The organism is Nitrosospira sp. Nsp13 (genome assembly GCF_900101945.1).
Taxonomy (GTDB): Bacteria; Pseudomonadota; Gammaproteobacteria; order Burkholderiales; family Nitrosomonadaceae; genus Nitrosospira; species Nitrosospira multiformis_D.
The window spans coordinates 690069-747739 of record NZ_FMVD01000001.1; the positions used below are offsets into that span (position 1 = coordinate 690069).

Below are 57671 nucleotides of genomic sequence, written 5' to 3' on the forward strand. Positions count from 1 at the left end.
GCGATGGTCGGCATACCAGACCTTGACTGCAATACACTCAAAGACCTGCTGCGCGGCCTCGTGGAGCGTATTACACTCAACTCCCAAACGCTAAGTTGTTGTATTCACTACAAAATCAAGCTAGCTTTGGGGGAATTGATGGCGTCCCCAGGGGGATTCGAACCCCCGTACTCACCGTGAAAGGGTGATGTCCTAGGCCTCTAGACGATGGGGACTAAAGGACTTTCTGAACCGATTGCAACAAATACACCTTTGCCGAAATCTGGTGGAGGTAAGCGGGATCGAACCGCTGACCTCTTGCATGCCATGCAAGCGCTCTCCCAGCTGAGCTATACCCCCGATACCTGCCAATACCCGACAAAAGGAAGGCGAATTATACTGAGCCGCCCTGCCCCAGTCAACGTAAAGCGGAACAGGACAAATGGGGTCAAACAATGAAGGCCTCAGGCAGGAAAGTAGGCAAGCCGCTCATTCATGCGCTTGAGTGTTTCTTCCCTGCCGAGCAATTCCAGCACCGCATTTATCGATGGCGTCTGCGCTTCGCCCGTCACCATCACCCGCAGCGGCATGGCCACTTTGGGCATCTTCAACCCATGGGCCGTGGCGGCAGCCTTGATCGCATCCTGAATGGCATGGCTATCCCATTCGATAACGGCAAGCCGCTCCATCAGATCAACCAGCGCCGGTTTTGCCTCAACGGTGAAATGCTGCGCCTTCAGTTCCTCGACGGGTTCCAGAAAACGGTAGAAATATACAGCCGCATCAGCCAGTTCCGCCACGGTATTAACGCGCTCCTTGAGGAGGGTCGCCACTTTCTGCAGGTCAGGACCCACAGCGGCGTTGCAACCATCCGCTTCAAGAAAAGGCATGACGAGTTTCGCCAGGCGCGCATCATCGGCAATTTTGAGATACTGCTGGTTGAGCCATTGCAGTTTTTCCGGATTAAATTTCGCTGGCGAACAATTGATCGACGCCAGATCAAACCATTCGACCAACTGCTCGCGGCTGAATATTTCCTCGTCGCCATGCGACCAGCCGAGCCGCGCGAGATAATTCACCAGCGCTTCGGGCAGATAGCCGTCGTCCCGGTACTGCATCACCGAAACCGCGCCGTGGCGTTTCGAAAGCCGCTCGCCATCCGATCCCAGTATCATCGGCACATGCGCATATTGCGGCAACGGCGCTCCCAATGCCTTGAGAATATTGATCTGGCGCGGTGTGTTATTGACATGATCATCGCCGCGAATCACATGGGTGATGTTCATATCCAGATCATCGATCATCACGCCAAAATTATAAGTCGGCACCCCATCCGCGCGTAGCAGCACCAGATCGTCCAGCTCGCTGTTCGCGACCGTAATTTCCCCCTTGACCAGATCACGGAATGTAACCGCGCCATCGAGCGGATTCTTCAGGCGCACCACCGGCTTCACCCCGGCGGGTGGTGTTTGTTTCGAATCGCGCCAGCGTCCATCATACCGGGGCTTCAGCCCCGCCGCACGCTGCTGCTCACGCATCGCATCCAGCTCTTCCTTGCTGGCGTAGCAATAATACGCATTCCCCGTCCGCAGCAACTGCTCCGCCACCTCGTGATAGCGCGATAGCCGCTGCATCTGGTAAAACGGCCCCTCATCGTAGTCCAGCCCCAACCAGGCCATTCCATCGAGTATCGCCTGCGTGGATTGCGCCGTGGAGCGTTCAAGGTCGGTATCCTCGATCCGCAGAATAAATTTGCCGCCGTGCCTGCGGGCATAAGCCCAGGAAAACAACGCGGTACGCGCGCCGCCGATGTGAAGATAGCCGGTGGGGCTGGGAGCAAAACGGGTACGGATCATAGTGATGCTGATTCCTGGCGATTGGAAAAGACCGCCATTTTACGCGACCCAGACAGGTAATGCTGAGTCATTCGTGGCTAATGTTGCCGTGGGTAGCAACTTGGTGCTCTGCGCGTTGATCATGACAGGCGACCTGCGTGAAATCTGGATACCTCGTGTGTGATACCTTAGCAGCTTTTATAATTCCGATATTTAACTCCAGAATATTCCCGTTTGATCGCGCTGGACCTCGGCCAATAGCCTTGCGATGTCTCGGCTTTCCGGGTACGGCTCGAAGAGATGCCATCTGCTGTTTCGATCCGCACAGTACAGGAGCCAGACATTCTTTTTTTCGTCTTTCTTGAAGCGCGCTACCGCCATTTCATCCCATGTAGCGGGATCGTCGAAATGAGGACGGCACTCAAAAAGCTTTACTTCACTTCCTCTGATTTTGAATTTGACCTGTATTTTATTCCTGACGTGAGCTGGAACCTTGCTCTCGCAATACGCTTTGAAAAGCTTCTCGATTCGCACCCGCTCAAATTCGGATAATGGCATCAAATACGGTCCATGTTTTTTGTAAAGTATAACGCAACATGTACGGCATCAGTCTCCAGCAGTCCGATTCGACCTGAATTCGATAGTTGGACAAGGTGAAGTGTGTGGGCAACACAGCCATGTGCCGCAAAAACGGTGCAATTTTCCCATAGCAGCCTCACCCAGAAAGTATCAAATAATACGAAATATTGTTATTAATCTTAACACTGATCTATTAAATGAGCGGTCAGCTACCGGATTCAGGTCCATGTATCCCGCCGGCTGATCATCAAGCCATTGTATGATATTTGGATGTCCCTGGCAGGAGCAGTATGTTTTGCGAGTAAGGATAGGGAGCCAATGCGTTTGCCGCTGCAACAGCTTCCTTTTGCTCGCCTGGTTCATGGCTTAGCGCTATCCGCAGGCAGCGCACGCGTTGACCAAAAGTGCGGATTCGTGCTCTAATTGCGCCTCTCTGAGCAGTTATCCATGGAATTAAGGAATCAACCGCAATGGGCGGTTAACTCAGCGGTAGAGTGCCACCTTCACACGGTGGAAGCCACTGGTTCGATCCCAGTACCGCCCACCAATAGATAGTCCAACGAAGTCCAACGAAATCTGTCAAACATATGAAACACAATGTTTACAGCCTTTTTCACGTCCAAATAGATCTAGAGAGATTTGTTGCAAGCCGGCGATAAATGGGGGTATAGTTGGGGGTATTGCTTAGAATGAATAATTGGATACCCCCAATGGCGCTTACCAACACCATTATCCGAACGGCCAAACCTCATAACAAACCGTATAAGATGGCCGACGAAAAGGGAATGTTTCTCTACATAACCCCCGCTGGCAGCAAATTATGGCGGTTGAAGTATCGCTTTGATGGCAAGGAAAAGTTGCTCTCGCTAGGTGCCTATCCCGACGTCAGTTTGAAGGACGCGCGTGCCAGTCGTGATGATGCGCGAAAGCTGCATGCCAACAGGATTGACCCTTGCGAAAATCGTAAAGTACAAAAAACTGCGAGAGTAGAGCGTGCAGCAAACAGTTTCGAGGTTGTCGCCCGGGAGTGGTTTTCCAAATATCGGCCGGGATGGTCAACTAGTCATTCTGAGAGGACCATTAGACGGTTAGAGAACGACGTTTTTCCATGGATTGGTGGTAGACCTATAGCAGAGATCGGCGCCTCTGAAGTTTTAGATGTATTGAGGCGAATAGAAGGACGCGGAACATTGGATACGGCGCATAGAGCGCATCAGAATTGCAGTCAGGTGTTCCGCTATGCCGTGGCCACGGGACGCGCTTTGCGCGATCCGACACCAGACCTCCGGGGTGCCCTACCCGCAGCGAATGGCGGTCATTTCGCGGCTATCACTGAACCACAGGAGGTCGGTGCCTTATTACGTGCTATTGATGGCTTTAAGGGCACATTTATTGTGCTATGTGCTCTGAAACTAGCTCCAATGCTTTTCGTTCGACCGGGTGAACTTCGACAGGCGCGGTGGCAGGAATTCGACTTAGACAGAGCCGAGTGGAAATATTGGGTCACTAAGACTAAAACTGATCACCTTGTACCACTTGCATCGCAAGCCGTGAAAATCCTAAAGGAATTGCACGCCCTTAGTGGTCATACCAACTTTGTGTTTCCCGGAGCACGGAGTCATACTAGGGCGATGAGCGATGCGGCGGTAAATGCTGCTCTGAGACGTATGGGGTACGATACGCAAAATGAGATGACAGGGCACGGTTTTAGAGCGATGGCTCGTACCATACTCCATCAAGAAATCGGTATTGCTCCTGAAATAATCGAACACCAGTTAGCACACCGTGTTTCTGATACGTTGGGCGCTGCATATAACCGTACGAAGTTTCTAAAAGAGCGTAGAAGAATGATGCAGCAATGGGCAGATTATTTAGATTTGCTAAGGTCTGGCAGTAAATTCGCTTAACAACAATTCGGACTTACCTCTCACTATATGGCTTTTGCTTTCGGTCTGGGTCTGTTGATCTAATACAGACTATGACCAGAGCCGGCATCTTAACCTAGCCTAGAAACAAAGGTAGTCTTGAATCTACACTTTTAAAACGTATATTTTTACCCGTATTAATTGTTGCTGGCATTTAGCCACCCAGCAGAGCAAGTGATTTGTAATCAGAAGGTCCCGAGTTCGACTCTTGGTGTCGGCACCAATAGAATCATTGGCTTACGGATAGTATCCGTAAGCCATTTCTTTTCATGTAGACGGTATGTAGACGCTGGAGCGATATCAACGTGACTGTTAATCCACAGGCCCCCGAGTTCTAGTCCTGGTCGTGGAGCTATATAAACAAAGGCTTAAAGAAATTTAAAACATTCTATTAGTTCTTAGTAGACTCATAGTAGGATCATTGTATAACTCAAGACCTAGCGGGATTCTGGTCGAAGCAAAGGAAATGACGATGACCAAAAAAATGAAGTCACCTGTAACGCGTTCTAGCGTAAAACTCCGATCGTCCAAAAAATTATCGAATAGATGAGGTTATCACAATTAATCAACAACGCTCAAGAATGAAAAATGCCATGGATAATGTTCGCAAAGTATTCTGAGATTATTGATTTAGAGAAAGAATTTGCGATTATTAGCCAGCATTTGCATAAAATGTAGGAGTCAAGATTTGATCTGACACCTAGTTGTCAGATTCGAGTTACTGCTTTCGACAAAGGCAGCCTTAGATTGTTTCACAGTAGTTTTATGTCTGTAACTTTAGGCGATGCGTGCCACTATCAAAAAAAGTGAATAACATATACCGATAGACGTAGCTGCGATTATCCCGATACATGTCACCGGATGCTCGTCTACGTTTATGAGCCAAGTAAGAACGCCCAAAGACTTTGAAAGAAAGATAATGATTCTTAACAGCGTGGCCGTGCATAAAAAAGAGACAAACCAGGAAAGTGCGAAAAATGAAGAGTATAGGTACGGCCCGAAAGAGCCAGACACTTCGTGCGGTCCAGTTCCCGAAAAAAAAATCACCAGCGTCTCAAAGTGCACTGCACCCCATATTAATTCTATGCCCCCCCCCTCGTTAGTAAGCGGGTGAATTTTAGTAAGAATGACAAAGGCAGCATAATAGACCAGTACACAAGCGATGTACGCGCAAAGCAAGAGCACGGCTGCCCTCAAAATACTTCTTGCTCTTACGCTCTTTTGGATTGCCAGATGTGAAAACAGAAGGGTGATATAGTCGCAAGGGATGCTGAAGAATAAAATATACACCACCAAATTCCCCAAAAATTGGTGAAAACTAAAATACAGATTACTGTCCGAGTTAAACTCACCTGTAATATCTGGAAACGCTATGCCTCTCAGCTCTTGAAAATTAGCCAGCGCCCAAAGTAATGTAAAGAGGAGGCATAAGATACAGGTAACTACGGACGCACGCACGAAGCCATGGACAGAGAGTATGTTCGTTCCATACACCAGACGAAATAACGGATCAAACGTGTTCCCTAAGTTCAATTCAGATTGGTGAGGTTTTTTTAGCCACTCAACAATCTTTTGCTTAGCTTCAGCAGATGCATGCTTATCCAGCCATGAAAAAAATCCCAGAACGGAGCCGAACACCGCGGCGACCGCCAGAATATTTGTCATCATTGAACTAACAAATGCATCCATATGAAGATCTCTGAATTTTGCTCAGGTTTTCCGTTCCTCAAACTCATCGATTGCGAAAACTATGAAGTAGGTGAGTTCTCCAAGTTCGTAAAATTCTGGAACAAGACCGCTCAACCCGGTGGCACAATCGTCTTAACGACTTAGTCGCCATTTGATACTGAGATTAGATAGATGATGCTAGCAGCGCGGCACAGATATGCCAATCACGATAGTCGGTTCCCGACATAATCTATTGAAAAACTCAAATTGTTAGAAACGCTGAATTTTTTGCCAAAAGCATTTCCTTAAAAAATGTAATTGATTCCCTTTTTATAGGAAAACCAGATGCCCTACAGCGAACGATCAGGAAATGTGCGACCCCCGGCACATACTTCGAAGGAAAACTCGCCTGTAAGTCTTAAAATTTTCCAAGTGCTCCAAAAAAAGAGTTTTCAACAGAATTGACACAAACGATTTTCCAGAAAGAAGCCCTCCCCCAACAAATTAGCCGGCCTACATGCCTTTCATGCAGGTCCGGTACATTGATAGGTTAGATGCCCCTCGCCAGCCAAACTGAGAACGAGGAGCAAAAAGCACTAGTCGTTCAGACTCCGCTGCCTATTTCTGGTTATCACCAGTCACGATGGCGGCTGCAACCCGACTGGACGGTCTCGAGCGATGCAACTGGCAAGGCTTGATGTTCTTTTTGCACCTAACGACAGACATAACGGGCGGCAGAGTGCACTAGCATTTTAGCGTCCCTGTTCACGGATTTGTCAGGTCAGTCAAGACTGCTTATAAGGAAAGTTGCTTTGATTGAGCCCCGTGTCATTGAGGACGCAAAATCTCTGCTCGAAAAATTAAAAATTTTACATGAGGAAATATTGCCAAGGAAGTCGCACTAATCTCCATTATTGGTCCTTTTTGAGAATTTTTAATAATTCGATTACTTTCGAGTCCTTTGATAATGCCTCCAACATTTCATGGAGCGGGCTGGCATGATGCTCCTGCCCGTTATAGATTCGTATTGGATTTTCACCAAGGTTTTTAATGGCCGTCTCTAAGAGATCCTTCAACATTTCAGCGCTAACTTCTGTTGCCTCACGTTTATAGCCCTCGAAAGACATAGCGGATGCCGCTTTATATGCGTAATCCTCGCGCAAACGTGAAGTGTAGCCATATTGCTTAGCCGAGAACCAACCCAACCATATAAAGGCGCAGTCAGTGCTAATCTGGATGGCAATTGTTCCAAATTTCCAGAATCAAGGAAGGGAACTAAATACTTAATCCCCATAACAACCGGTCCACAAACAGAGAAACCAAACACCACGAGCCAGCTAAACATTGGAGCCTTAAGGTCTGCCTTGCGTCTCTCGAATGAAGCCGCCATTCCGGTCCGGTTGGCATCACCCAACAAACCATTAATAGTATCTCTGTAAAATTCAAACTTATCGAAAAGCAATTACTGCTCAATCTTTTTTCTCTAAGTCTTGCAGCCAGTAGCGCACTCGCCTATACAAAAATGTAACCAGTGATGATCTGCTTGATTATTCAAAAACTCGGGAGAATAATCATTCAACACACGTCAGGGAGAGATAGGGGTCTTAACTGATTTTAGCTGACTTTCTTGCTGCATTTGCATAAAACTTCGAAGCAAACGTTCATCATCTCAGAGAGAAGTATATGTTCGTGAAGGGAATTGACGTTTCAAAACATCAAGGAAAGATTGATTGGAAAGCGGTCGCTGCAGATGATGATGCGGACGTGAAATTTGCATATCTGCGGGCGAGCTACGGCGACGACGCGAGATACGAGGACAAGTTCGCGGACAACTGGGTTGCCGCAAGGTTGAATGGGATCATTGTTGGTGCATACCACTACTTCCTTCCACGGAAAAAGCTATCCACAGTGGACAAGCAGGCAAAGCTTTTCCTGGCTCAGATTGATGTAGTGGTACCCGGTATAGATATCGGATATCTGCCCCCCGTTCTGGACGTTGAGGAACCAGCAAAGAGTGTCACACCTGCTGAGTACGTGGCGGGAATAAATCGCTGGATTCAACTTGTGGAAGCAAGTCCGCATTTTGCGGGTCAGCGGGTTATGATATACACCAGCAGGAAAAGCTGGGCCGAAATTAAGAACCCTTCTGGTTTCTCCGATCGCTTAATTTGGGTACCTGACTATTCCAAAGATCCTCCACGGTTGCCCAAAGGGTGGAAGACGTACACTTTTTTTCAGTTCACGGATAAGGGCAAAGTGGGCAAGATCGACTTTTGCGATCAGGATCGGTTCAATGGGACTTTGGCGGAACTTAAGGATCTGATGTACATGGCAACGAAACCAGGTTCTCACGTACCCCAAGATCTTATTATTGATCTATCCTCCTCAGATACACCTCGTTCAGTAATTCGGCCTGGCGCGGATCGACTTGTCTTCGATGGATACAAGCTTCACTGGATGGGACAGAATCCGAAAAGTTATACTGCATTCTCCGGTTCAGCGGACGAAGGCGCCCGTGAGTCAATCAAAGATGTAGGACCAACGCCGCAGGGCCTGTATACGGCTGATCCAGCGGAGATTGAAAAGCTTGTGCCGACGGATGATTGGGGTGCTAATCGCGTACCGCTTCGTCCGCTGCGGGCGACGGTTCAACGGATGCTGGATTGCTTTGGTGTAATTAGAACCAGTATGTATATCCACGGAGGAACTCTAAGTGGAACCCATGGATGCATCGAAATCAACAACGACGAGGATGAGGCAGATTTCTTTCAGCGGCTAAAATCGTATGGCCGAAAAATCGAACTTGAGGTTAGATTTGTGGGTGAACGTGAGAAAAAGCTTGAAGAGACAAAATGCCCTTACTGATGCCGGCGGATTTAGCCCATCGAAGTGAATGTCAGCTTTTTCGACCGGCGAGAGTATTGGGTTGGGGCATAGTGACGGGGAAAGTCCGAGGCCACGGAGTGTCTACCGTTCCGGGGAAAGTCCAAGCCTAAAGCATATTGTTGACGCATTTCCAGCTGCCTCCTTCTGGAGGCACTTTAGAGGAGTCACTCCAGAACAAGCCGTTCGAATTCGGTGACCTTCTTCTCGACCATAGCAAACATGCGCTCCAATGCTTTTGGATCGGAAAGGTCGATCCCCATGTGAGTCTGGAGTAGGGTAGAGGGTTCATTTGAGAAACCTGCTTTCATTAAACCTACTAGTTTCTTGGCCGTCTTCGGATCTGACTGTATTTTTTCGTAAACCGCGAGGGCAAATACCCAGGCAAATAAATAATTGCTGTAATACCTGGAACTGTCAAAAAAGTGATGCGTGTCTGCCCAAGTATATTTTAAATCCGGGAATCTATCGAAATCCAGATGCCATTTTGCCCCAAATTCCGCCCAGATCTCATGAATGTTTGCTGGATTTTGCACCGCTCCGCTTTGCACCCGCCTATAAGCTTCAATCTCGAAGCTAGTTGCGTATGCGGCCCAATACATTGTCGTGAACTTCACCGACGCGAGCTTACTGGTCAGTTGGCGCAGATAAAACAAGCGTTCTGCTTGGGTTCTGGCCCTATTGAACAGATAATCCAGAATCAGCAGTTCGTTGACTTTCGCAACTCCCTCGGTAAAATATCTCGCACCATCCGCGTAATACCAGGGTATACCGGATTTGTGAAGGAGACGGAAATGGACCGCATGCGTCGCTTCGTGGGCGAGTGTGACTACGTCAGTGAGATATCCGTTATACCCTTGCATGAAGAATACCCACGATGGGCCGTAGGCTCCCCAAGTGAAATCTCCCGCTTGTCGATTAGGACCAGCCACAATATCCATGCGGCCATTCAGAGGGTCGAGCAAATGATTAAGCTCACTTTTATAGTCCTTTCCGAATATCTCCGCCGCTCCAATCACTAAGCGAGAAGCATTTTCGATCGTGAAGCGCGGTTCAGCTGCTCCCGACGGACGAGCATCAAGGTCCCACGGTTCGGATGAGCTGATTCCCAAGAGCTTCTGTTGATAGGTCCGCTCAGCTTTCTGAAAACGAATCGCCAAGGATGCATTTTGACGAAACCCTGCCAGAACTGTGTCGACAACTTCCGGTGTAAGGTAAAAGCCGAAAAGATCAGCGTCGATCGCATTTGCGAATTTTCGTATGTTGGCTACGTCATTGGCAGCCCGGATCTTCTCATACATGGCGAACGCGAAAAGGTCACCTTGGGCCTTGTAGGTAGCCATTCGCTTGTTGAAACCTGCCTCCCTGAGAGCTCGCTCTTCCGAGCGCATAATTTCAGCGTAGTCTCCGGGCTTGGTTACATATAGTTGTCGTTTCCCTATGTCGATGGTTGCGTCAGGCGATCTTTCAATCATGAGGGTATAAAATGGCGAACGGAACGGGTCGAGCCGGAGTGCGAGTCTGTTGAGCAGAGCTTCGACTGCTTCGGGTGGTGTATGAGGCTTTGTCCTACGCCACGACTCTAGCAGAAACTTATATCGCACCAATCCTGGCGCCACAGCGATAAATTCATTCATCTTCTCATCATTGAGATCTTGAACGATGCTCTGCACAAAGACGGTACTACTATCGAAATCGCTGCGCGCATCCTCACCCTCCTGCGCCTCTTTCTGAAAAACAGTATTCTGAGTGTTTGTTGCGAGGCGGAGACCTCCATATGCCCACAAGCGGTCGGCGATGATTCCCATCCGCTGTTTGAGTTCAATCGCCTCCAGAAGTCTCGCTGGCTTCGTGCTTGCCTCAGATTTGAGGGCTACGAGCCGTGCCCTCAATATTTGGAGTTCTGACAAGTCGTTTTGTCTTGCCAAGTCGTCAGAATAGAATAAATTCTTGAAATTGAATTGGTAGAGGGGTTTCTTTGCTTCCGGAATAGGGACGAATGGAGATTCTGCACACACCCCCTTACCCGAGTAGAGCACGAAAATAAGAGTAATTGCACAGCATCGTGTACTAAAGAATAAATGCCTCCAAAAAGAGTAGTGAAGACTCTTGCGAATAGATAAGGTTTTCATAGATACGGACTCCTTTTTAAGCATTGAAATGCTAAAATATTTCAACCTTATATAGTATCGAAATGGAGTTGGAGTTGGAGTTGACTTCTTGCGATAGGGGCCCATTTATGTGACTGAGCGCTGGTAAGTGATCCACCTTCCACGCCTCATTTCAGATGTTGTAAACATCTGATCGTTGATAAGACCTGTGGGGAGATATCCGCAGAAAAATCATTTGGATTGGCGATTGCTATGAATGAAAGAAGCACTCCTAAGACCGCAATAAGAAGGTAAAGCCAAAGCCAGAACTGATGTAGACGCAAGGTCTTCAATTTTGGAAAAGCAATATTATGTTCAGAATCTGCCGTCGTCTTCAGTCGCTTAAGTGGGCTTTGGGGAAGCAAAGCGTCTAGTGCATCCCGATGCTTTCGTGCTCGTGTCATGTGGAGGCTAAAGCGCTCGTATTGTTTAGCGGAGAAAATAGCCCCAAAGGCCCCCAGCAATAAAAGAAACAGTGTTAGCGGAAGATCCTGATATGAAAGATTGCCATCATAGGTAATAAAACCAATCGCAACGCCTGCTATGGCGATAAGGGTACTGGCTACAGTTGACCGTTGCGTTTCGTGATGGCGTCCCTGAACACAATGTTCTTGATACATTTTCCAAAGAACGTCACCTAGGAAATCATTGTCATTTTCCATTTAGCGTCTCGCACTTTTATGTTCCAGAGAGCTGTCCCCAATCATTTGAAGTAGAATCTCTGCTGATTTTCACGCTGCCAACTCAACCGTCGGCAACATCACGGCATAAGCTTCATCAGGTGTTTTCATTCCCAGGCCCGAATGTGGCCTGGATTGATTGTACCAATCCGTGTATTGCATGATCGATGCCTTGGCTTCACTGACTGAGTCATAGGCGTGCAGATACACCCTCTCGTACTTCACCGGTTTCCACTGGCGCTCAACCAACACATTATCTCTTCAGGCCCCGCGCCCATCCATGCTGGGCTTGCACCCCCGATACTTGACGGCTTGCAAGAACTCATGTGCGGTAAACTGGCTGTTTTGGTCGATGTTCACAATTTCCGGCCTACGCCGAATCCTGAATCTACTGAATAATCTAATTTGCTTTGTGTGCTTGTCTAAACTACTTTAGCTGTTTTGAAACAAATCGTTGGACACGACATCTCACGTAATACTTAGCAAGTTGCAAAACTAGTCGCATAGATACGCGCGCTAACAACCTGCGAGCCCGTGCTATGAATCCCACCCCCACGGCACTTACTATCGCGACGGTAACAATATTCAGTTCGTCTGAGAGCGTACCTAATATAAATATAGAGAAAACCTCAAAAACAATAAAAATTGGTATCCAGATGTAATGAGCCCAAGTCTGTATTCGTTGAAATATAGTTAATCTTGCATGCACGGCGTCGCTATGCCTTTTTAATAACTCTGGCATTGAAAGCACTGCCGGTGATAACACCGTGACATAATCTGAATCTAACTGTATTAGGGTACGTATCCCCTGCCGATCAAAAACTTTACCTTTATATTGATCAATAGAAGCTGGTCGGGCTGAGTCCATACGAACCTCTTCAGGCAGTAGCGTTATCACCTGCACGCCTCCTTCGCTAATCAACTCTATTGCATCATGTAAATTCTGAAACATATCTTAACTACAATTTATTCAGCACTCCGCGCCCAATACCCGCCACAAACTCTTTGGCAATAGTGATTAAATTTTTCCAGTAATTCAAAGCGACCGCAACCCCTTCATTATGAAAAAATATTAACTTGGGATGCTCATCCATACAATCAGGATTCAAGCGAACGATTACATCTCCATCCAGTTGGATAGTTGTTTGTACAGCAACCACTTCTGTACCTATCTCCCATATCTTGCGCACCAATAGTACCTCGCTATCTTTCAACACCAATGGGTCAATCTTTTCATTAGTAATAATGTCTGCTCGAGAAAATTGGTTTGTCAAAACTGATGTTCGCTTTGGATCAATCGTCCGACTCAATTCCACAACCGTATTAGGTGTGAGTCTTCCTGGCGATGTTGCTTTCAGTCTCTCGGTCAATTCACTACTCAGAATGTCATCACGAAGGCACATTGCGCTAAACATTCCCTTTAGCATGTCGGAATTGTTTTTGATGCGCGGTAAAACAGAAAGGTTGCGCGTTGATTCGAGATCTTTCAAGCGACGCAGTTTTTCAGGACTTTTGAGAAAGTCGTCGGCCCACATCCGCATGAGATCGAATGCTGCATATCCGCCTAGCTGATCTTCGACCTCTAACTCCACCGTTAACCTAACTTCCTTTTTATCAGATATTCCGTCTATTATTTCTTGATCGGTATAAAGTCCAAATTGCCGGCGCATGTCAGTAAACTCTATCGCTGGAACTCCCTGTACATCGATGAGTGATTGCGTTTCTCTCAAAATTTCATAATAGTCTTGACCTATATCTATCAACGCATGTCGGGGACTCGGCATTTTCTCTCCCGAAATGCTTTTTTTTAAAATCGTATTGACTTCTATATTGAACAGGTCGTAAACAATATCCTTAAATCGTTCTGTGTCAAAAGAGTCATTGTCCGCCATGAGATAACCCCGTCAAGATAGTTTTTAAACAATACTTTATATGCATGAAAAATCTCGTACCTTGCGCATAATGGGGCTGCTCTTGTGGTTTCTACGTAATTGTCTTGAGCAATGCGGCTTCTGGGAAAGTGATATATTTGCAATAATCAATCTGGTTTAGGTGATACTGGTTTAGTTGGTGTTGGTGTTGGTGTTGGTGTTGGTGCTGGTGTTGTGATGAGGGGGGGTTTCTCCGATAAAATTCCGCGAACAGTATCAATTAGCAATTTTAAAGCCCCAATGTTCTTCTCTACAATATCGTGGGCCTCCTTGATATGAGCCATATGATCCCTGTAAATCGTGGAATAAGATGTATCAGAAGCAGTGAATGCCGCATCTATAGTTGTCTCTATATCCCCATCAATCAGATCTATCCTGGTGATAATGGCTTTGGCATTCTCATAACTCTCATTTCTACTCTTACTAACTTTGCCATCGACAGTTTTATTTTCTTCGCTGATTGTCACGTTGCCAACAGCCGTAACTATTTTTAATGTTGTCATATCTTCCACTGCTGCTTCAATTCTTTGATACAAATTCTGAAATGAAGTACTCATTTTCCCCCCTATATACAAATGCTCCGCGTAAAAACAATAAATAAAGAAGCGCCTAAAAAGCAACAATTTGACAAAAACTAACACATAATTTGTAATAAATTATTCCAAAAGATTGGACGGCCATATACCTAGATCAATAGAGTGCTTTACGAATAGTTTTTTAGAAATATCTCATAATATGCATTTTAAGAACTTTATATCTAAAAAGGTAAGTGTCCGTATTTAAACCTCAAGGACTTTAAATGCAGATTGCTGAAGAACCAGACAGCGTGCAAGTAATCACCATATCGGTGTTCACATCATGGGTCGCATTCCAATCGGGAAGTTCATCGTAACGTCGTTCGCCGCAGCAGGAGAATCGGCGGGCAACATTAAACTTATAATAGACCCTAAGTTTTCCCTGAATAAGTGCGTCACGGGCCGCTTTCTCCGCGGCGGCGCTCCATGCAGAAGTTCTCATTGATCCGTCGCCTCCCACTTCCCGGATACTAAAACCATCTGGTGCACGCTCCACGCATGCAACGCAGGCGCCATCTTTGTCTAACAGAGAAACTAGATCATCTGGATATCCCAGATTTTTTAAAGACGATTTTTTGTGTAAAAGTTTTTCGCTGTAGCGAGGGTCGTTCAAACAGAAATCTGGCCCACAAGAGCAGCTACCTTGTGCCAAGGCAACATTGAGAAACATTAGCGATAAAAAACCACCAAAAAAAACAGCCAACCAGGACTTATTTTTTTGCTTCATGGAATCTTTCTCCCTAGATTTGTGCACGCATCAATATTGGGAAATTCCTTATCTTAATCCCATGACCAACAAAATCTTTGAACCTGTCGCTATCATCCATACGGTCGATACAAGTCTCTATGCGCTCGGTTAACGCTATTTTTTCACATCCCTCGCGGAATGACTCGAGCCTGAGAATGGAGCCGCCTTTGCCGGTGAAACTTCCCAAGACCGTTTTACTTCTCCAAGTCTCACTTTATATAAACAATACTTTTTTTTCGTCACCCATTCGGGTGATTCTTCTACAGAACCAAGCATTTTAAAAGGAATATGCTATAGCTATTAAGAAGGGGGCTCAGTTCACCTTCCTCCATAAAAATAATTGCACGGGGAAATTATGAATTCTGGTGTCCAAAGAGAACTCAGCGGTTTGAGTGAGGTGCTAAATCGGGTGTATAAGGCAGCCTTTAACCCGTCTGCGTGGAATGATACTTTGCCGATTATGGCCGAGTGGCTACAAGCACCGATGGCCATATTATTCACACCAACGGTGCTACCAGAGGACGGAGGCTTCTATTTCAATCATGGAATTTCTGAGGTAGCGATTGCTTTGTGGCGCGCCCATAGTCAACCTCTTGAGGGAGGGAATAAAATTACGATAACAAACAGTTTTCGCGGAGGTTTGATATTTACTGGGGACGATATCCTTTCGAAAGGTAAGTTAGCAGAAGTTACCTGGTACAAGGAATTTGTGAAGATCGGAATTGGCGAGGTACTTATCAATACTGTGTACGACTTCGATTCAACAACTCATTATCCCACTGTTTTATCTTATTTTCGGGATGCCAATACCATTCGGTTTACGGCTCATGACAAATGGAAAGCTTCATTGTTGTTGCCGCATGTATGCCATGCTATGGAGTTGGCGACAAGAATTCGAGACGCGGAATATCAATTGGCAACTACCTTAAAAGCGCTGGATCGTTTACAACACGGCGTTTTGCTTATAGGCAAAAATAAGCACGTGTTATTTGGGAATGCGTCTGCAATACGTATTCTGAACATGGACGACGGGTTGCGTTTGCAGGTAAAAGATCTGCACCTTTCTCAAGGAAATCTTGTAGCGAAATCGAGTTATGCCCATGACCTTATGGACAAAGCCATAAGTGAAGTTGTAAATCCAGACGTTCTAGCCGCGGATCATTTTTCCAGAGTGGTGCTTATACCTCGGACTTCAAAAAAAGCAGCGTTCACTCTCAAATTTTTATCACTGCCACCGGAGTTGGGTTTCAGCTTCAACAAAGCATTTGACCCTAGAGCTATCGCATTTTTAACGGATAATGATGTACCCATCCAAATAAATCGTATTCTTCTAAAAAATTCATATGGACTGACGAACGCAGAAATATTTGTTACAGAACTGATTATGGAAGGGAAATGTTTGGAGGAAATTGGCGAAAAATGCGGTTTAAGCGTCAATACACTTAAAACTCATCTAAACCGTATATATGGAAAAACCAATTCGGCAAATCGGGCGATGTTGGTAAAATTGCTTGTCAGGTTAAGTCAAGGCACATAATCAACGTAGTCTTCTAAATTTAGGTCTTTAAATAGAGATCGATTCACCCGAACAAACCGTGCGAATGCCCCCATCGGTCCGTTCTGGGGCATCAACCGTCTGCCGCTTTTCGCCCTCGACTCGTCTATGCATTCCATCAGTTTCCTCTAATCTTGGCTCCTCTTGCGCCTTCGATATTTGAGAATCGTAATTTATGCTGGTAGAAGCTGCATGGTGCTTCCCGACGTGATCGCCCTCTAGGAAAATCGAGTTGTATGATTAAAACAGTGTGGAACCCGTGCTAATGAGCCGTCGTAATATTGCGAGAACACGATTCGTACTATTTGTGCTACCTGACTGACGCTTTCCCGATAGATAAAAGTAGCGATAATGGGGTTAGAGGTGGTGCCAAACCGTGAAAGGAAGATTGCGCGCGATGGTTCCACATGTCACCAACGTCCAAGGATTGCAGGGCCGTCAGGGAGGAGCGGGCGCCACGGAAGCGCGTCGGGCGTTGCCGGCTGCCACTTCATCGAGCAAAGGCAAGCCATAGCGTCCGGATACGCGATACTCTACCGAGCTCGACGGGATGAGTTCGATGCCTGGAAGTGATAGTGCGACCAACTCGGGGGGGACCGCCGGCTTTGTCCCCTGCAACCACCTTCCGTTTGTTTTACAGGGCCAGAGCGCCAGATTGTGGCTCTCGCGGGCGATGCAACAAGCAATCAAGTTGTTGTTGCGAGGCGGCGTGCTCAAAACGAGGCCTCGCGAATTTCAGTCAATAGTGTGTTGCCGACTGCAGCAGGTTCAGCTTGGTGGCCACCTTGGGCAGCTTGAGCTACGGCGTCCCAAGAGAGGCATACTTCGATAACGGCGCTCATAATTCTTAGTCAAAAAACCGGATTTGGAAATACTGGTCATCGTGGCTCGTATTGAACGCATCCTCATACTTCCTTACGAAGCTCGTAAAAGTTTCTAGATACCGCTTGCCACCGTCCGGATCAATGATCTTCATGAGTGTGCCGCTCGCACTGCCGTCACCTTCCATTCCTTCAACTATCCGTGAATGCAAGCCAGCAGGTGGTGATACTGAATTCATTGTGCCAACCCAAGTCAGGCCGTGGTCTTTCAACTGATTGACCCAGCCTTGCACGCTGAGATTGATTTGTGCTTGGTGGCTCACGCCTGCGGCGGAGAGAAATGCACCGAATTCGATTGCAGGCAAGCCTGTGTCCTTCGCGAAATATTCCGAGTACTTTGGTCCTGCCGTCGCGACAGCTTTTGCAATGTCATATGAGGCCTGTGCCTTCCATGCTTTCATCATCGTGAAGGCGGTTGCCCAGCAGGCGTTTGGAGTCGGCTGGGGTAGAACTTCGATGATTCCTGGAACTTGGTAAAGTGTGCTCATTGACTTGCTCCGGTCTGGTTGTACAAAATCTTTTTCGCTTTCAGGCAGATAAGTCTGCCCGTTTCTGTCGGACTTGACAATGTGGACCTGCAGCGCGTCGGTTTCAGCACGAGAGCGCGTGAGCGTCCAGATAAACGTTGCATTACGCCGCAACAGGCCCGCGCGAAAATCGGCCTTTGCGTTTTGCAGGTCTACTCTGTGAGGCAACGGCGACTGCGCGTACAACGGCAACGATAGCATGAACTCGCCGCCCGCACTGTCGACGGCGGGTGACCGCACCAGTGCCGCATAAGAAGCCGGCGGCGGCTCGATCACAGGCTCATCCGTCAGGATGACCCTGATAGTCCGCGTGGGTGGGCTGTCCGCATACAGTTTCGCGACCGGCTTCATCCACGGGTTCCCCGCGGGCTTGCCCGGCTCGGTTGCAAGGCCCGCATCAAGCACCTTCAGTGGCCCCGCCGGGCATTGCGCCACAATTTCAAGAATGTCACCAGCCGCGAGTTGCGCGGGTGTGCCGTCCCCTTCGAGCAGATTGGCGAACGGTATCTCGTGGACGACTGCGAGCTTGAGCTTCAGGCTGCGAAGCACAGCCCCCTTTTCCGTCACACCAGGTTTGGCACCGGGCTCCACCGTACCTAGACTGAGTTCGCGCATCTCTCCTGCGCGTGGCTGGACACGAATGGTGAAAGGCAATTCCGGATGCCCGTCTGACGCCAGATCCCCGTCGGGTGCCGGGTCGGGCGCCAGATCTTCGGCCAATTGCGCCCGCGCGCGCGCCTCGAGCGGCCGCTCAAAACGCATGTCCGCCATCAGCGTCAGTGTGGCGTTGCGATTGGCCCGCTGGCGATCGCATGCGAGTATGAACATCAGGTCGCCGCGCCCTTTTGGAAGTGGCTGTTCCTCTGTTGGTGTGGCCGGTATCTGTAAGCGCTTTGCATCCTCCACTGGAGGTCCGGCAAGGCCCGCGTCATAGGCTGGGTCAATGAAGAGAAGTGACGACGGCTCCAGCGGCAGCGCACCCCTGCCGCGCAAGACAGGCGACAGTGCAATGCTCAGCGTTGTGGGCGCACGGTCCACCCCCCATGCAATCTCCGCGCCTTTTGCTTCGCCGAGCGTGATGGAGGCAGCCGCCCTGACAAAATCTTCCTTGACTGTGCCGGCAAAAGGGCGCACGGTCCACCGGAGTTCAGCGCGCGGCACGCCTTCTGCGCCCGACAAGGCGTCGGCGATTGCCCGTATCGCCGGACCCGCAGATGCGCCCGGGATGTCGCGAGCGTCGAGCACAAGGCGTACGTGGCCCCGTCGCACGGCCGGCGCGTCGGGCGTCCCAATGTCAGTTTCATCGCGGATGTGCAGCGCACGAAACGGGATGCTTGCCCTGCCCAGAATGAGTGTGGCGGTCATCTCGCCGGGCGCCCCACACACCAGTTTCACGAGCCACTCTTTCCATGAAACAGTTCCCGTTATCGGCGCCGGGGAAATGTCGATCTCGGCCAGCACTTCCAGCGTACCGTCCCAGCTTGCGGTCACCATGCCGGCGGTCGACGGCGCGGCAATGAAAGTCACGCTCCATTGACGGGCAACAAGGTCCTTGTCCACCTTCTGAAGCAGCGATCCCCGCACAACATCCGCAGGACCGACGAGTGCCCGCAGGGGAACCATCGGCAGCATGGGAGACGCGCAAGGACGACGCCAATACTCAATTTTCTCGTGCGTGTTGGGGGGCAACGTGCCGGGCCGCGGCGTGCGTTCTGTCCGTGGCTGCGAGACGCTCGCTTGCGCGGGTCGCCCGTAAGTCCCGGATTCAGGATCAAAATCAGCCGACCACTTCACATCAGGATCGGTTATCGCTTTTTCCAGGCGCTGGCGGCGGACCATCAAAATGCCAGGCCGGTCGGAGATGGCCGCCGTCATTGCCTCTGACGGAACATACGGTTGCCACGTGCGAGAAACTCCCTTCTCCGCGCCCATGGGCTTAAGCACTCCAAGCGGCCGAAGTGCGGAGTCGACATTCGTGAATACCGGCAAGCGCGTCCTGGGCGCGCCGGGAACAAGCCAGGGTATCGGCGGCGATTGCAGCTTACTGGTCTGCAAAGGCAGGTACACGGGCACACGCTGTTGCCCGAGCCAGACCAGTTCATTCAAAGGCTGCGGCGTATCGGCTGTGACTTCCATGGAGGCAGCGTGTGCCGGCAGCCGCGCGACACGGCTCATGCCCGGAATGTTGCTCTCGCGGTCGCGCACCGCGGCGGTTGCACCTTCGTGCGCACCTCCAAGCCAGTCGCCTGTGTTCCCCCCCAGCGCAAGCGGATACCCGCGCGATGAATCTTCAAACGCAAGCTTCCGCGCCTGATGTTGTCTCGGCCGCAGCGTGCGCAGGGGGAGATCCATTCCGTAGAAAGCACCATCCGCGTCGCGCAGTACCGCCACGCGCGGACGTGCATGCGCCGTATACGCGCCCCCCGCCACGATGCCCGCGTAAGCTTCCACGCTTTTCGTTGCCGGGACCGTCCAGGCTTGCGTAACCATGTCGTCACCGGCGATCATCAACTCGGCACGCGGAGCCGCAATATGCGGCGCCAGATCCCCGGTGCGATGCGAGACGAGAAGCGCCGCGGCACGCTTGTCTCCTGCAATCAGCGACAGCGCTACCGGTGCTACAGACTGCTCCTTGCAGGACTCGATGGTTCGCGCAACGCTAATGGCGGCCGAAAGGAAATACGCAGTTTCATTTAATCCTTCATCGGGTAGCTTCACAGGAAAGCTCTGCTCGACTAACGCTTCCATTACAATGTCACTGACCGATGCGCCTGCCGCCTCGAGCAGACTGAGTTCAGTGCTGTCTCTCGGCGTAGCCGCACTGCGCGACGTCAGCGCCACTCGCGCAGCCACCGTGCTGTCGGGCCACGAAATGGAAATCGACTTGCCCTTGCTTGTTTGCAGAAAAAACGGCTCATGTCCTTTCTGGACATACAGCGGGCTCTCGTCAGACAGCCCTGCCAGAACCGGAAGCTTCATGAGGACGGCATCGCCATTTGACTTTGCCGGAGCCAGCATGCCCATAAAACCGCCGCTGATCGCAAGCGACTTCGGATCGATCACAGGCTGGGTTCCATCCGGCCTCTTTCCGTAAAGAGCAGTGCGAAAGCCCGCGCTCAACGCACCTTGCAGCGCCGTGCCGATCGTGCTCTCGCCCGCATTGACTGCGCCGGCAATTGCAGCCATCGGACTATCCCTGGTCGCGGCCGCAGGATACTTGTAGCGCGGTACAAAAGTCGAGCCCTGATTCTTCACCTCGTCCGAAGCTTTCCATTGCGGCACGATCCCCGCAATGGCCCCAACGGCAATGGTCTCGACGCTGGTAAATACAATGGGCGTCGCGGCTTCACCGCCACCCATCAAACTCAGCTTATGGCTTGCAAGTACCGGCACTGTCCACAATGCCTTGGCGTCGCCCTCAGAAATACCATGCGCAATAGCAAACGGCAAGCGGTGGCCATCAAGCAGCCATTGCACGTCGTGCATGCGTGTCGTGGCGGTGTCTACCTTGACTTCAATGCATCCAGTCTTGAGATGTCTGTCAGGGAACGGGATGCCGTCAGTCAGCCCAGTTACGCCGGGCCAGCCGATGGCACTGCGCACCGTGATGACGCCATAAAGCGTCATCACGCCGTTCCACTCGCCAAATGCACCAGCCTCTCCACGCTCGGAGCATGAAGCTTCGAAATCAATGCGCTCAAGCTCCATGCACGCTGAATCCGTAAAGCAGCCCAACGACCCCGCGAAACGGCCCGCGACAAGCCGCGCTGAGCCGTCTGCCATCCATTGATTACCATTCAGTTCGGCACTGGCCACCATGCCGAAAGAGAGAAATCCCCCCGAGGGAAAGCCACTCAGCAGCGTCGCGTCGGCCGCGGCCGAATTCGCGGTCACGCGGAATCCACCGCGCTCCGGCTTGTAGTCCACACCGACGTTCACGCCAAGCAGACGCAACCGTGCATCGCCGAAGTGCCGGCTGTCCCTCCAGCTTTCGACGACATTCACTTCCACGGCATCGTTAGCCACCGCAGCTTTCCCAGCCGCTGGCCCCGGCGTAACAGCTGACCGGTGCGTCAGATCGAAGCTTGTGGTCGATGGCTCGACAACAAGCACCGCGTGCTCGATACTGATTGACGCATAGCCGATGTTCCGCGCGGCAAGCGCCGCCTGCGGCCGCGCCCACACCGCGATCCATCCGGCGTCATGGTGCTCAAGCGTCACGTTGTCGAGCCGTGTCTCCTGCTCAAGAAAATTGAATGACATGCTTGCGTCCTGCAAACCCAGCACGCCATCAGCCCAGTCAATGCGTCCAATACCCAACGCCATGCGCTGGCCGTTCACTTGCACTGGCAGCGAAAATCCAGGTGCTTCAAAAATCGAAATACCTTCTAGCCACACTACTCCTGTGGCTTGCTTGAACTGCAGTTGCACAAGATTGTTGCCGCCGTGATCGGTCTGGGGCACAGGCCCAATGTGCATACGCGCGAGGATGGTGAATGCAAGCGGCTGGGCCGACGTCGGCTGCGACTTCGCGCCATCCCATTCGAAACTGATTTTCTGCAACCGCAAGGGTTCCAGTTGCAAGCCATGGAAGTCGATGCGATCGATGCCCGGGTCACGGCCGGCCACAGCCGGCCCGATCAGCCGCCACTCAGCACTTGTGTACATCAGCGGCCCGTCCTGCCAGGCTCTGGAAGTAACGCTGACGGCCGGATCATCCAAGTCGTCGAATTCGCCTTTGTCGTCAAGCGGAATGTCCTTGAACCAAAACGAAAAAAGCGCTGACGCAGTATCCGTTTGTGATGCCCGCACGTCGATCGGCTCGAGCCGGGTAATGCGACCCTGCGGCGGGCGCTGGTCTGCCTGCGGGGTCAACGCTTCAAGCGGACGCCACAACCCGTCCATGGGTTGCGTCATCGCTCCTGCGCCATAGCCGCGCGCATCATACAAATAGCCGTTTATGGAAAATGAGGCCGGGCTGTAGCCCACAACCTTTATGCCTTCGGCGGACCCGGGCATGGGCAACATGCCGTCGAAGCCGGTCAATGCTTTGTTGCCCGATTGTTCTTCCACGTTAAGTATAATGCTGCCGTAAGGCAGGGCGGCTTTTGCAGGCGGCAAGTTGAAGCCGAGCGGGATTTTCCAGGTAAAGCCACGAATCATCGACGTGACGTCAACGGGATTTACATCTCCCGCGCTCTTGTAGTCTGAGAGATAACTGTGCGCAACGCGCGCAAGCTGCAACCTGCGCTCTTGCTCGCCCCAGAAGAATTTAAGCCCCGGCCAATCCAGCGCGGTAGGCGCAGGGCCTGAGCGGGGCCGCTGCGGCACAGACGCCTCGTCTGGTGAAGGTGGCATCGTCGCGGTGGCAAATGCTTCGTCCAGCGCAGGCAGGTCGTAGCGCAGCGCCGCCTGCAGGGGAGCCCAGGGATCTGCGGCAACGGCGCCATCCCCACCGCCGTCCATGCGAACCTCAACACCCGGGACGCCAAGCGCGAACAAACCGACACCCCTGACCGTATTCGGGTGCGCTATAAGGTTGTCGCCCGGCCACGTCCATTCATCCACGACCTTGTAGTGCCAGCTCCCTTCAAGCACTGGATACACGGCTGCCGCGCCGGCCCACGAGAGTTCTGCAAGTGCCTGTACCCCGCCCGTATCGGCCGTCGCCACCATCGTGAAGGGAATCAGGTCGCGGCTCTCGAGCGGGCGCACTGCTGAGGTCGCGCTCCGCGTCATCGGCATGGCTGCTGCAAGCGGCATCTGCGGATGCCGGCGCCAGTAGACCGACGGCCTGCCTTTGCCCTGCTTGCTGCGTTCGATCTTCAGCGAAAGCGCTTCACGCGTGACGATGGCGGAACCTTTGGTGGCAATCGCCTTGAGTTGCAGTTTCGACAGCGCAATGGCAAACGCAAACGTGGCCTTTGAGTCCTGCCGTTCCATCGGCACGTCGAGAAAAGCTGCTGGGCCCGCGCCCATGCGTGGCAGCGCTTCAAGATGGTCGGGGCAATCAGCCGAAAGCCACAACAAGCCGCGCGTGGACAGCTCCGGCTCATCGACGCGCGCGAGGCCGCGCACGGGTTCGCCGCGGGTACCACCACCCCTTTTGCCTACCGCGATAACAACGCGCAATCCGCTCGCGCTTTCCACCGTGACGGACCACGGCGCGGCCTCCACCAGCGCATCGGTCGGGGGTTCGAAGCCGGACAGCACGTCGGGCAATTTGGCGTTCTGCGAAAAACGCAGATAGCCGTCGAGGGCATTCTTCGACGTATCAATGGGCGCCGCCAGCAGTTTCGTGTCGGACTCCGGATTAACGGGCGGAAGATTGGGCACAGGCATCTGCAGCCAGCCATCAACCATAGGTACGAAGCCGTAGAGCGGTGCCGGTGTCAAAGCTTGCTCGCCCGACGCCGGCGTTTCAAGCCCATACGATTCGCGCAAAACCTGCGCGAGCCGGTATTCGTTGTGCGAACACGGGTAAGGAGTGTTTGCCGGCATGTCGAGCGAGACATCCAGTTGCCCGGCAGCAGCAGTAGTACCGCCCGCAAGAAGGCTCATCACATATTTCGCATTCACATCGGCCTCATCCCGCCCAAAGAGAAGCGTACCGGCGTCAAGGCCTTTGCCGAAGGCCATCAAGTCGGCGAGAGAACCACACAGGCGTTTCGCGACCGATTCGTCCTGCTGTGCCCTTTTCAGCGTCGTGAGAATAAAGAACCCGCTTCCGCCGACGTTCACCACGCCATCGACGCCGTCGGCGCCACGCGGGCTGATCAAATTCATGCGCAGGCTTTCCACCGGCACTTCAACGACCGCGACGAGCGGCTGGATGACGGATTGCTTCACCTCGGCGCGCCAGCGAAAGGCTGGTAATGCATTGCGGTTGCCGCCCAGGCGAAAGCCATGCAATGCCTCCACTTTTGCTTCATCAGGCAAGGCTTCCTGCCACGCACGCCGCCATTCGGTGGCTTGGTCTGTAGTGAGTTTTTCGGGCAATAACGTAAGCACGAGTGCATCGCTCTCGGGCGCGAGAAGAAAGCAGCCGCGCAAGGGTGCAACCTGGCCGGGAAACGGGGCGTCCAGCTCCAGTTCGATGCCATCGGGCACGAGGCGCATGTTGTAGCGCTGAATCACGGTGCTGGTGGACGGCTTGCCGACTGCCGGCGGAGCAAGCCCTTTCAACCAATCCAGTCCGCCATCGGCAACCGCCAGATTTATCGCGCCTGCTACGAGCCGCAGCGAAGGCAGATCAATCTCGCCTTCCTCCTGTGGCCAGTCTTTGCCTCTCTCCAACATCGGCGAACCTATGATGTGCTGGAATTCCGCTTGTTGCGGCGCCTTAATTGTTTCGCCTTCCTTGCGCGCATTGCCGGTAAGAAAGTATGCAGGCGTCGTCAGCAGCTTTTTTGGATTCGGCCAGTACTTCCATCGCCTTTTTGACTGCGCATCCGTCGGCTTTCCAGCCTGTAATCGCACCTGCAATTTTTCGTGGACTTCATACTCATAGTAGACGCCAACCCCAAGACTGGGTGGCACCAAGCTCTGAAAGCCGGGAGGATGGTCGCGACCAAGATATTCATATGCTGCATTCGACTCGTTGAAAAACTCCGTTTCATAACTACCACCAGAGTGCCCTGCAATCACATGCGCCGACATCAGCCTCGGCTTACGAAAACCATCCTTCTCTGCCCGCGCCTTGTTGTCGATGACGAGTGAACGCAGTGGGTGGATTTTGTCCTCTTCTATTCCCAATGGGGGATCCTCGAAAACGTAGGGTGCGCCCACCGTGATTTCCCAGAAGGGCCTGAGAGTATTCGCAGGCCCCCATTCGGGCCCGCACAAAGTGACGTTGCGGAGCTTCGTATTTGATGGCATTACGCTTCCTCCTTCATAGGTGCAGCCGCCGGAATCTTGAGCTTTTCAATCCACTCCGGCCATAACACTTGTTGCATCACGACACCCTGCTCCGGTGACATCCGGCCATCGATCGCATAGAGCATGAGCTTGCTCGCGCCGCCCGTAACCTGCTGGCACATTGCTTGCCAGAAGCGCGCGCCTTCCAGCGCGAACGGCAGCCCGCTATTCACTATTTCGCCTACCTCACGATCAAGCGTCACGTCCCATGCAGACAACACCGTTTCCGTTTTGTCGACGGGCACGAAGCGCACCGCACCGCCAGACAGCCTATTTTTGTAAGGCAGGTATCGCACCTCTGCACCGGCGACGTACCTATTTTCCGGCTGGCTCGCAAGCCACGCCATGAAACGGCCTTCCAGCGAGGCGCCTCCGATGACGCTTGCCTTGCCGAACCATTCACTGGTTATTGCGCCAATGCGGGTGACGTCTTCAACGACCCGCGCCACATCGAACCTCATGCCCTGGCCTTTCAGTTTCTCTGCGAGCTCATGGCATGCCTGTCCTGCCTCACGCATGCGTACAAGGTAGTCGTCTTCGGTCTCTCCGTCCTTCATTGCAACTTCGAGCATGACCTGATACTGCACCAGCACCTCCGCAAAACGCCCCACTGACTTCGCGAAGCTGGCGAGTTGGGTCTTGGTGCCCAGGTCATCTGCAAGCAGGCGAACACTCAACAACTTCGGCGCGGGCGAATCGGTCTTCATTTCATAGCGCGTGGCAAGCTGGAATTCACTTGCGTGCGGGCGACCCACGTAGGAGATGTCAAACGGATTTATTGCAGGAGTCACCCAGCGCGTTCCCCGCGTGCGCACGATGACAGGCAGCGCTTTCGCGTCCTTCGGGTCGCCTCCCCCTACCAGCCTGATGTCGGCATCTTCATCGTTGATAGTGCCGCCTCCAGGCGCGTCCCAGGTACGCAGCAGCCGGTAGCTCACGTCCGGGTCGGGCCACCACCGCACGTCGTCCATGCCTGCCTTGCCGCGCCAGGTCTGGCGCACTGAAAGCGGCGTCACGTCGTCATGCGAAACCAACCGGTGTTGCACGACGAAGCTGCTTGCAGCGCCGCTGCCGGCTTCGATACGCATTCTTGGGAGCTGGCCGCTGGTGTATAGCAAGTCATTGCGCCCCGTCAGTTCAAAGCGGGGCAGGTTGTCCTGGAAAGCGGACGAGATCGCAGACACGACAACACCTGCACGCGCCACTACCAGCACCGCAGTACTATAGTGCGGTGCTATCGCAGTGGTACGCACGACGTCCGCGCCCTTCCATAGCGACGGATGCGCCTGTGCAAGTTGCCTCAGGTGGGCTTCATCCAGCGGTACAAGGTCCGTAACCTCTGGCGACACGGGCGGCACCTGAACAGCAGAGCCCGCAGCTTGGCGCGGCGTTACGTCCGCCATTGGAATGGCATCATTGAAATTTCTCAGGCGGCCCGGCCATTCCGGGTGGCGGTATGAGCGCAGCTGCGACAGCAAAATCTCCGGCTTGCCGAGCCGGGCAAACAGCGGCCGGTTCGATGACGCGAGCGACTCTTCGCCGTGCCGCGCCAGCACGACTTCCCAGCCCTTGCCCTCCAGGCAGTTGTTCAGTACCACAGGCGCTTCAATGCGCTCGGTGCGCGGCGTAACTGCGACGGCGTAACCAATCGGCGCGTTCAGCGTATGAGACAGCGGTGCAGCAAGATCGGCAGTAACCAGCATTTCCACATCGTCAAGCTTAACGACACCCAAGCCCGTCATGAGCGACTCGTAGCGTGAGGTCGGCTTGATTGCATAGGCGCGCGCATGCGCCCACTTGTCGTCACTCGGAATCTTGATGCGCACACGTCCTTCGCTATCAGGCGAAAGGCGCCAAGGCGTCGCCTTCACCGGCGCGGCCAACGCCAACGAAACCTGGCCGGCGGCGGCCTCCGCCTTCAGGGCGGCACCTTGGTCCAGGAAGCGTTGCGCCCACGTGAGGTAGGAAGACGCAACAAGCATCAAGTCGTCCGGCGTTGCGGGAAACTTCAATTCAGGCGCCACGGCCCGCAACGATTCCTGGAGCGATGCAAACGCGCGGGCCGCCACTTCCAGCCGTGGCTTTGCATTTTCCCCGCCAAACGCAAACGCCCATTCCTCGGCTGTTTTCTCGGGGAAGATTTCAAATGGGTCAATGCCCGGATGCGGAATTTGCCCGGGTTCTCTGATCTCGTCCTGGCCCAGCAGGTCGAGGAAACTGTCTTTCTCTCCCAGACGCCCGCTAAACTTTTCGATATTCGTCGATATCAGCTGCACATCTTCATGGTCGAGTTTGCCTTTGTCGACAAGTTTCGGATTGGTCTCGGGTGTGATGGTGCGTTGCGTTACCTTTGTCTCCACTGTCCACAGCACAAGGATCTCGCAGCTCAGCGTTTCAAAATAACGCATCTGCAACCGCGGATTGCTCACGTTCGGCCACGCAAGTGGGATCACGGCAGCCTCGCGCCCCGGCCCTGTCGAATAAATGCGCCCCGTGGCACAGTCCACGATGTCGATCGGGTGGGGAGCTTCTTTCGTGGTTATTTGCAGGGACAACGATGTGTAAGACCTCGTCGTTGCAATCGTGCTCCAGTCTTCTCCAACGTTTGTAGAAACCGTTGTCGTATTCTTTGGCATATTCCGCTTCAGCCACGCCAGACGCAGTTCTTTGTACTGCCACACCAGCGCGGGTGCCGGGCGCAGCGACAGCTGCATCATCGAAAGTCCGTCGGCATCGACGTCCGGCTTCGTTGCAACGCTCGCAGCGCCTAGCGTCATGTCGAACGGCCTCTCGATGCAGTCAGCTCCTGGCCGCAACAGCACTTCCGCGAACGGCTGGCCCCATGCGACGCCGAATTCTGCCTTGTAGTACTGACACCATCGGTTGATCACCATTGTAAACACCTTGTCCACGCGGCACGCAAGTTCGCCGGGCGACAGAAACCTGTCTCGCGCCTGATCGAACAGGCGAATCGTCGCTGCATGGCCGAGCGACTGCAGGACGGCCCAGCCATACGGGTCAGTAGCGGGCGCGCTGCGGGCAAGCCAGCCACTGAAATCGCGCGCGTCGAGGAGCGGAGCAGGCTGCACCATCACTTCGTACTTGCGATAGATGGAAGCCACGTCGCCGGCGTCGTGCGCTGCAAGCGAAAGCTCTGCAAGCACTTCTTCCAGTAACGAGTGCAGCGGAGAACGGAAGTCAAGCGCAATGCTGGTGGTGCCGACCCGCCTGCCTTTCTCGCCGTTTTGATAAGCCTCTAGCCGTAGTTCTAGTCCCGCGAATGCATTTGGCGCGTCACGTAACGCCTTCACAGCTTCCTTGTCTGGCGCCCAACCAATGCTCCATAAAAGGCGGCGCACGTCGGCAGGTTTCATCTGCGCGTTGTCTGATCTAATAAATGTTCCCGTAGTGCCATCAACCAGCTTGAACTCGGTTTCCGCCGCGGTGTTGCTGCCACCGGGGTCCTCTTTCGCGTTCAGTTCCAGTGAGTACGCTTTGAAGACAAGCTTGCCAGGGTCCGGGAAAGTTTTTTCCGCAACGCTGCCACGACCGACCACGAATGTAGCCACTATGGTGTCAGGCAGTCCGAGTTGCACCAACTCTACCCAGGCGTTGTCGGGTGGCACAGCCATCAGGCGCAGGCGCGGCAGGCGTTGCGCAAACATGGGCGTGGACTCCCGTGGTGAATACCATCCTGTGCGAATCGGCAGCGACCCCTCCCTCGGCCTTGGCGCGCAAACGGCGCGCAATGTGCGCTTCGTTTCGCTTGGGTAGTGCGCTTGCCAGCCAAGCCAGTCGGAGTTAGTGGCCGGCGTCAACTGAGCAATCTCGGGCGCGAGCAGCTCTATCCGACTGACGCGTCTTGCGCGGCGCCATACCTTGGCATCCATGTCGAATGACACGTTGAACGAATCGAGCGGCGCAAGATCGTCGATATCGACTTCATATACGTCGTAGCCCGCGATCGTTGCTGCATGGATAGCGTTGGCTCTGCCCGACCACTCGGGGACGGCATCGAATTCCACGGTGGCAAGCGTGCGGCGCGCGGGGTCCCGCAGCCAGTACAGCGCCGATGATTTGCTTTCGTCGCCGTGTACGCCAGCCCAGTCTGCCAGCGTCGCAGCGGCAACCGGCACCTTCAGATGCATGAAGCCGGTGCTCACCCTGACCTGCGCGCCTGCCAATGGCGGCAAGCGCAAATGCACCGGCCATTCGAACACTTCAGGGCGCAGTGTTGCCAATGCAGCGGGCACCTTGGCAGCGTCGAACGGAGTACTATCCCTGCGCATGGCCAGCTCGATGGAAACCGGCGTAAGATCTGAATGAAGCGTGATTAACTCACCCTTGACCAAATATTCGATATTGGTTTGCAGCCACATGCGAGCCGCAATGCGTCCGCCACCGGCGGCTTCCGTGGCACGCCAAAGCAGATCCAGCAAACGTGCGGGCTCGCCAACGGCCAGTACACTTTTTATTGCTGGCGAAGTGGCACCTGCGAGCAGCCCCCAACGGTCAAGCCTGGTGCGCTCTTCGCTCTCGGGATCAAGTCTCGCTGCGATCTGTGACAGCGGCGTTTTGTCCGGGTTTGAAGGCGTCACTTGCTCCAGCTTGCCAAACGCGAAGTCAAATTTTTTTGTGTACTTGTCGTTGGCGAACTCGCTCAGCGCAGCTTTCGCACCGGCCGTGCCGAGCCCGCGAATGCGATCAGTCATGCCATCTGAACCGTAATGCCCTGCGGGAAGGATCGCCTCGGTTTCCACCACCAGGCTGTAGGTACGTTGTATCTTTCTTATCTCGGGTGTGTCTACGGAACCCTCTGTGGGATCCTCGTCCCACGCGTCATCGCGCAGCGCGACGAAAACCGCAAGATCCTCCGGCCGCTGGTCAGTGTCCTGACGACGCAGCGACTCCTCCTCGAAGTTCGCTGCTATTGGCAGCGTCTGCACAAGTTTGACCTCGGCGCGCGCGGAACGAACCGGCGGCTGCGGCCGCTGGATGTCAATCGACACGCTCCTGGGAAGCCCGCGCGTACCGGCGATGTCCACCGGAGTGATGGCGTATGTCAGCGTGACTTCGGTCGTCACGCCCGCCACCTTTATCCACGCGATTGCAGCCTGCAAGGCGTCGGCCGCACCGGTTGCCGGGAGCAAGGCCTTGCGGGTAGCTACATCGACGTCGGCAAGGTCATCGACAAACTGCCAGTCGCCGGGCAGTACCTCGATAACTCCGCCTTCGAGTTTCTTGCCCAGCGTTGAAGCTGGTTTCACGCGGAAAGTTTGCGGCGTGCCGTTCCCGATTTCGATGGTGCGCACGATTTCGTAGTGATGCAGGAACTGCTGCGGGTCTTCCTGTGGGTCATCGCACTTCTCTACCCAGGGCTCGGGTAATTGCCAGCCGAGCTTGACGCCGGCGACCTCCACGGCGTGCCGGTTGTTGACGAAAATTGGATCCTGCTCTTCGTACCAGCGCTTTTGCGGGTTGAATACAGTGACACTGCCTTCTTTACCGGACGCGTCGGCTTTGACAATGCGCAATGCCGAGCCAAGCTTCTCCAACTGATCTACCGGCCCGTAAAATAACAGCCCCAGATCGAGCACATGTGTGTGCGCGTCCGGGCGCACGCCGGTGCCTGAGTACGCGACGAACTGGTCCAGGAAAATGCTGAGCATCGTAGAGCGCCCCTGATAGATACGGTCTTCCATCGGGTCTGCCGCGGCATCAGCAGCGTTCCACTTCTGCGCTTCGTCGCGCCGCCTGTCGCGCTCGGCTGCAATCGCTGGCTCATCACGCAGCCTGTCGTGCCGCCTCGGATTCTTTGGTTCACGCCAGTTGGACGAGGTGCGCACAGGATTGCCCTCATCCAGTGTCCATTTGACATCAGTGACAAAGCATTCATCGAAAAACTGGTGCAGCGGAAACTCCACGCCGGAGTTGGTGGGCAGGCTGGACTTCCAGTTGACGTTGGCTTCATTCCTCTCCGAAATGGGCAACCACCTCAGTGCGCGGTCACTCGCGATGTCGGCCCTCAGCACGTCTGCGACGTCACCCAATGCGCCGTCAAACTCAAGCCTGTAAGCCGGCGGGTTTGCCACGGCGAATGGCGAGCAGTAAAAGCCTGCGTACTGAGGATCTATCTGCTCTCTCGGAACTAGCAGTGCATAAGCCCAGCCTTCGCGCAAAGGAGGCTGCCCTTCAGGACTTGCCGTCGCCTGGTGCAGAACCATCCAGAAATCCGTAGCCCCGATTTTCCTGCTTATCTCAAAGGGCCAAGTTTTGTCGGGTGGCAACTTATCCGCAACGTTTGACGCCGGCGTCACCTCAGGCTTCACCGCAGGCTTCGTCGCGGCCGTAGTGGCCTGAGCCGCGGCGACCTCAGTGCGTGAATCTGCCTCCTGCGCTGCAAGCGAAGGCGGTGTAGGTGGCTCTTCCGCAGTAATTGACATCGCCATGAAACGCTGCACACGTGCGCGCGATTGCTCCAGCAAACCGTCGTTGAACGAGAAGCCGATGCCCACACCCATCGTGCAGCCGAACACGCTTATCGCCAGCCGCGCATTGACGCGCCCGCCTAGGCCTTCGGTGGTAATGGCAAGCTCGATCGCCGCGCTGAACTGGATCAGGAAGGAGAAGGAAATATTGATGGTGAAGCTGGTAAAGCCGAGATCCACCTCCATCCACGCGCGCACGCTGAACGCCAGGGTGGCATCAAGTGACACCAGCCCGTAAACCAGCGAGCCGCTGACCTGCCAACTGAGCCAGGCGATCAACCGCGCTACGAAGCGCGCCTGCAGCGTGCCTTCCACCGCCAGGCCAATGCTGCCGCCCGCGCTGCCGCCGAACTGTAGCCACGCGTCCGACTCGATGTTGTAGCCCCACAGCAGGCCGTCGCCGGTTGCGCGGAAAATCATACCGCCGCGCACCGACACTTTCATCCTATCGTTGTCCACCAGCCGCACCGCAAGCTGATCCGGCCACCCGAGTTCATAATGGAATAAGCCGGGTCGCACATACAGCGTGGACGACCAGTCAACCGACTGGACCGCCTGGCGCAACAACGATCCGGTCTGCAAGCCCGGCAAGCGTTCACCAATGAAGCCCTTGGAGTCGCCGATCATGCGCGCCAGCAATTCGCAGCGCGGCGCCGAAATGTAGAGGTAGCCGCGCAGCCCGGGGCGCTCGCGGAAGTTATCCTTGTTGTTGCGGAAATCGTGGTAGTTCACCCCGAGAAAGCCGCGCAAGGAAGCAAGCAGCGTCAGGTCGGAGCGGATAGCCACCATGAAGTCGAAGAAAAACGGGTTCGACGCCATCTCTTCACGCTCGGCGTCATATGTCTGCTCAGCCGGATAGGCCTGGATCGCGGCGCGCAGTGCCAGGGTGAACCGGTCACCTTCGGGGTCGGGCCTCCATGCCGCAAAACTCGCAAGGTCGCCTTGGCGTTTGGACACGTCGTCGAGTATGCGGATGCATTGCGCCGGACTCTTTGCATCGTCCACACCCTTGATGCCCGCAACCGTGTAACGAAAACCAAAGCCGAAGCCGAGTTCGCGAATATAGAAAGTCCAGAACGGCAGCGGTATCTCGATTGCAAGCTTGTCCTTCTGCAAGTAGAGAAAGAAGGCCTTCTTGCGCTCACCGGGGTTGTCGATGCGCTCGATCTCTAGAAATCCCATGCTGGCCTGCATCGCGCCCCACCCGGGAATCTCCAGCTCGCCTTCGCCGAGGAACCCGTAGGTGTTGTAGCCCTCTGGCGCGAAACGGGCACCCTCGACGGTTCGGGTGGCAGGGTCTACCGCTAGAACGCTGCCGCGCAAACGCACTGAGCCGGCAAGCTGAAGATCGACGCCCAGGCCGTCGGCCTTGATACGTGGCAGTGCTTCGCCAGCACGCGGCGCTGCAATCCACAGGCCGTGAAAATCCATCTTGGGCTGCATCACGTCGCCGATTTCGGCGAATTTGATCTGCCCCGAAAGATTGATGGCGGGGTCGCCATCGAACTTCGGTGACGACGGGTGAAAGCCGAAGCCGCGTAACTCGAACGTGAAAAGATTGAACAATGAAAAACTCTTTTTCGGCTTGAGTGTTTTCTGGAAAGAGATGTGTTTTGCAAGCACGCGCGCATCGCCTGTCAACGGGGTGCGCTCGAGGTTTATCTCCACATCCTTCAGGAAGCCGAGCAGCCCCGATTCGAATTCGCCATCCTTCGGAGTAAAGCGCAGCGAACCCGTCACGAGGAAGTAGAGGTGGTAACCGTTGTCCTTCTGGAAGGCAACGTCGAGGTCGCTGATGGTCAGGGTAAAGCGTGTCGAGTGGCAGACGATGGCATCGCCCTTCTTATCGATCTCGACCTTGCCCGACTGCAGTACGATGCCGCTCTCGTCCTGGCCGAAAGTCAGAGCGAGCGTGCAGTCCGCCTCACCGACCAGTGCAGGTGGCAGAATGCCGCGGCCGGCAATCGATGCGCTGACCAGCCTGCTTGAATCGATCTCGAGCGAGCCACTGGTGAAATGAAAAGGCACGTCGAGGCCATTCATGCGCACCGAGCGCTGCACAACCTCGGCCTTGAGCCTGACGCCGCGCCGTCCCACCGAGAACTCGCTCACCCTGAATGCCACGCCCGTGCCGTCCTGCGAAAGGCCGGAAAAGCGCACTTCCATCAACGCATCTTTTGAAAGCTTCATCGTAGTTTCGCCATTGGCAAAACTGAGCTCGAACATCTTGACTGCCTTGTCCGCGTCACGGTCGACGTCGTTCGTCTGTTCGACGATCCACGTCAGCCCCAGCGCCTGTTCTTCAATGCGCCGCGACATCAGGGAAAATTTGTCGCCTCCCGCTAAGCTTGCCTCAAGCGTGTTGAGGCTGAGCGCAAGGTCCAGCCTGATGCGCGTTTCAAGCCCCGCCGCCTTGACGCCGAGGTTGAGCCCGGTGGACACCGAGCGTTGCTTTGCATGAAAGACCGGCGAGTCCGTACTGTCGATCCACACCACCTGCCCGAGGCTGTCCTTGAGTTTGTCGAGAAATTCGCTGCCGCCGGACGCTTCGGCCTTTCCCGTTTCACCCATACCGAGCAAGGGTAGGAGGCGATCTTTTTCAAATTTGAAACCAACGTCCAACCCGTCGATCAACTCCGTGAAACGGAATGGGCCTTTCATGAGTCCTTGCGCGCCAGGTTGTGGATTCTCCGGCTCCAGCGCCCGCTGAAGGAACACGGGCTGGCCGCGATTCAATCCTGCGATGACCAGCACCACGTCCTTCGGCGCACCCTTGAGCTTTGCACTGAGCGTCACGAGGGATTCCTTTGCCCGCCCGCCATCCTTGGACGATGCGTCCGGCAGGCGCGAAGTTATGTCCCCGCTCCTGAGCCAAAGGTCGGTGCGAAACCTCGCGAACAAGTTCTCGTCATCCGTTGACACCGGGGGCGCGGGTAAAGTCGAGCGGGTAGTAATCAGGTACGCGCCGGGCTGGTCCACGAAATCGATCAGGAGGCCGGGCATCCAGGTACCGGGAATATCGATAGTGAACGCAGAGTTCTTGAAGCTCCAGTCTTCCGGTTTTGCAGATTTGCGCGTAACGATGATCTGGCGGATCTCGAACGGATCAAGCGCAAGGCGCACCTCGAGGTCGAACTCGTCCAGCGCGCTGAGCGAGCCGGTAGAGAACTGTTTGAACAACTCTGCAATCGCATCGCCTATGGCGGCCAGCGCCTGACCCACAAGCCGCGCGGCGCTTTGCGCGGCGTCCGCGACGGCGTTGCCTACGACGAATGCTGCGTGCCCCATTGCGGCAGCGAATTTGCCCAACACTTGCAGCAGCTTTCTCAGCCCGTCAAGATCGGCACCGTTGAAACTGCCCATCAGCGTGACGATGGAACGCGCGCTGCGCACAAGTGCGCCGCCTGCGGCGTTTACCAGCGCAATCGAATACGGCGCGATCAAGTTGAGCTTGATGATGCGGAATGCGGAAGGAGTCAGCTCGACCGTGCCTTCGAACGCAAGAAATGTCTCGGGGTCATCAGCCAGCCTGACGGTGAGTTTCTTGAAGTCGGTCTCAACCACGACGGCGGTTTCAGTCGCGACCAGCGTGGCACGCGTGGTCAGAATGACGCCTTCACCAATCAACTCTAGCGGGCCGAGGCGAGTCGGGCCAACACTCGCGAGATGTATAATAGACGTGCCCGATATAACGCCCTCGACAACCATCTGGCTGCCAAGCGCCGCAACCTTGAAGTCAACAACTGCAAGCGTAGCCGGTGCCTGGCCGTACTCGATGCGGAACTTCGCGAGCTTCGGCTTAATCGAAGCAGCATCGGCCCAGTCTGCATCAGACGGATCACTTGCCACTACGGCCCAGCTCAGGCCGTGGATGTCATGCAGCTTCAGGACCAGCGAATGCGACGTGTCACTACACGTCACGGTTACCGGCAACGTGCCCGTATCCATCCCCTGCAGACGATCAGCCAGTCGCTGCGTCCATCCTTTGAGATCGAGGTTGCCAAATGGCTTGAGCAGATCCCAATCGGGCAGCGCTATCGAAGGTAGTGAAATATTAAAATCATCGATGTCGATGCGCAATTTGGGCAATGCCTTCGCATCCACGGTAATTGCAATGCCAAACTTTTGCGCGGGTGTGCCCGTGTGCGCCCGCAAAGTAAACTCTGCAATGCGCCCGTTGGTCTCTTTGCCACCCAGTAGCCACTGAGACAAGAGCAGTTTTGCCTCGCCATCGAACTCCCCCTTCAGCGACATGAACTGGCCGGATTCCCAGTGGGCTTCTATGGTCTCAAGCGGCCGTAGCGCATCGGCAAGTTCGGCGACGCGTTGGTCTCTTAAGGAACCCGCCTTTCCGAGCACTTCGCTGATAAATTCGCCCGACAACATTGGGGTACTATCTGGGGGAGCAGCCAATATGCACCAGAGGGGAATTTCAACCGGTGGCTCCAATTTAACGACGATGCCTTCACCCTGCGATGGTGGCGGTTTCAGCCACACTTCGGTAGCTTTGAACGGACCGTCCCCATGAATGAAATCTCCATGAAACTGAAGAACCCCAGCCCCCAACCCCGCCGCAGGTACCTGAATCAATAGTGACTCCATCCGCCCCTCCCTTGAGAAATAATCTTTTTTCCAAAACTCTCACGCTCGTCCCGGCTCCCTAGCTTCGGAACAATTGCCCCTGAAGCGATCGCTTCGAATCCATTTCATACAGGTAAGCCATGGGGTGTTTGCGTAAGATTCCGCGGCGAGTCTTCGCCAGCTTGTTCGCCGTGCCTAACAGTCAGCCGAGCAACACCGCCCTGCCGCCAGAGATCACCTCCGGCATTGAGAAGTCACCGGTGTTATAGACCTGAGGCGCTCCTCATTATTTGCTCATAATTTTTCGGTTCAACGACGTTAACAATCGATATTATTTTTGTCGTCATCCGTTCGGGTGATATTCTGTTTTTATTCATTCCGCTGCAGAGATCTGAGGTTATATCGACGATCCCCCTTGTCCACTTCATAACAACAACTCTTTGGGCTTCCCAGATAAGACGGACACATTCGATAGGTTATGACTAATGTGCTCCCCATAAAAAAGTGCCAGCTGGAATCTAGTAAAGTTCATTTTTCGAGAGGAGAACGGACATGACGAAGCGATTTTCAAACAAACAAATAATTGGGTTTTTGAAACAGAGACGGGGGCGCACCGGTCAGGGAATTGTGCCGGCAGCATGGCTTTAGCGTCGTTTTACACCTGGCGCGCCAAGTTTGGTGGGGTGACAATACCAGATGCCGAACGATTGCAAGACATTGAAGCAGAGAATAATCAGCTTAAGAAACTTCTGGCCGAGCCGCTTCTGAATGCTGAAGCCTTGAAGGTTATCCTGAGCCGAAAGATTAAATCCGTAGTGACGGCGATGCTTAATCAGTCGTGCCTGCCAGCTTGTGGAGATATCACGCACGGCTGACATAGAAAAGCAGATTTCGTCCCCAGCTATCGTTCGTCGTGGCTAGTTGGGGACGTCAGTATAGATATCAGGTGAAGCTCATGCTCCTGCACCGTGCAATTCTGCCTATGAGCATTAATCCAGCCAGCAGCATGGCGTAAGTTTGCGGTTCTGGCACCACGCTGGCAGTCTGCGCGGAGAGATCAAAGCCGACGCTCAGCGATCCATACCCAGCACCGCTGGTAACAACACCGAACACCAGGCTTCCTGCTTGAGAATCGGGAGATGGATTCCAGTAGTAGTCAGTTAATGAGTACGAAACATTTGACTGATTGCTTGCGCTTCCATTTTCTATATAGTTATTAAAGCTCGCATTGCCCGAAACGGTGGCATGATTGTAGCAATAATAGCAGTCGGAGTCCCCGGTTAAACTAAGTGTATAGGGAACAGTCACAGTCAGTATGCCAGGACCATCCGCAGAGAAATCCAGCGTCCTGCTTCCTGAAGAGGTGGTAGAACCATTTGTTGCCATCGCATTACCCAAAAAGCTTAATGACGAAGCCGAAGCGTCGGCATGTGCTGTTCCCGCATCCGCGTTAGTCTCCATCGTACTTGTCCAATTACTTGCTGACTTTGAATTGTTTTCAGTCATTTCATTCGACCCGGCGTGCGAGCTGAGCGATGTTTGGTAGTTGCCAAACGTCACCGCGGATCCTGAGTCGTTAAGGCTGGTAAACACTAATTGAAGCTTGCCCCAATCAATGGTGGCGGCAGCTGTAATTGGAGCCGCGATTGCACCTTGGCTCAGCCCAATGCTGATTGAGCCCAGGCCTATGACTAGGCCATATCTGAACTTATTCATATGAATCTCCTCAAAATGTACGGGTGCATCTCAGCGAATGCTGAGAGGATAGAATAAAAGAATAGATATCGAATTTCTGGCTGCAAACGCACCGTCAAGCAGGAGATAGAGGGATATACTGAAGAGTTCCTACGCTCTTACCTTGCTCTCTGCACTCCCAATTTATTCAGTATTCTTGGCAGCAGGATCACCCTGTAACTTCTTACAGCTATCCCTCCCGTCGATTGTCATGCTTAATGAGCATGGCAGCACTCGCGAAATCGAGTTGCGATAAACCACCTTCCGTTTATCGATTTTACTTCCCGTGCTTCCAGGGAGTCAGGGGCAATCATCCATGCGCGTATGTTTTATTTCTCATTCCGCCGGGCGGTATGGCGCGGAATTGGCTTTACTCGAGCTGCTGCAGGGACTGCTTTGCTCGGGTGTTGAAATCCTGGTACTGGTTCCGAAGAAGGGGCCGCTTCTCGACGAACTTGAGCGTCTGAATATCGAATGGCGAATCGTCGGCTATCCCGTCTGGATGTCTCGTCCCAGACGGCTTCGCTCCCGCGTGATACGCCTGCTGAAAACGGCACTGATGAGTATCCGGGTAGCATGGATAATCAGGAAATGGAATGCGGATATCGTCTACACCAATACCGTCGTGATCGGGGTGGGTGCGCTGGCCGCCCGACTATTACGCAGACCTCATGTCTGGCATTCGCACGAATCCCTGAAGCATAATCCCAGCCAGAAATTCGATCTGGGCGAACAGACAACTTCTTATCTCTTGCACCGCCTCTCCGCTGCGATTATCGTCACCTCTCGCTCCGTCAAGAATGACTACAAGCATCTTCCTGATCCGGACAGGATCCGCGTCGTCTACCAGTCCGTTACCCCGTGCGCCAATGCCGGCTCACCTGAGCCGGTCCAGAAACGGCTATTTTTCCAGTGCATCATCATTGGATCGCTGCATCCATGGAAAGGCCAGGATCAAGCCATCTCCGCGCTTGCGCAATTGACAGGCAGGAACATCAATGCGCACCTGCTGCTGGTGGGGGATGATGGAAGACGCTACCGCACGCAACTGGTGCAACAGGCAGAAGATCTCGACATGACGCGGCGCCTAACGTTTTACGGCTACGCCGAGGATCCCTTGCCTCTTATCAGGAACGCGGATGTGGTGCTCGTATGCTCCCGCTGGGAGGCTTTCGGCCGCGTGGCGATAGAAGCCATGCTCGCGGGGAAGCCTGTGATAGGAAGCGCGAGGGGAGCCACCACGGAAATCATTCAGCATGGACAAACAGGCCTTCTCTATGAGTGGGGCAACATAGAGGATCTCGCGGAAAAGATACAGTTCCTGCACGACAATCCGGAGGAAGCCCGCCGGATCGGACATACCGCTCAGCAATGGGCAGCGAACCGGTTTACCCAGAATCGATATGCGCAGGAAATCCTCGATATTCTGTCAGAAGTGGCGCCAAACCCATCCGGTCCGACAATGCAGCATTTTTCAACCGGTAAGGTGGCTGTGTCGGGGGCGGCTGTGTCGGAGATAGTTGAAAATGAGCCGGTTGCGTCCGGCATGGCCGAGATGGAAACCCAGGTGGAAACATCTAACCGGGGAGCTATTTAAAATATGGAGCGGTATGTCAGCAACTCCGTCAGCTCCCTTTAAATAGTGGCGAGTATGCTGAAATGTCTCCGTAGGATTTGTTGATGGTTTTCAGGTATGGCATCTTGATTTTCACAGCTATCGCGATTCTGATGTACGGCATTCTAAAACCCCATCGCAACTGGGACATGGTGGCTTATGTCGCTGCCGCTCATCACAAGGATGGCTATCGAGGCGCGGACTTGACCAGGGAAACCTACGAAGACATCAGAAAGGTGGTGAGCAGCAGAAGATTCACGCTGCTTACCACAGGAGAATACAGTGAGACGGTATTCAAGGATTCTTCGTCCCTGGAGCAGCAGATTCCTTTTTATTCCATACGGGTCGCATATATTGAACTCATGCGGTTGCTCAAGGAAACCGGCTTGAGCTATACAAGATCGACCTTCGTCATCAGCGCGTGCTTCGCCGCGTTGTCCGTGCTGATGCTGGGCCTGATCATTTTAAAAACCTCGGTACCGATAGGAATGCTGCCCATCGTTGTAGCCGTTACGGGATACACGGATCTCGCGCGCCTTTCCACGCCGGATGCGATGGCATGTTTGTTCTCCCTGATGGGAATATACAGCTTGATGGCAAAGCGCAGGATAGTCTTTCTGATAGCGGCAATCCTGCCCTTGATAAGAAGCGATTTTGTTTTGCTATCGGGTCTTCTGATGGGTTATGCCTATTTGCAGGGGACAAGACTTCTTTCATTGCTGTTCCTGATCTTTGCCGTCAGTTCTTATATTCTCGTCACAAAACTTAATGAGGGCTATGGATACTTGACCCTCTTTAACTTCGCCTTCATCAGCTCGCCCGTCCCCTATCCCGCAGATATGGTGATGTCGGCCCGGCTCGGGGATTATGTGGCACCCTATTGGCTATTATTCAATACCCTGATTCTTCATTCCCACGCGGTCATATATATCGTGGCACTCTACCTCTTCTGGCTGAAAGGAGGATGGCAAATGAAAAAACAGGCCAAATTCTATGGCCTGTTTGCCCTCCCCTTTATCTTCACCGTGGGGCACCTGATTTTATTCCCGTCCGACCACTTTCGTTTTTTTACATTTTCAGCTTCTTTAATTCTGGTCTGGATCCTGGATTCCTTAGCACAGCCGGTCGCACCGGTCGCAATGGAGACCTGATATTTTCATTCATGGCCCGTTCGCCGGATCATCATTGTCTTCCACCGCCCCAAAGGGAATATTTCATGGATGCGAGATAGACTTTGATGATTGCCCGGTAAGGTTTCGGCAGCAGGCTTTTATATAGCACGACGATATTCTGTCTGGCCCAGCCCCATACCCGATAACGTAACATAAAATAAAAAAAATTCTCTGGAAGATGCTTCCAGACCTGATAACGGTTCAGGAGCAGGTCGCCCAACCCTATTCTTAAAGCATGAGGCAGCAGGATTTCCGGCGGATAGCGAACGTCAAAGGGATAGGGCTGCTCCAGCGTTGCGCCTGTCAAAAAGTGCGTGCGGATTACCCTGGCCGGATCGTCGCCGAAATAACGCGGGTGAGCAAGCCATAAGTTCGGTCTCATATCAGCTTCAAAAAAATAGAGATTCCCATCGATGTTGGAGCGGATGGAACTGATGTTCACGAAACCGTGCGCACCCAAGGCGCTGCCCAGTAAGCCGAGGTCATCAAAAACCCTTTGTTCCAATAGGGAAAGCTGGATGTATCGCCTGACCGTGGTTGGACCGAATCTGTACTTGTATTTTTCCGGGATGGAGTAGGCAAAATGGATGAGCTTTCCGTTCTGATAAAAAGCCTCCATAGACACCTCGATGCCTTGTACCTTCTTTTGTACCAGAACGGGATACGCTTTGACTCTTCCTATTGCATTCTCCAGATCGCCAGGGTCCGAGCTTTCGAATATTCCGGTGCCTCCCGAAGCGGAATCAAGCTTGATGAATAAAGGGTGACCCAATTCCCTTGCAGCATTCCTTAGTCCCTCTTCATCGTTGGCAATCCGGAAATCGGGAGTAAGCAGCCCATTTTTCCTGAAAGCCTGGGACAAGCCGGTTTTTGAGAAGACATGCGCAAGATGTTCCTTTGAGGTGACGGGAAGCAACGCCAATTTTTCATCGATGGAAAGATCGGAATGCAATATCTTTCCCAGGGTGGGATCATCTCCGATCACGACCAGAGCGTATTCCTTTTTTATCTTTTCCGAAGCGATTTTCAAAAGAACATCATTTTTTTTTGCAAGAGAATAATCTCGTATCGACCGATTCCTTTTAAAAAGGGGATTGGTCGAAATTACGTCCACGGTAAATCCAGTCCGTGTTAATAGATTCAGCGCGGCCACCATCAACTCTGGCCACGCACCACCTATCAAAAGGGCATCGAGCTTATGCATTTTATTTTGCCGCGTTTCCAAGGATGGGAGCATCGTGATGGGAAGCCGTCACCGAGCCGCCAGGGTGAAGAATTTGCTTTGAGGATCTGATACTCAACATTAAGTGTCAATGTCGGAACTGTTTTCGATTCTAGCTTCTTCCTTGCACCCGGCAAGCTGTATATTCCTACAGCTATTTTTCTTTTACATTTTGCTGTTGGCCAATGGCGAGCACCTGGTAATCCTAAATCCGGTAGTTGGACGAGGTGAAGTGTATGGTTTTTGGGGTACGGGACAAGACGCAATAATGCGAAATGGGACCGCACAGGGCGGAGCAGTGCCTTCCGCAGGAAGGTGCGAACCCGAAGCGGGATACGGGCGCCCCACGCACGTGGAACGCGATCGCGGCATCCCTTACGCTGCCCGATCCCCGCTTCGCGGAGCCCCTCGTGCGACGCTTCGGGGCGCCATTCCATTTCAAGGTGTTGCAACGCAGCCATGCGCCACAAAAACCGTGCAATTCAAACCTGTAAGACAGTTTTATACTATTCTAGATTCTGAAGGTGTGAAACTGCGATGTTAAGCTATGTGCTCGGAACAATCCTCATTGGCACTCGGTGGAGCAAGCGGGTCTTATTTATCAAACAATAGCAAGGGAGTAACACATGACGATCATTTCTGTGATCATCGGAAGTACTCGCGAAGGCCGCTTTTCCGAGAAACCGGCAAATTGGATTGCGCAGCACCTCAGGGAGCGCGATGACATTGAAACGCGGCTGCTGGACCTCCGCGACTTTCCAATGCCTTTCTTTGACCAGCCCGTGCCGCCCGCCTCGCCCGGCCGCGCGCCGTACTCCCACGAAGTCGTTCATAAATGGACCGCCGAAATCGCGCAGGCCGACGGCTTCGTCTTTGTCACCCCGGAGTATAACTACGGCCCGCCAGCGGTGCTCAAGAACGCCCTGGACTGGGTTTATCCAGAATGGAATCGCAAGGCAGCGGCATTCGTGAGTTACGGTAGCGTTGCCGGTGCCCGCGGCGTCCAGCAGCTCCGACAAATCGCAATTGAGCTTCAACTTGCCCCGGTTCGCTCTTCGGTACATATCCCTGTCGCTACCCTTTGGGCGCATTTCCAAGGGGGCGATGTTGATGCCGGACTAGCGGAACTCTCAGGACCCGCCGGAATACTGATCGACGATCTACTGTGGTGGACCACAGCGCTCAAGACGGCGCGTACTGCTTCGACCAGTTAACTATTCAACGTGATCAGGCGCCGAAGATTGTCCACTGGAGCCCAGTAGCCGAATCTAACAGCAGTCGAATTTAACTACTGGGCATAGAAAGCATCACGACCTGAACGGAGAACAGAACATGGAAAACGAGTTTGCGGCCCCCGCAGCGAAGCTGGCATCCGCCCGGCAGGACTCAGCGCCCTCCCCCGAGCGGCTGATACGTGCATTGCGAACATTGAGCGCCGTCAATCACGCGCTCCTGCAGGCATCGAGTGAAGCCGCCCTGCTGGCGGAAATCTGCCGTGTCCTGGTTGAGGAAAGCCGCTACCGCATGGCCTGGATAAGTCAAGCCGAGCACGATGCGGAAAAATCCATACGCCCGCTCGCGCACGCGGGGATCGAAGAAGGCTGGCTCGCGACGCTGCCCAACACTTGGGCCGATACCGAGCGCGGACGCGGACCGACGGGCACGGCGATTCGCGCTGGCGAGCCGCAAGTGGTGCGCGAAGTTCTCGGCGATCCGCGCTATGCACTATGGCGGGACGAGGCGCTCCGGCGCGGCTACGCGTCGGTGATTTCGCTGCCGGTGCGCGTGGACGGAACGGTGACGGGCGCACTGACGATATACGCGGCGGAACCGGACGCGTTCGACGACGAGGAACGGCGGCTGCTCGTCGAAACCGCTGCCAGCCTGGGCTTTGGCATCTCCACGTTGCGGGCGCGGCAAAAGGCTGGCGAGGCCGATGCGACGATCAGACACATCGCCAATTACGACGCGCTGACCGATCTGCCGAACCGCATGCGGCTGCTCGAGCTTCTCGCTGAAATGATTGTCAACTGCAGTCGAGAGAACAGGCCGTTCGCGTTGTTAATATTGAGCATCGGACGATTCCACGATATCAACGAGGTATTCGGCTACCGCGAAGGAGATAAGCTGGTGCAGGAGGTCGCGCGGCGCGTCACCGGCGCGCTGCTGCCTGCAGATGTCGCCGCGCGCGTGGATGAGAACAAGTTTGCGGTCCTACTGCCCAAGGCGTCAGCCAACCGCGCGACGGCGATCGCAAAGGTGCTGGTCGGCGCGCTCACCGCGCCTATCGAGCTGTCGGGCTCGCTGCTCGAGCCGCAGATCGGGGTCGGCATCGCACTCTTTCCGGGGCATGGCACGGATCCTGATACTCTGATACGGCACGGCAACATGGCTTTGTTTCAGGTACGGCGCGGCAACATGGCTTTGTTTCAGACCGAGCAGAGCGGCGAAGATTTCGCGCTCTACAGCGGCCAGTTCGACAAGGACATCGCGCACCGCGTGTCCCTGATTGGCGGCCTCAGGCGCGCGATCGAAAACGATGAACTGCTGCTCTATTGCCAGCCCAAGGTGCACATCCGCAGCGCGAAGGTGTGCGGCGCGGAAGCGCTCATGCGCTGGCGTCATCCGCGCGAGGGTCTGATCGGTCCCGGCGAGTTCGTGAAGCTCGCGGAGCGCACCGGAATGATTTCGCCGCTCACGCACTGGATGCTGGACGCCGCGTTTCGCCAGACCTATGCATGGCATCAGGCCGGCACCAGTAACCCGCTCGCGGTCAACCTGTCGGCGGCCGATCTGCGCGATCCGAAGCTGCTTGACCATATCAGGAACGGCTTCGCCACGTGGGGCAGCGAACCGGATGACATGCAGTTCGAGCTCACGGAGAGCGCGTTGATGGAAGACCCCGCAGGCGCGTTCGAAACTCTGTCGAAGCTCAAGTCGCTGGGCGTGAGGCTGCTGATCGACGATTTCGGCACGGGATATTCTTCATTGAGCTACCTGCAGAAGCTGCCGGTGGACACGATCAAGATAGACCAGTCTTTCATTTCCAGGGTCACGGCGAACGAACAGTCCGCGGCGATCGTGCGCTTCATCATCGAGCTCGCCCACACGCTCAAGCTCGAAGTCGTGGCCGAAGGCGTCGAGGATCAGGCGACGTGGGAACGCATTGCCGAGCTCGGGTGCGACGTGGTGCAGGGCTATTGGGTGAGCAAGCCGATGCCGGTGGGCGAGTTCAGCGATTGGCAGACGCAATCGCGCTGGCACGCGTAGCGGCAAGACTTCTCGGTGCCACCGGTACCCGGATTTACCCCATTTTCATGGGCGGTTTGGTTAGGGTCTATTAACACTTATTTCGCACCCGCGTTGCTACACAAAAAACGCAGAGGCAAGGCGCGAAGCGCAGGCCATAGTAGGCCTATGGCCAAACTTCGCAACGCGGCATCCGCGTTTTTTGTGCGCAACCCCGAAGGGACGGGTGCAAAATAAGTGTTAACAGGCCCTAAGTCTAAAGGAATGATTATTTAGACTGGCCCTCGAAATAAGCACTGGCGTCAAGCAGCGGCTTGGGATCACCACCTTGGCGCGTAACAATCGCCGCCGTCTCTCTGTAATGCTTTGCCAGCGATCCTGCCTGCCGGGAGTATAGCGGTTCCCGCACCTTTGACTTCTCGTCATTTTCCTTTCTGAGCTTCTTTCTGATCTCTTCATTATTGGTTTGTTGAAGTATCTCATCGGCCCTTTTTTTGTCCGGGGTCAACTCCGCGGCTCCCTTTGTGACCGCATAGGCCAGTTCCTCGGCTCCGGCGCCCGTCGTCACTGTCATGGCAACGATCAACAGGGCAAGGAAGATCTTGGTCGAGTAGATACAATGTATCATTTGGAACATCCTCCTAATCGTTCACGTTTCTGGCAAAAAATTGGGAAGTAGTGAATGCTCATTGAGTCAGCGCCCGGTCAACTGGAAACACCGTGGAGTTCGTATTCACGGTAATCCGCCCGATAAATTGACCCCCATACAGGTCTCCGCCTGCGACACCCGTAACAAGAAGATGGGACACAGGTTTGTCGGCGGACACCGTAATCTGATTCGCCGTGCGATTCCACGTCGCTTGAATAGCCGCGGATTTAGTATCGAGACTTTCCTGCGTATAGTCGCCAATCAGATAATAGGGATAGTTCTTGACCGGCAAGTTGAACAGCCGCTCGTATTCTGTGAAGACAGCATTGAGCCAGTCAAACTGGAGGGTATTACCGCTTTCGTCATATTTGGCCAGGTTCGTCTGATGGAAAAAATGCGGCCACTTATTGAAGGTCAGCATGTGCCGCAATGCGATATCGGCTTCGGTCGCGAGAATCTCCGCATAATTCCGGGGGGTGCAAAGTGCTTCCGGTATTTCACATGGATTTTGCCCGGTGCTTACAAATCGCCCGTGAAACAGATAGTTGTATTCATCTTCCAACTGGAATGGATTCGTCACATTATAGAAAATATTGGCGGGCCAGCGTGGCAACGCAAGCCGATCCTTCTGGCTGCCATCATCGTACTGAGTGATATACCGTTCAACGTTCTGAGCCCGTTGCGATGAATCGAAGGCAAGATAGTCCACACCAGCCTTGGCAGCAGCCTGAAGAAACAGCGGATTGGCCCCGCCCTCATCAAATGGCACGTCGTCAGCCTGGACATTGAACATTTCCGGATGCAAAGCGATCTCATCGGTGCATTTGGGGTCTTTCAGGCCAGAGTGTTTGCCGCTCACGAGCACCCGGCTGTTCTGACTCTCCTCGGGAAGACCCAGAAGCGCCCAGACCTGCCGGTTCTTGATAATCTCCGCCTGGATGGCCGCAATCGTAGTAAAGGCAGCATAATCACAACGCGCATCCGCCGTAACCGGCGCCTTATGCATGTCTGCATGCGTATAAGTGTGATTGATGAAGCGGAAATGCGCTTTATTGGCAACCACTGCGGCCACCAGGTCTTCCGCCAGATTCGCGGTCAATGTCGCCGCCCCCGGATCCACCACCGCCCCGGAACCATTGAACGCAAAATCCAGCTTGAAAGTACCAGCTGCCGGATGCGCGGCGCGAAAGGCAGTCTGTTTGCTCACTGCATTGTTAATGTCATCGCCTCTCAACCGATAAGTATGGGCAGGATTATTTCTCTTGAGAGCCGGATCCCATAGGTTGTTTGCAAGAAACAAATCGTCCGAATGGGCAGCCATATGGACATGGCGCGCCCCAATGAATACCCCTTGCGTCACCCAGTTGACAAACTCGTAAGCAAGAACATTCGAATGGACGAAGAACGGGGCATGAGTAATCGTCGAAATCATCACTTCGCGTACCGGTGTTGTCCGGGAAGGCATCATGTATCGTACGATCGATACCAGCGCTTCACCATTCTGGGTTCTCAGTAGGGGCTCAACGCTGGGAACAGAACCATCCCGCAGGCCGTTGGCATCATTTCGAGGATTCGCGGCGAAGGCAAAGTCCGTGATGGGAAGTGGATTAGCCTGGTTCACATACTCAAAAACTTCCTTGCTGTATCCGCCAGGCACTGTCCACCGGGCGACGTAATCGGTTGAGCTGGATGAATAGACCAGGCCATAATCCAGATAAATTCCATAAGGAGGATTTGGGTCCCGGTAAGTGCCCGGCCATCCCGACAGCACCGCTTGGCGGACACCAAAGCCTTTCTGGTAATCGTGCAGCATGTCCCATTCTGCTGGCGTGAAGCCCGGAACCAGATCGGTATCCGTCAGGATGATGCCATTATAGTTGCCTACACAGCCCGCCTCCTCCGCCTTGCAGACAGCTCCGGCAGAAGTAGAGGCAAGCATCGCTGCCGTTAAATCCTGCGTGCCGGCATTTAATACCTCGTATGGCACCCCCATTTGTTCAAGCACAGGCTTGATGTAGGCGAACCCCAGATCTTCCGCCACCTCGCCTGTCGTGATGACCAATATCCTTAGTTTGACGGCGTTATCAGCAAACGCAGGCGACGACGCCACAGCAATGAAAGCCAGCCATATCGTCATTAAAGCCAGCAGCGAGCGTCTCATATTCAACTTCTTTTCATGAAATAAAATTTCCTTTTCGCAGACCCTATGAACGTTAAGACAGCGAGTATCGCAAGATCGTGCAAACGGCTGCCTAGAGCCGACGCATTCAGGGCAGCTCCAACTATTTCCATGCGACTTATTCTTCCGCGATAGCCCATTTCACTATAACGTTTAGTCCTTGGAGAAGGATGACCGGAAAACCGATCATTGCAATAATTTTATTGCCGTCAAGCGTAAGAAAGCCTGGCGCAAGCGATTGAACAGATGGCGTCCGAATTTTGCCGACAAATAGGCACTTGAGAGTGCGCTATCGCAAACCTGCCGGAAGTCAGCCTATATCCAATAGTTGACCGGATGAAGTGTGTAGTTTTTGGGGTGCGGGGCAAGGCACAACGAAGCGGAATGGCCGATCTATTCCACTGCAATCGGACGTTCTCGTCCTTTCGCAAAAGGTATTCCCACTCGCAATGTAGGAATAGTGAAATTTATGCTGGAGGCCAGCACGGTCCTGCATCAATGGCAACCGGGCGATGGAGAACTGCCGAAACGTCAAGGGACAGAGTATTCAAACCCGGACAATCCATTAGGCGGCTTTCCGAACTTGTCCAAGCAGGCAATCAGTTTTCGCCTAATGAGTTATCCGGATTAAAACAGGCAGGCGAGGCAAACCGGCTGCATATGCCGCCCATACACATTGGAGTAGCGAATTTCTGGGTGCGGAAAAGCTAACCGGCATACACCCGCGCTAATTCAGCGACATCAATCTTCTTCATACGAAGCATCGCCTCCATAACCCTTCCCGACTTTTCCGGGTCGGCGTCACTCATCATTTTGGGCAAAATGCTGGGAATTATTTGCCAAGACGCACCATATTTGTCCTTCAGCCAACCGCACTGCTGTGCCTTTTCGTCTCCGCCTGCAGATAGTTTCTCCCAGTAGTGATCCACTTCTTCCCTGGTTTCACAATCGACCTGAAACGAGATGGCCTCGTTGAACTTGAACGTCGGGCCGCCGTTAAGCGCGGTAAATGCCTGTCCATCGAGTTCAAACGCAATGGTCATTACTGATCCCGCTGGTTTTCCGTGCACCTCACGTCCTGCTTCTCCATAGTGGGAAATGTTCAAAATCCTTGAATTCCGAAAAATACTGATATAAAACTCAACCGCTTCTTCAGCCTGACTATCGAACCACAAACAAGGGGTGATTTTTTGAGTATTTGGCATGATGTTTTCTCCAGTCGGAATTAATAATAAATATGAATGACCATACTATCGGCTAGTCGGTTGCGAAACGCTGATATCGACACAAGGGAATTAAAATTATTTTCACGCCTCACCTTACGCTGCCCCAGCCAGACTCCTTCCGCTGGCGGTCACCTACTGCTCAAGCAATGTCACCACGCCGCTCGTACCGTCAACTTCCACCATGTCCCCGTCCTTGAGTCCACCCAGTATTCCCGGCAGGTTGACTACTGCTGGAATACCGAATTCACGGGCGACGATCGCGCCATGCGACAAATAACCTCCAGTCTCCACCACCAGTCCGCCCGCACTGAGAAAAAGTGGTGTCCAGCCGGGATCGGTGGAAGGAGCGACGAGAATATCGCCTGGCTGCAGCCTGTAGCCCTCGGAAGGGTGTCGCAGAAGGCACGCTTTACCTCTGGCGCGGCCTGTACCGGTGGGTATGCCCTGGTAGCGTGGTGAATCATTTTCTGGTGCAACGGCGTCTTGTGCCTGCCAGCCCGGCGTCGAATGCTTAGATGCTTCAACCAGAACATCCGGCGCTATTTCCTGTGACCATTGCTCGAATAGCCTGTTCCGCTCGGCCACGCGCGCCCTCACACCGGCTGCCGGAATATCACCGCCTAGCGCCCGCAGTATTTCAGAGAGCATGAGCTGAAAAATATCCGCTTCCCGCATCAACGCCCCCTGCCTGGCCAGATAGCGTCCGGCAGCCAGCAACAGCTGGCGTTCCGGTTCCATATAGGCAACCAGGGCGCTGCGTGCGGCTTCACGCTGGTTGCATTCCTGGCGCGTCGCATTTGCCAGTCCCTCGATAAACGCCCGCTTCCAAAATGGCACGCCGGTCTTGATGCGCGTCAGGGCTTCCGCCACGGCTGCCTGCTGGCGAACCCGCAGAGCCACTTCATCAACTTCGGCCAGTTGTGCCAGTGACGACAACAAGTATTCCGGCGCTTCCCGCCATCGCGGATTGCGGAAATAGGTTTCATACAACCCGCGATGGCCATAATGTTCAAGAAATCTATCGAAAGCATGCTGAAATTCTGGATTTTTTCCATACTGGCAACGCTGACGGCTGCCCGAAGCTTCATGGCTTTCTCGCGACGCGATTTCCCGTGACAAACGTGCCAGGGCCATCAGCTCATAGCCTTGACGTGCAGTTACGCTCGGCTCGCCGCCTGCGAGCAAAGCCGTACCCAGCGCATATCCCTCGCCCGGAAAATAGCTGTCCAGCTGCTCGACCAGCATTGACAAGCTTCCGCCGCTAGAGCCCTGCAGAAAGAATAAATCGACCGCCCCCCGCCCTGCTCGAAACTGGCGCAGGATTTCCGCCTGCAATCCTGCCGCATCCCCAGGAGGCGTTTGTTTACGCCACTGACCCGCCTCAATCATCGCGCGCTCAACGGCTCGCATGCCCCGTCGGCGTTGAGCCGGAGAACGCAGCACATAGCGCAGCACCCGTCGCAAACGTGCAAGGCGATCGCCAAGACTCGTTGGAGGTACCACAATTTCCGGCTGATGACCGCCAATCAGCCCGTTCACCGCCTTGGGAGCAACGCCCAATGCATCGAAACATTCCCACTGCAACAAGGAAAGCGCCAGATAAAGCCGGCCGTGGAAGAACCCGGCACGTTGTGCCCCTGGCAGCACCGGGTAACCAGCCAGGAGATAACCTCGCGTGAGCAGTCCATTGACGAGCTTGCGTGAATTACTCCAGTCGATGGCCGACAGCGGCTCGGGCACCACTTCGCAGGTATTGCCGCGCGTCCAGTACACAGGCTGGGTTTGCAATGGGGCGTAGGTGTAATGGGGCCTTGCGGTAACCGGCCGACCCTGGGTCAGCCAAAACCGGTCGCCATCCCACACCCATTCCAGATCGTAGAAAGGATGTATAAAATCCAGCGCCACAGCGGCGTCGCGCAGTAACTCGACCAACTGTAAGGCTTGATTGGAAGAAAGAACAAAAGCCCCGGCTTCAGCCGCCGGTGTGGGGATCATTGCCGTTCCACTGCCCGGCTGGGTGACGGCTTTAGTCGCCTTGCCGCCCATTCGTCGGTGAAGCAATGTCCAGTGATCATCGAACGGATCTTCCGCAAAAACATATTCATCGCCGTCGGTCTGCCCCCCGACCAGCGATTCACCCAAGCCCCATTGCGCGTGGATGACCAGCCGGTCGTCACGGCCGCTGATAGGGTCGCAGGTAAAGGCAATACCGGAGGCCACGGCGGGCAGCAGGGGCATGATAATCACCGCCATGCCCGGCGCTGTATCGTCCGCACCCAACTCCAGTTTCCGCTGGTAAGCGATAGCTGCCGGGGACCACAGCGAGGACCAGACCTCATGAATAGCCGCCTGTATCTGTTCCATGCCGCATACATTCAGGCGGGAACGGTAAATACCGGCAAAAGAAGCCTTGGCCGAATCTTCCCCGGCAGCTGAAGAGCGCACGACCAGCGGCTTATTCAACCAGTCACGGGCGGCCAGGGCTTCCTGCAATGCGCCAGTTAATTCCGGGGGCAGTGCCGCTCCCGTATGTAACGGACACCACCCGGCTGGAATCACCAGCCCCTCCGGTACCGGCAAACCAAATTGTTTGAGCCGCGCCAATTGCCAGGCTTTGCCCCCCACCATCACCGCATCGGCAGCCAGAACGCCTTGCCAGTCGAGTATCGTCGGTTGCGCCGCCATGATTACGGCCGCGGCCTCAGTCCAAACAGAAAGAGATCAAGCATTCGGGAAAATTCCTCTGTCAACAACAGATCTTCATGCAGCAACCAGCGCAGCAGCGCCGCCAGATAGAGAAATTCCAGGTAAACCGCCAGGATGGCCGGCTCGAGCGCCGCGCAGAACTCTCCGCGTGCCTGCCCTTGCGCGATAAAATGGCCAAAAATACGATCTAGACCGCTGCGCGATTCGGCATCCAGCCGGCGTGGCTCGCTCAGCCGAAATTGTACGTAGGGCATCAGGTAGGCACGATGCGATTGGGACCATGCGGCGCTGCGTTCCAGAAAAACCCGCAATTGGCCTTCGAAACTGGGCAAGGAAGCAATGTCAGCCAAAACTTCGGGCCATGTCTTTTCCAGCTCGCGATGGAAACGATGGCGCAGCAGGGCCTCCTTGACCGGAAAATGCTTGTACAGCGTCCCCTTGGCGACATCCGCAACGTCAGCAATGCGCTCCATGGTCACCGCTGCGAAGCCCTCGCTTTCAAACAATCCCCAGGCCGTATCCGCCAGGAAATCGAGTAACTGCAGGCGCTTACGCTCGCGGCGGCCAATTTCAACGAAATGGTTCGCAATATGCATTTTGGTCCCTACTTTAATCGTCTATTCCGACTGCTCTTACCTTAACAAGATGAACAACGTATATAACTATACGACGTTCATTTATTTGTTGCAACACCTACTCACCCTTTTGGGATATGAAAATCGTAATGGGACGGCTCGTTTTTGGGTTGATATACGTGCAACATCACCATCAGATCGATGGCTGTCTGTTTACCATCCGGGCTTAATTTTATGAGGACAGTTAATGCGGTTTGATACCACTATTTAAAATTAGTATAGTTGCCGGTATAACCTGGACACTTCTCTGCGCGCACACCTCCCGCCAACTTTAGGAGCCGGTCTGTAAAAGTGTTTTTTGGCCTTTCCCGCATATAAATAAAACGATAAAGGTTTAATCTCTAGCGTTGCATATGATGTTAGGGTAATCTTGCGATGACGCGCGAGAAAGCCCATTTATCCCTGAATCCGCTAACAACATGATATCGGTTTTGGGTTCGAGAATAGGTGAAAGAGAATGCGATACAGTCTACTGGCGCGCTGAACTGATGATGCTATCCCTGGCCCCCAAAACTTTAAGACATGCCCTCGTCTGTGGCCTGCTTGCCAGCGCTTTATCTCTTGCGCCAGCATTTGCACAAAGCCCGATTACCATCGAATTCAAAGGTGCGGATCAAGCTGTCAAAACACTCTCTTTGAAAGACCTGAGCGCCATTACGCCAGCGGTCTCGCTGAAGGTTTTTGAAGTACATGAAAATGCTGAACGCATTTATCGCGCTTTCCCGACCCGGCCTGTGTTGGATAAGGTATTCGGCAAGGAGTGGGAAAAAGCACAGGAAATCGTATTCACCTCCATCGACGGATATCAACCAAGCATTCCGATAACGAAGTTCCTCGCATACGACGCCTACTTCGCCTTCGCACATGAGAGTGGCGCGCCATTCACGATGACAAATACGCTACAGAACAATGAAATCGTATCACTCGGACCGCTGTACCTGATCTGGGACAATATCAACTCAAAAGCACTGCTTGAATCCGGCGCATCGGACATGCCTTACCAGATCAAAAGCGTCGAGATTAAATTCGTAGTACCGTTTCCCAATATGGCTCCCCCGGCAAATGCCTCCGTGGAAGTACAACGAGGATTCGCGCATTTTCGCAAATATTGCGTCGCATGCCATACGATTAATGGCGAGGGCGGTGGTAAGGCACCAGAACTTAACTATCCGGTCAGCGTGGTCGAATACATCAAGCCTGAATACCTGAAGCGCTGGATCGAGAATCCCCAAACCATCCGGTACAACACGACGATGCCTGGGCTTGCAAGAGAGATACCCAACCGGGGAAAGATCGCGGAAGAACTTATCCTGTATCTCAAGATGATGAGTATTGCAAAGCGTGCTCCAGCAGGATCGCCTGCTTCTGAATCGCCACAACCACCAACCCGATAATACGCGCGTTCAAACGATTCCCACGAGACATGGCTACTCCGTTCGAAACCCGGTCAGACTAGGATCACACCTTCCCCCTCGATACCACATCGAACTTCAGCCCGCTGCTGCCCTCACCGCAACCCGTGACCTTGCTGCGGCCAATCCACAGCAATCCGCGTCCTTGGGCATCACGGGCGTAGTTGAAGCTGCGCTTGAGCTCGATGCCGTCACGCGGCACTTCCTCTTCTTCAACGCGCAGGTAGTCGCTGGCGACAGCGGCACCTGGATCGAGGCGCAGCAAACTGCCGCACGGGTGGAACATAAAACCTTGCAGCTGATTGTCCGCCCCGCCCTGAATTGGCGTGGTCTCGACGAAACTGTTACCGCGAAGCCGGGCGATGAATTCGCTATAACCTACGTTGCGCGGGTCGCTCAAACGGCTTTCAGTCACCTGATAGTAGCCAAAGCCGAGTTGAATCGGCGGGAGCTGCGCCGTGATGATGAGCAGCAGCGACCATCCACCCGGATTTTTGCTAAGAGAGTACTCATGATGCGCACAATGATTAGGGTTGAGTAAGGATAAGTTAAAAATTAACTTGCATTTTGCAACATACTACATTATGCTTTTGTCACTTGCTAATCACAAGTAAGTGGTACTTATCTAAATAACCCATTTTATTGGAGAGACATCATGCCGTTATGGAAGGTTTATCATCCCGCCGGAGCCTATACCGCGGAAGACAAAAAGAGTTTATCCGAGCGGCTTACGGGGCTGTACGCGAGCATTCCCATCCCTAAGTTCTATGTAGTAATCCTTTTTGAGGAAGTGGCCAAGGACTCCTGCTTTGTGGGTGGCGAACCGCATAACAAGTTTGTCCGGTTCAAGGTCGAGCATATTGCCCGGACACTGCCTGGTCCGGTTATCAGGGAATGGTGGGTCAGGACGGTTGACGAAATCATTGCTCCCTTCGTAAAGGACCGGGGATTCGATTGGGAAGTTTCTATTGATGAGACACCTTTCGATCTCTGGTCTCTTCAAGGGGAAATCCCACCGCCTTTTGAATCGGTGGCTGAGAAAAGGTGGGTTAAGGAAAATAAGGCGAGTGCCTATACCCTGGCGGAAAAACTTCCTGTCAGTCTTAGCCTCACTCCGGGAATAGCAGATCGATAGCTTTGGGCTTTATCTGGCCCAGGTGGGCCAGATCATTTCCCAATCCGGGACAGATGGCCGGTCGTCGTTTTCTAGATCTTCCCATCGGAAAACGAAAATCATTCAATTCAAACCATGGAGAACAATATGGCTTATCAAACGATCAACCCGGCAACCGGGAAGCTGATTAAAACCTATGCGGACATATCCGACCAGGATCTGGAAGCTGCACTTGCGAATGCACACAAGGCTTTCGAGACCGACTGGCGCCGACGCCCGGTAGCTGAACGAGCAAAGGTCGTTTCAGCCGCAGCCGCCATTCTTCGCAGAAAAAGCGAAGAATATGCCCATTACCTGACGCTGGAGATGGGCAAGCTCATCAACGAGGCGCGTGCGGAGATTGGCCTCTCCGCCGATATTCTGGACTACTACGCCAAGAAAGCCGAAAGCTATCTGAAGCCGAGAACGCTACCGGAATCTCGCGGCGCGGAGCTGCATATTGAGCCGGTTGGTGTCCTGCTCGGCATCGAACCATGGAATTTCCCCTACTATCAGATCGCGAGGGTGGCGGGGCCACAGCTCATGGTCGGCAACGTACTGCTGCTGAAGCATGCAGAGAGCGTGCCCCAATCGGCACTGGCTTTTGCCCGCCTCTTTGAGGAGGCCGGCGCACCGACAGGTGTCTACACGAACATTTTCGCCAGCATCCAACAAATCGGAAGAATTATCGAGGACCCACGCGTTCGAGGCGTAACCGTGACCGGCAGTGAGCGTGCAGGTGCAGCAGTCGCCGAACGTGCTGGTCGCAACCTCAAGAAATCTGTGATGGAGCTGGGTGGAAGCGATCCGCTGATTGTGCTGGAAGACGCGCCGATCGAATCCACGCTCGATAGCGCCTTAGTCGGACGGACGTTCAATGCCGGCCAATCCTGCATCGGATCGAAGCGCATCATCGTCGTCGGCAAGGAGCGTGGGAAGATATTCCTCGACGGTTTCGTTCAGCGCATGGCCTCGCTGAAAAGCGGGGATCCCGAAGATCCCGGAACTACCCTGGGGCCCCTGGTCTCCGAAAAGGCGCTGAACCTCTTGCTCGATCAGATCGCACAGGCCAAGAGGGATGGAGGAAAGATCGCAGTCGGCGGCAAAAGAATCGACCGTCCGGGCTTCTACCTGGAGCCGACCGTACTCACCGACCTCAGCAAGAACAATGCCATTTACACACAGGAGTTGTTCGGTCCGGTCGCCGCATTCTATGTCGTCGAGAACGAAGAAGAGGCCATTCATCTGGCCAATGCAACACCATTCGGTCTCGGTGCCTCGGTCTTTACGGCCGATATCAAGCGTGGCCGCAGGGTCGCAGCCAAGATCGACAGCGGCATGGTCTTCATCAATCAGCCAGCATGGACGGCCGCTGAACTTCCGTTCGGCGGTATCAAGAACTCGGGCTTCGGCCGCGAATTATCGGAACTGGGGTTCGGCGAATTTGTTAACGAGAAATTGATTAATGTTGCGCCTGCTGGCTCTCCGCCGTGGGGACCCGTTGCCCTCCATTAATCGAAATTCTCGAGTGCCTGCACCCTCTGCGCGCAATGGGCCGGAACATGTACCGTGTATCCTGTAACCAGGGCGTGCTGGTGCAGGTTGGCGAATCAGTCGAGAGAAAGGTCATTTGACTACCGTCGTCGAATTTTCCTTTAAAATCTACTCACGATTTATGAGCATCAACGAATCGCTGATGAAGGACGTTTCTCAATCATAAGGCACTAGCAAATGTCATACGTATACAAAATAATAGACTCACCCATCGGCAAATTAAAGCTTATCGCAAACGGATCAAGGCTCTCTGCAATTTTATG

33 protein-coding genes, 3 tRNA genes and 2 pseudogenes (1 of these 38 only partly in view) are annotated in these 57671 nt (G+C 53.7%); 15 read left to right on the plus strand and 23 right to left on the minus strand.

Features of this window, described 5'->3' with window-relative positions; translation table 11 throughout:
* Positions 1–139: 139 nt before the first annotated feature.
* From BLO43_RS03165 to gltX, 3 genes are all read right to left on the minus strand, one after another.
* Positions 140–215, minus strand: a tRNA-Glu gene (locus BLO43_RS03165).
* 48 nt (positions 216–263) lie between these two features.
* A tRNA-Ala gene (locus tag BLO43_RS03170) sits at positions 264–339 on the minus strand.
* Between the two features lie 104 nt (positions 340–443).
* The gene (gene gltX / locus BLO43_RS03175; protein WP_090905739.1) at positions 444–1835 is read right to left on the minus strand and encodes a glutamate--tRNA ligase; all 1392 of its coding nucleotides are present in this window, start codon (positions 1833–1835) and stop codon (positions 444–446) included.
* Positions 1836–1839: 4 nt separating this feature from the next.
* Here gltX and BLO43_RS16695 point away from each other — a divergent pair, with 4 nt between their 5' ends.
* A complete protein-coding gene (locus BLO43_RS16695; protein WP_175443835.1) occupies positions 1840–1998 on the plus strand; it encodes a hypothetical protein in 159 nt (52 codons plus the stop codon).
* Between the two features lie 29 nt (positions 1999–2027).
* Here the strand turns inward: BLO43_RS16695 and BLO43_RS03180 are convergent, their stop codons facing one another.
* Positions 2028–2372, minus strand: a complete 345-nt coding sequence (locus BLO43_RS03180; RefSeq protein ID WP_090905740.1) for a DUF3024 domain-containing protein — start codon at positions 2370–2372, stop codon at positions 2028–2030.
* A 493-nt stretch (positions 2373–2865) separates the two neighbouring features.
* Between BLO43_RS03180 and BLO43_RS03185 the strand changes: the two genes are divergently transcribed.
* Both BLO43_RS03185 and BLO43_RS03190 read left to right on the plus strand, forming a co-directional pair.
* Positions 2866–2940, plus strand: a tRNA-Val gene (locus BLO43_RS03185).
* A gap of 163 nt (positions 2941–3103) precedes the next feature.
* A complete protein-coding gene (locus BLO43_RS03190; RefSeq protein WP_090905741.1) occupies positions 3104–4300 on the plus strand; it encodes a tyrosine-type recombinase/integrase in 1197 nt (398 codons plus the stop codon).
* Between the two features lie 795 nt (positions 4301–5095).
* On the opposite strand, the gene BLO43_RS03195 is transcribed toward BLO43_RS03190, so the two are convergent.
* Positions 5096–6007 (minus strand): hypothetical protein, encoded by a 912-nt coding sequence (locus tag BLO43_RS03195; RefSeq protein ID WP_090905742.1) that lies wholly within the window; start codon positions 6005–6007, stop codon positions 5096–5098.
* 890 nt (positions 6008–6897) lie between these two features.
* The gene (locus BLO43_RS03200; RefSeq protein ID WP_090905743.1) at positions 6898–7113 is read right to left on the minus strand and encodes a hypothetical protein; all 216 of its coding nucleotides are present in this window, start codon (positions 7111–7113) and stop codon (positions 6898–6900) included.
* 562 nt (positions 7114–7675) lie between these two features.
* On the opposite strand from BLO43_RS03200, the gene BLO43_RS03205 reads away from it, so the two are divergent.
* Positions 7676–8851, plus strand: coding sequence for a glycoside hydrolase family 25 protein (locus BLO43_RS03205; RefSeq protein WP_175443836.1), 1176 nt, complete (start codon positions 7676–7678; stop codon positions 8849–8851).
* 185 nt (positions 8852–9036) lie between these two features.
* Here BLO43_RS03205 and BLO43_RS03210 read toward each other — a convergent pair whose 3' ends face one another.
* From BLO43_RS03210 to BLO43_RS03240, 6 genes and pseudogenes are all read right to left on the minus strand, one after another.
* Positions 9037–11001 carry a M3 family oligoendopeptidase gene (locus BLO43_RS03210; RefSeq protein ID WP_175443837.1) on the minus strand — a complete coding sequence of 655 codons (1965 nt, stop codon included), beginning with the start codon at positions 10999–11001 and terminating at the stop codon, positions 9037–9039.
* 146 nt (positions 11002–11147) lie between these two features.
* A complete protein-coding gene (locus tag BLO43_RS03215) occupies positions 11148–11681 on the minus strand; it encodes a hypothetical protein (RefSeq protein ID WP_090905746.1) in 534 nt (177 codons plus the stop codon).
* A 69-nt stretch (positions 11682–11750) separates the two neighbouring features.
* Positions 11751–11984, minus strand: a pseudogene (locus tag BLO43_RS03220) (integrase core domain-containing protein); the annotation flags it as partial.
* Between the two features lie 674 nt (positions 11985–12658).
* Positions 12659–13591 (minus strand): hypothetical protein, encoded by a 933-nt coding sequence (locus BLO43_RS03230; protein ID WP_090905749.1) that lies wholly within the window; start codon positions 13589–13591, stop codon positions 12659–12661.
* A 146-nt stretch (positions 13592–13737) separates the two neighbouring features.
* Positions 13738–14187 carry a hypothetical protein gene (locus BLO43_RS03235; RefSeq protein ID WP_090905750.1) on the minus strand — a complete coding sequence of 150 codons (450 nt, stop codon included), beginning with the start codon at positions 14185–14187 and terminating at the stop codon, positions 13738–13740.
* A 238-nt stretch (positions 14188–14425) separates the two neighbouring features.
* A complete protein-coding gene (locus BLO43_RS03240) occupies positions 14426–14932 on the minus strand; it encodes a hypothetical protein (RefSeq protein WP_090905751.1) in 507 nt (168 codons plus the stop codon).
* 376 nt (positions 14933–15308) lie between these two features.
* Between BLO43_RS03240 and BLO43_RS03245 the strand changes: the two genes are divergently transcribed.
* Positions 15309–16490, plus strand: coding sequence for a helix-turn-helix transcriptional regulator (locus BLO43_RS03245; protein ID WP_090905752.1), 1182 nt, complete (start codon positions 15309–15311; stop codon positions 16488–16490).
* Between the two features lie 456 nt (positions 16491–16946).
* Here the strand turns inward: BLO43_RS03245 and BLO43_RS16330 are convergent, their stop codons facing one another.
* From BLO43_RS16330 to BLO43_RS03260, 3 genes are all read right to left on the minus strand, one after another.
* On the minus strand, positions 16947–17225 hold the full coding sequence (locus BLO43_RS16330) for a hypothetical protein (protein WP_139149227.1): 279 nt from the start codon (positions 17223–17225) through the stop codon (positions 16947–16949).
* Between the two features lie 130 nt (positions 17226–17355).
* Positions 17356–25794, minus strand: a complete 8439-nt coding sequence (locus BLO43_RS03255; RefSeq protein ID WP_090905754.1) for a papain-like cysteine protease family protein — start codon at positions 25792–25794, stop codon at positions 17356–17358.
* Entirely contained in the window at positions 25794–36923 is an 11130-nt protein-coding gene (locus tag BLO43_RS03260) for a hypothetical protein (RefSeq protein WP_090905755.1), read from the minus strand. The genes BLO43_RS03255 and BLO43_RS03260 overlap by 1 nt, the downstream gene beginning before the upstream one ends.
* 531 nt (positions 36924–37454) lie before the next feature.
* Here BLO43_RS03260 and BLO43_RS03265 point away from each other — a divergent pair.
* Positions 37455–37705, plus strand: a pseudogene (locus BLO43_RS03265) (transposase); the annotation flags it as partial.
* 139 nt (positions 37706–37844) lie between these two features.
* Here the strand turns inward: BLO43_RS03265 and BLO43_RS16700 are convergent.
* Positions 37845–38618 carry a hypothetical protein gene (locus BLO43_RS16700; RefSeq protein ID WP_175443839.1) on the minus strand — a complete coding sequence of 258 codons (774 nt, stop codon included), beginning with the start codon at positions 38616–38618 and terminating at the stop codon, positions 37845–37847.
* A gap of 334 nt (positions 38619–38952) precedes the next feature.
* On the opposite strand from BLO43_RS16700, the gene BLO43_RS03275 reads away from it, so the two are divergent.
* A complete protein-coding gene (locus BLO43_RS03275) occupies positions 38953–40233 on the plus strand; it encodes a glycosyltransferase family 4 protein (RefSeq protein ID WP_090905756.1) in 1281 nt (426 codons plus the stop codon).
* Positions 40234–40316: 83 nt separating this feature from the next.
* The gene (locus BLO43_RS03280) at positions 40317–41402 is read left to right on the plus strand and encodes a hypothetical protein (RefSeq protein ID WP_090905757.1); all 1086 of its coding nucleotides are present in this window, start codon (positions 40317–40319) and stop codon (positions 41400–41402) included.
* Positions 41403–41433: 31 nt separating this feature from the next.
* Here the strand turns inward: BLO43_RS03280 and BLO43_RS03285 are convergent, their stop codons facing one another.
* On the minus strand, positions 41434–42453 hold the full coding sequence (locus tag BLO43_RS03285; RefSeq protein ID WP_139149228.1) for an ATP-grasp domain-containing protein: 1020 nt from the start codon (positions 42451–42453) through the stop codon (positions 41434–41436).
* A 467-nt stretch (positions 42454–42920) separates the two neighbouring features.
* Here BLO43_RS03285 and BLO43_RS16335 point away from each other — a divergent pair, with 467 nt between their 5' ends.
* From BLO43_RS16335 to BLO43_RS03300, 3 genes are all read left to right on the plus strand, one after another.
* The gene (locus tag BLO43_RS16335; RefSeq protein ID WP_139149229.1) at positions 42921–43139 is read left to right on the plus strand and encodes a hypothetical protein; all 219 of its coding nucleotides are present in this window, start codon (positions 42921–42923) and stop codon (positions 43137–43139) included.
* A 147-nt stretch (positions 43140–43286) separates the two neighbouring features.
* Complete coding sequence (locus BLO43_RS03295) at positions 43287–43859, plus strand: NADPH-dependent FMN reductase (protein ID WP_217628014.1); 573 nt, start codon at positions 43287–43289, stop codon at positions 43857–43859.
* Positions 43860–43977: 118 nt separating this feature from the next.
* Positions 43978–45915 carry a putative bifunctional diguanylate cyclase/phosphodiesterase gene (locus tag BLO43_RS03300; protein WP_090905761.1) on the plus strand — a complete coding sequence of 646 codons (1938 nt, stop codon included), beginning with the start codon at positions 43978–43980 and terminating at the stop codon, positions 45913–45915.
* A 247-nt stretch (positions 45916–46162) separates the two neighbouring features.
* On the opposite strand, the gene BLO43_RS03305 is transcribed toward BLO43_RS03300, so the two are convergent.
* The 5 genes from BLO43_RS03305 to BLO43_RS03325 form a co-directional block, all read right to left on the minus strand.
* Complete coding sequence (locus BLO43_RS03305; protein WP_090905762.1) at positions 46163–46522, minus strand: hypothetical protein; 360 nt, start codon at positions 46520–46522, stop codon at positions 46163–46165.
* A 58-nt stretch (positions 46523–46580) separates the two neighbouring features.
* Positions 46581–48704, minus strand: coding sequence for an Agd3-related carbohydrate deacetylase (locus BLO43_RS03310; RefSeq protein ID WP_090905763.1), 2124 nt, complete (start codon positions 48702–48704; stop codon positions 46581–46583).
* 725 nt (positions 48705–49429) lie between these two features.
* Positions 49430–49927 (minus strand): VOC family protein, encoded by a 498-nt coding sequence (locus BLO43_RS03315; protein WP_090905764.1) that lies wholly within the window; start codon positions 49925–49927, stop codon positions 49430–49432.
* Positions 49928–50080: 153 nt separating this feature from the next.
* Positions 50081–52633 carry a PEP/pyruvate-binding domain-containing protein gene (locus BLO43_RS03320; protein ID WP_090905765.1) on the minus strand — a complete coding sequence of 851 codons (2553 nt, stop codon included), beginning with the start codon at positions 52631–52633 and terminating at the stop codon, positions 50081–50083.
* A gap of 2 nt (positions 52634–52635) precedes the next feature.
* Complete coding sequence (locus BLO43_RS03325; protein WP_090905766.1) at positions 52636–53250, minus strand: TetR/AcrR family transcriptional regulator; 615 nt, start codon at positions 53248–53250, stop codon at positions 52636–52638.
* A gap of 470 nt (positions 53251–53720) precedes the next feature.
* Here BLO43_RS03325 and BLO43_RS03330 point away from each other — a divergent pair, with 470 nt between their 5' ends.
* Positions 53721–54683, plus strand: coding sequence for a c-type cytochrome (locus BLO43_RS03330; protein WP_254773298.1), 963 nt, complete (start codon positions 53721–53723; stop codon positions 54681–54683).
* 64 nt (positions 54684–54747) lie between these two features.
* On the opposite strand, the gene BLO43_RS03335 is transcribed toward BLO43_RS03330, so the two are convergent.
* Entirely contained in the window at positions 54748–55116 is a 369-nt protein-coding gene (locus BLO43_RS03335) for a hypothetical protein (protein ID WP_139149230.1), read from the minus strand.
* Between the two features lie 240 nt (positions 55117–55356).
* Between BLO43_RS03335 and BLO43_RS03340 the strand changes: the two genes are divergently transcribed.
* The 3 genes from BLO43_RS03340 to BLO43_RS03350 all read left to right on the plus strand — a co-directional run.
* Positions 55357–55836: a tautomerase family protein gene (locus tag BLO43_RS03340; protein WP_090905769.1), complete on the plus strand. Its 480-nt coding sequence runs from the start codon at positions 55357–55359 to the stop codon at positions 55834–55836.
* Between the two features lie 126 nt (positions 55837–55962).
* The gene (locus BLO43_RS03345; protein WP_090905770.1) at positions 55963–57369 is read left to right on the plus strand and encodes an NAD-dependent succinate-semialdehyde dehydrogenase; all 1407 of its coding nucleotides are present in this window, start codon (positions 55963–55965) and stop codon (positions 57367–57369) included.
* A 216-nt stretch (positions 57370–57585) separates the two neighbouring features.
* On the plus strand, positions 57586–57671 hold the beginning of the coding sequence (locus tag BLO43_RS03350; protein WP_090905771.1) for a methylated-DNA--[protein]-cysteine S-methyltransferase. 514 nt of this gene lie beyond the right edge of the window; the window shows 86 of its 600 coding nt (coding positions 1–86); its start codon is at positions 57586–57588; the stop codon falls past the right edge of the window.

Excerpts from the sequence above, each read along its gene's own strand:
- gltX (WP_090905739.1), bottom strand. The coding sequence starts at position 1,835 with ATGATCCGTACCCGTTTTGCTCCCAGCCCCACCGGCTATCTTCACATC.
- BLO43_RS16695 (WP_175443835.1), top strand. The coding sequence starts at position 1,840 with ATGCTGATTCCTGGCGATTGGAAAAGACCGCCATTTTACGCGACCCAG.
- BLO43_RS03180 (WP_090905740.1), bottom strand. The coding sequence starts at position 2,372 with ATGCCATTATCCGAATTTGAGCGGGTGCGAATCGAGAAGCTTTTCAAA.
- BLO43_RS03190 (WP_090905741.1), top strand. The coding sequence starts at position 3,104 with ATGGCGCTTACCAACACCATTATCCGAACGGCCAAACCTCATAACAAA.
- BLO43_RS03195 (WP_090905742.1), bottom strand. The coding sequence starts at position 6,007 with ATGGATGCATTTGTTAGTTCAATGATGACAAATATTCTGGCGGTCGCC.
- BLO43_RS03200 (WP_090905743.1), bottom strand. The coding sequence starts at position 7,113 with ATGTCTTTCGAGGGCTATAAACGTGAGGCAACAGAAGTTAGCGCTGAA.
- BLO43_RS03210 (WP_175443837.1), bottom strand. The coding sequence starts at position 11,001 with ATGAAAACCTTATCTATTCGCAAGAGTCTTCACTACTCTTTTTGGAGG.
- BLO43_RS03215 (WP_090905746.1), bottom strand. The coding sequence starts at position 11,681 with ATGGAAAATGACAATGATTTCCTAGGTGACGTTCTTTGGAAAATGTAT.
- BLO43_RS03230 (WP_090905749.1), bottom strand. The coding sequence starts at position 13,591 with ATGGCGGACAATGACTCTTTTGACACAGAACGATTTAAGGATATTGTT.
- BLO43_RS03235 (WP_090905750.1), bottom strand. The coding sequence starts at position 14,187 with ATGAGTACTTCATTTCAGAATTTGTATCAAAGAATTGAAGCAGCAGTG.
- BLO43_RS03240 (WP_090905751.1), bottom strand. The coding sequence starts at position 14,932 with ATGAAGCAAAAAAATAAGTCCTGGTTGGCTGTTTTTTTTGGTGGTTTT.
- BLO43_RS03245 (WP_090905752.1), top strand. The coding sequence starts at position 15,309 with ATGAATTCTGGTGTCCAAAGAGAACTCAGCGGTTTGAGTGAGGTGCTA.
- BLO43_RS03255 (WP_090905754.1), bottom strand. The coding sequence starts at position 25,794 with ATGCCATCAAATACGAAGCTCCGCAACGTCACTTTGTGCGGGCCCGAA.
- BLO43_RS03260 (WP_090905755.1), bottom strand. The coding sequence starts at position 36,923 with ATGGAGTCACTATTGATTCAGGTACCTGCGGCGGGGTTGGGGGCTGGG.
- BLO43_RS16700 (WP_175443839.1), bottom strand. The coding sequence starts at position 38,618 with ATGAATAAGTTCAGATATGGCCTAGTCATAGGCCTGGGCTCAATCAGC.
- BLO43_RS03275 (WP_090905756.1), top strand. The coding sequence starts at position 38,953 with ATGCGCGTATGTTTTATTTCTCATTCCGCCGGGCGGTATGGCGCGGAA.
- BLO43_RS03280 (WP_090905757.1), top strand. The coding sequence starts at position 40,317 with ATGGTTTTCAGGTATGGCATCTTGATTTTCACAGCTATCGCGATTCTG.
- BLO43_RS16335 (WP_139149229.1), top strand. The coding sequence starts at position 42,921 with ATGGGACCGCACAGGGCGGAGCAGTGCCTTCCGCAGGAAGGTGCGAAC.
- BLO43_RS03300 (WP_090905761.1), top strand. The coding sequence starts at position 43,978 with ATGGAAAACGAGTTTGCGGCCCCCGCAGCGAAGCTGGCATCCGCCCGG.
- BLO43_RS03305 (WP_090905762.1), bottom strand. The coding sequence starts at position 46,522 with ATGATACATTGTATCTACTCGACCAAGATCTTCCTTGCCCTGTTGATC.
- BLO43_RS03310 (WP_090905763.1), bottom strand. The coding sequence starts at position 48,704 with ATGAGACGCTCGCTGCTGGCTTTAATGACGATATGGCTGGCTTTCATT.
- BLO43_RS03315 (WP_090905764.1), bottom strand. The coding sequence starts at position 49,927 with ATGCCAAATACTCAAAAAATCACCCCTTGTTTGTGGTTCGATAGTCAG.
- BLO43_RS03320 (WP_090905765.1), bottom strand. The coding sequence starts at position 52,633 with ATGGCGGCGCAACCGACGATACTCGACTGGCAAGGCGTTCTGGCTGCC.
- BLO43_RS03325 (WP_090905766.1), bottom strand. The coding sequence starts at position 53,250 with ATGCATATTGCGAACCATTTCGTTGAAATTGGCCGCCGCGAGCGTAAG.
- BLO43_RS03340 (WP_090905769.1), top strand. The coding sequence starts at position 55,357 with ATGCCGTTATGGAAGGTTTATCATCCCGCCGGAGCCTATACCGCGGAA.
- BLO43_RS03345 (WP_090905770.1), top strand. The coding sequence starts at position 55,963 with ATGGCTTATCAAACGATCAACCCGGCAACCGGGAAGCTGATTAAAACC.